Below are 57,671 nucleotides of genomic sequence, written 5' to 3'. Positions count from 1 at the left end.
AGTTATCATCAGAGACACCAACAAAGTCAAAAGCTCCTTTAAATACAAATAATAATACGCCAATTCCTAAAACCGTTCCAGCAGCTAAAGTCAAAGATTTCATTTTATCCCCTTGCGGTACTTTATCCATGAATAACTTTTTTAAAGCTAGAATTGCCAAAATTGGCACACAAAGCTCTAATACTATCTGAATTGATGAAACCGCTCTAAACTTATCGTACAACGGAAAATAGTCTATCATGAAATCGGTAAGTACACTAAAGTTTTTACCCCATGATAAAACCAAGGATAATAAAGATCCAATTAATAGCCACCATTTATGCTTTCCTTTCACCAAAAACAATCCTAAAACAAATAGAAAGAATATTACGGCCCCTAAATATGCAGGACCAGATGTACCAGGTTGGTCACCCCAATATAAAGGCAAACCACTTACAAAATTTAAAGCACTAGACCTTGGCAAACCTTTATCAATTAAATAATTAAAGGACTTAGAATCTTCACCTAAATTCTCCTGACTTGCCCCACCAAAAAGACGTGGCACAAACAGGTTTAATGATTCAGTAATTCCATAACTCCAATTGGTTATGTACCCTTTACTTAATCCGCCAGTATCTTCTTTTGCAGAACCATCTGGGTTGATGGTTAATTCACTTTTACCACGTGTACTCCAATCTGCATATTCTTTTGTCGCCATTAATCCCGTTGCATTAGCAGCAATACCAAGAGTAACTGCTACTAGCAAGATGCCAACAGAAATAAAAAAATGTTTTATTTGTTTTTCCTTTATGGCATAAACCAAATACACCATACCCAAAACAAGTACAAGTAGCATAAAGTAATACGTCATTTGATAATGGTTAGCAGTAATTTCTAAGGCCATTGCCAAGGCCGTTAAAACAAAGCCCCAAAGATATTTTTTTCGAAAAACAAGAACAATCCCTGCCAATAGAACAGGTAAATAAGCTACGGCATGTGCTTTTGCATTATGCCCTGCACCTAAGATAATTATAAGGTATGTTGAAAAACCAAAGGCTAATGCTCCGACTATTGCTAAACGATAATCAACCTTTAAGCAACACAGAAGAATGTAGAATCCTATGAAATATAAAAAGAGATAATCTGCAGGTCTTGGTAAAAATCGAATTAAACGATCTAATTTCTTAATATAATTATGAGGATAATTTGCTCCTAACTGATAAGTCGGCATACCACCGAATGCGCTATTTGTCCAATATGGTTCTTGATCATTAGATTTTCTAAAATCGTTCTGTTCTTTGGCCATCCCAGTATACTGAGCAATATCATGCTGGTACATTACCTTACCTTGAAGAACAGGGCTGAAGTATGCCAAAGCAGCAATTATAAAAAATACAATAACAAAAAAATGGATGAAAAAGAATTTTAAGCCTTGCTTCATTTGCTAAATAAGTAGTGTTTTTACAAAGATAACTAGTCTAGCTCTTCAAAATCAATGTATTCACCTACTTTTTCAGAATCAGCTTTTTTCTTAGAAGTTTTTTTATTTATTATAACGTCTCCTACATTTTCTTCACTTGAAGCACGTTGCGTGTCAAAAGCTTGCTTAAAATGTGATTCTGTTTTCTTCGCTGCGTAGCTTAAAATTTTTGGCGCAAATAACCGTACTAAAAATTTTAGTAGGTAATACACCAAAAGAATTATCAATATAGTTTTTAAAAAAGCCATTTATTACTGCTTATGTATATCAAAAATACAATTATCACGTTGTATAACATAGAATCATAATATTAAAATAAATATAAAATCGTGTTCATGAATAGTCTATTTGTCTACTCAAAATCATATCAATACGTATTAAGCATTCTTTTATTTTTACCATTAGTTGGTATTTCACAATATACAGATGTTATAAACTCAAACAGACCAGGCCTTTCGGTAAGTGCATATGCTGTTGGAAAAAATGTAGTTCAAGCAGAATTAGGAGTGTTCTATGAGCAGCGTGATCACACATTACTGAACACCCAATCTGATATTTGGGGCAGTGATATTTCATTACGATACGGATTGTTATTTGAGCGACTAGAACTTAATTATGAAGGTACTTTTCAAGACCAGGATATAACGTATTCTAATTTTAACCTACTTGCAAAACGAAGAGATTTCTCAAGAAATCGTTTAGGACTTAAATATTTAATTTATGACCCTTTTAAAAGTGAGGAGGCTAATAAACCAAATCTTTATAGTTGGAGAGCAAATAATAAATTTCAGCTTAAAAATTTAATACCAGCAGTTTCCTTGTACGGTGGTGCTAATTTTGTAATTGGCGACAACCCTTTTTATGTGGGTGAACCAACGCTATCGTACCGAGGTATGATTGCTACACAAAGTCGTATAACTCCGAGATTTGTTTTGATTACCAATACTGCTTTAGACCGTATTAGTTCTGATGACCCAGAATTAAGTTATTTAATATCCCTATCTCACGCCTTTAGAAATCCGAAGTGGAGTGTATTTGTTGAGCATCAAGGTATACAAAGCGATCAATACGCCGACCTATTGATTAGAGGAGGTATTGCCCATTTATTGAAAGAAAACTTACAATTAGATTTTAACATGGGTGCAAGTTTAAAAAACACACCTTCCCGTATTTTCATTGGACTAGGAGGTTCATACAGAATGGATTTTCATCAGGATAGCCTAAAACCTATAGAAGACCAAGAGGCAGACCAAAATGGTGGCGCTATTGATAAAAAGGCCATGAAAAAGGACAAAAAGAAAAAGAATAATGGTAGCGGCGCTGAAGATATTGACCTTGGTCCTTCCAAAAAGCAACTTAAAAAATTAAAGAAGGAAGAAAAAAAGAAAAAGAAAAACAAAGAGAGTAACGAGATAGACTTTTAAGACATTTACCTCTTAATCATTTTTCATTCTTACCTCTTTTCTGTTCTGATTAATATTCCTAATATTGATACTTCTAAAGAAGTTCAATGATCACACTACATGAAGCTAAAACAAAGCAAGACCTAAAGCGCTTTGTTACCTTTCCTTTTTCACTTTACAAAAACAATAAATATTGGGTACCCCCAATTATTAATGATGAACTGGAAAGTTTTAATAAGGATAAAAATCCTGTTTTTAAAGATGCCGAAGCTTGGTTCTTTCTAGCTTTTGATGGAGACAAGTTGGTAGGGCGTGTTGCTGCCATTTTAAATCACTTAGAAGTAAACCAACAAAAGGTAAAGAAAATGCGTTTTGGATGGTTCGATTTTATTGATGACCCATCAGTTTCAAAAGCACTTTTAGATAAGGTAGCTGAAATTGGAAATCAACACAACTTAGAATATATGGAAGGCCCAGTAGGCTTTTCAAATTTAGATAAAGTAGGTGTTTTGGTCGAAGGTTTCGACCATATAGGAACCATGATTACTTGGTACAATCACCCCTATTACAAAGACCATTATGAAAATTTAGGCTTTGTAAAGGAAAAGGAATACATGGAAAATAAGTTTCCAGCAAAGAATGCGGATCCGAAACTTTTTTCAAAATTGAACGATTTAGTAAAAAGACGTTATGGTTTAAAGGAGGTTAATTTCACCAAGACAAAGGAAGTAATGCCCATGGCAGATGAAATGTTCGACCTTTTCAATGAAACCTACGCTAGTTTGTCATCTTTCGTTCCTATTACAGAAATTCAAAAAGCATATTTTAAAAAGAAGTATATCAGCTTTATCAATCCTGAGTACATAAAATTCATTAAGGACAAAGATGATAAACTAATTGCTTTCGCTATAGTAATGCCTTCATTTTCTGAAGCGCTACAGAAAGCCAATGGAAAATTATTTCCATTCGGATTATATCACCTTCTAAAAGCAAAGAAGAATAGCAAGGACGTAATTTTTTATCTCGTAGGTATACATCCTGAATATCAGAATAAAGGGGTTACGGCAGTAATATTTAATGAGTATTACAAAACCTTTACCGAAAAAGATATTGATATGTGCTTTAGAACACCTGAACTTGAAGAGAACTTAGCCATTAAACAAATGTGGAAACATTTCGACCCTGTCATCTATAAACGTAGAAGAACCTATAGAAAGGCATTGAATAAAGCATAATTAAAAAGCCCAGTATCACATTTGATACTGGGCTTTTTAAAATTATATAACAATTTGGTTTTATTCACCCATTGCCGCTGCAACTGCAGCAGATAGCCTCTTATAAGTCCCGTTCTGCAAACGCTCACGAATAGATGAAAATGCTGTTAAAGTTTCCTCTACGTCTTGTAATGTATGCGTAGCAGTTGGTATTAAACGTAAAAGTATTAGACCTTTAGGTATTACCGGATATACTACGATAGAACAGAAAATACCATGATTTTCTCTTAAATCTTTCACTAATGCCATCGCCTCAGGTATACTACCATTAAGATAAACAGGGGTTACACAACTTGTAGTTGTACCTATATCAAAACCATTTTCTTTTAATCCATTTTGAAGCGCATTTACGTTCTCCCATAATTTAGCTTTAAGCTCAGGTTGGGTACGTAACATATCTAAACGTTTCAATGCTCCCTTCACATAAACCATAGGCAATGATTTAGCGAACATTTGTGAACGTAGGTTATATTTTAAATAGTCAATAATACCTTGGTCAGCAGCTACGAAAGCACCAATACTAGCCATTGATTTAGCAAAAGTAGCTAAGTACACATCAATACCATCTTGCACTCCTTGCTCTTGTCCTGCTCCTGCACCTGTTTTTCCTAACGTTCCAAAACCATGTGCATCATCAACTAAAAGACGGAAATTAAATTTACTCTTAAGAGCAACTATCTCTTTAAGAATACCTTGTTCTCCTCGCATTCCAAATACTCCTTCAGAAATAACTAAAATACCTCCTCCAGTTTGTTCTGCCATCTTAGTAGCACGCTCTAAGTTCTTTTCAAGACTTTCTGTGTTATTGTGAACGAAAGTAAATCGTTTACCCATATGTAAACGAACGCCATCGATAATACACGCGTGACAATCTACATCATAAACAATGATATCGTCTTTAGTTACAAGGGCGTCTATAACTGACATAAAACCTTGGTAACCAAAATTCAATAAATAAGAAGCTTCTTTTTCAACAAAAGCAGCACATTCTTTTTCCAATTGCTCATGAAATTCAGTGTGACCACTCATCATTCTAGCTCCCATCGGGTAAGCTGAACCATACTCAGCAGCTGCTTCGCCATCTACTTTTTTAACCTCAGGAAGATTTGCCAAGCCTAAATAATCATTGATACTCCAAGTAATAACATCTTTACCTTGAAATTTCATTCTATTGGAAATAGGACCTTCTAATTTAGGAAAAACGAAATATCCTTCAGCTTGTGAAGCCCATTTACCCAAAGGGCCTTTATTCTGTAAAATTCTATCAAATAAGTCTCTCATTGCTTAATTCAGTTCTGTTTGCAAAAGTAAATAAATTTGATTAGGATTCATAAATTATTTACAATGCAAAAAAGTGGGCTATAAACCCACTTTTTTTTTTAAAATTATATAATTTATATTATTTGATAAATTGAATCTCCTGTGTTTCTTCTACAGTACTTGTGTTTAAGAAACCCTGATCTTCCATCCATTGGTCGCTATAAATTTTACTCATATAACGAGAACCATGATCTGGAAAAATAGCAACTACATTACTATTCTTATCAAATGTATTTAATTCGTTCAATTGTCTGATAGCTTGCATTACCGCACCACTCGTGTAACCAACGAAAATACCTTCTGTTCTAGAAATTTCTCTAGCAGTATGTGCACTTTCAGCATCGGTAACCTTTATAAACTCATCGATAATACTAAAATCGGTAGCGCCAGGAATCAAGTTTTTACCTAAACCTTCTATACGGTACGGATAAATTTCATTGACATCTAATTTTCCCGTCTCATGATATTTTTTCAATACCGACCCAAAAGCATCAACTCCGATAACTTTAATATTGGGGTTTTGCTCTTTTAGATAACGTGCCGTACCAGAAATAGTACCGCCAGTTCCACTACAAGCAATCAAATGTGTAATTTGCCCACCTGTTTGCTCCCATATTTCAGGGCCTGTTGATTTGTAGTGAGCTTCCATATTCAGTTTATTAAAGTACTGATTGATATAAATGGAGCCTTTTGTTTCTTTGTGTAGTCTTTTTGCAACTTCGTAATATGACCTAGGATCATCTGCACTAACATGTGCCGGACAAACATAAACCTTAGCTCCCATAGAACGAAGCATGTCAATCTTATCTGGAGATGATTTTGAGCTAACCGCCAAAATACAATCGTAACCTTTGATAATACTAGCCATAGCAATACTAAAACCAGTATTACCAGAAGTAGTCTCGATTATAGTACTACCTTCCATAAGTAAACCTGCTTTCTCAGCCTGCTCAATTATATGAATAGCAATTCTATCTTTAGAAGAATGGCCTGGGTTAAAAGCCTCGACCTTCGCGTAAAAATTACCGGTAAGACCTTCAGCAATTCTATTTAATTTAACTAGCGGTGTATTACCTACTAATTCTAAAATATTGTTGTAAGCCCTGATCTCATTTTTCATAAGGGGGATCAATGTTTAGTTATTTCTATAAACGAAATTTGTTAAAATTTCTGATGCAAAAATACTATTTTTTTTCAACTATGCGATTTTTCCTTCTAAATCTAAAAGAAAGGCGTATTCTTTGGCCACCTCACGTAAAGACTCAAACCTACCTGAAGCACCACCATGACCAGCTTCCATGTTCGTATTAAGCAATAATAGATGCGTATCTGTTTTTAATTCCCTCAATTTAGCTACCCATTTAGCTGGTTCAAAATATTGTACTTGAGAGTCATGCAAACCTGTAGTTACCAACATGTTTGGATATTCTTGCGTTACTACGTTATCATATGGAGAGTATGACTTCATATATTCATAATACTCCTTTTCATTAGGGTTTCCCCATTCATCATATTCACCTGTAGTTAACGGAATAGAATCGTCTAGCATCGTCGTAACTACATCAACGAAGGGTACTGCAGCAATTACTCCATTATATATTTCTGGCTGAATGTTGATAATTGCACCCATTAACAAACCACCGGCAGAGCCACCCATGGCATACAAATGACTGGCACTGGTCATCTTTTGTTCAATTAAGAATTTAGAACAATCAATAAAGTCGGTAAATGTATTTTTCTTTTGTAATAATTTACCATTATCATACCATCTACGACCTAAATACTCCCCTCCTCTTATATGCGCAATTGCATAAACAAAACCACGATCCAATAAACTTAAACGTACTGTAGAGAAATAAGGATCTATTGTGGCGCCATAAGAGCCATATGCATATTGTAATATTGGTGTACTCTCATCTAAGACAGTATCTTTTCTATATACCAAAGACATTGGTATTTTCTCACCATCACGTGCAGTAGCCCACAAACGGAGTTCTTTGTAATTATCTTTATCAAAAAGACCTCCAAGTACTTCCTGCTCTTTTTTAATATCCTTTGCCTTAGTTCGCATATTAAAATCAATAACCGAACTCGGTGTCGACATTGAGTTATAGGAATATCTTAATATTTCGGTATCAAAATCAGGATTACTACCAACATAGGCGGTATAAGTTTCACTTTGAAATGGTAAAAAGTATTCTTCACTACCGTCCCATCTTATTATACGAATCTTATTAAGTCCGTTTTCACGTTCAGATAGCACATAATATTCTTTAAAAATATCAATATCCTCTAATAAGACTTCTTCACGATGAGGGATAAATTCTTGCCAATGCTCAGAAGTTGTTTCTTGTTCTGAGGTACGCATTAACTTAAAATTCTCAGCTTTGTCCTTATTCGTTAAAATGTAGAAAGAATTCTCATAATGAAAAATAGTATACTCTAAACCTCGCTTTCTTGGAGAGAAAACTTCAAATTCCCCATCAGGATTATCAGTAGGTAAAATTTGAAATTCAGAAGTTAATGTACTAAAAGAGCCAATTACCAAATACTTTTTAGATTTAGTACGGTAAATAAAAGTGCTAAATGTATCATCATCCTCATGAAAAATCAAAATATCTTCAGACGTTGGTGTTCCTAATTTATGCTTGTAGATTTTATCTGAACGAAGAGTTACAGGGTCTTTTCTTGTATAAAATAAAGTTTCGTTATCATTAGCCCAAACTCCACCACCAGTTGTGTTCTCAATTTTATCATCTAAAATTGCACCTGTATCAAGATTCTTAATCTGTAATGTGTATTGCCTTCTAGAAACAGTATCTACACCAAAAGCTGCAAGTTTGTTATTTGGACTAATTGCAATACCTCCAAGACTAAAGTAATCATGACCTTTTGCCATATCATTACCATTGAACATTATTTCTTCTTCAGCATTTAAGTGCTGCTTGAATCTTGAATATAAAGGGTATTCACCTCCTATTACATATCTAGTACTATACCAATAATCATTTAATCTATATGGCACAGAAGAATCATCCTCTTTAATTCTGCCCTTCATTTCTTGAAAAAGAGATTCTTGAAAATCTTTAGTATGCCCTGTTAAAGCATTATAGTAATCGTTCTCTGCCTCTAAATATGAAATAACTTCTTTGTTCTCCTTGTCATTAAGCCAATAATAGTTATCCAAACGAACATCATTATGAATGATTAACTCTTTTGGGATTTTTTTCGCTATTGGCGGATTCTTTAGACTCATATAAAGTACATTATTTAATAAGCAGACAAAAATAAGACTAATTCACAGATCCCCTTTTAGAATACTTAAAAACAAAAATGCCATCCTATTTTATTATTTTTACATTCTAAATCTAAAAGTTAAATTATGTTCGGAGATATGATGGGTATGATGGGGAAACTTAAAGAGACCCAAAAAAAAGTAGAAGCCACAAAAAAAAGATTAGATACCGTTATACTTGAGGAAAAATCAAAGGATAACTTATTATCAGTAACTATTACTGCTAACAGAGAATTGAAGAAAATAACAATAGATGACAGTCTTTTAGAAGACAAAGAGCAACTAGAAGACTACTTAATTATGACTTTAAACAAGGCCATACAAAATGCTTCTAACGTAAACGAAGCCGAATTAGCTGCCGTGGCAAAAGAGGGCATGCCCAATATTCCGGGTATGGACTCGTTATTTAAGTAAGATTGGCAAGTTTTTTGCACTTAAACAACAAAATCTTGGATATGAAATACGTTATCATTCTATTTATGCTTCCATTATTCATCACTGCTCAGGCAGATTATGGTAGTGTTGAAAATTGTAAATGGCTAACAGATTATGATACAGCTATATCCAAAGCAAAAAAGCAAGATAAAAATGTACTTGTCTATTTTACGGGTAGTGATTGGTGTCCGCCATGTAAAATGCTAAAAACAGATTTGTTCGACACGAATGAATTTCAAGAATTGTCTGACAATTATGTTTTATTATATATAGATGTACCTCGAAATAAAGATTTGCTATCAGAAAAACAGTTCGCTCACAACAAAGAGTTGCTTAACAAGCTAAACAAAAGAAAGGTTTTTCCTTTATTAAAAGTAATAGACTCTAAAGGAAAAGAATTGGATCAACTATCTGGCTATAGTATGAACGGAGTAATAGATTCACATGTTCGTCTACTGAAAAAAAATATTTAAGTTCATAAATTTCACATATATAAAAAGGGCTTATACAAATGTATAAGCCCTTTTTACTTTGTCTAAATTAATAACTTAGTTATTAATTAATCTAAATTGAGTTCTTCTGTTTGCCGCATGCTCTCTTGCAGTACAAGAAACACCGTCTTTACATCTGTTTAATAATTTAGTTTCACCGTAACCATTTGCTACTAAAAGACTAGAGTTAACACCTTTAGTTATTAAATAATCAGCAACAGCCTTTGCTCTTCTTTCAGAAAGATTTTGGTTTGAAGCTGCACCACCTTGAGAATCTGTATGTGAAGCCAATTCAACTTTAACACCTGGGTTTTGAGCCAATACAGGTAATAATCTATTATCAATTAAGTTTCTAGCTTCTGCAGTTAAAGTAGCACTTCCAGACTCCCAATTGATAGGTAAAGCTTGGTACTCAACTAATGCACACTCTACTTCTTTCCAAGTAGTTAATCCACCTTTTTCCTTTAAAACTTCTTTTGTAATGATTGTAGTTTTGGCAGGAACAGTTTCTTCTGCAGTGTAAGCATCTTTATCTAATACTGTCTTAGTAATTTCTCTGTACTCAGCAGGAATAATTTTCTCAACAACCGTTGCTGGAGAAATCAATACTGTTTTTGTATATGATCCATTTTTAGAACCTATTGCAGTACTAGATGTAGAAGCATCATTTGCAAGAACTTGTGTAGAAACAGTCTCAAATTGTGCAGGATACCCTTTATAACACCAGTATCTACAATCATCAGGATTACCTGACTCACAATCAGGAGCAGCAACACCTAATTCCCATTGAGCATAAGCAGGCTTAATTTCTAGAGTTTGTGTGCTAGGAGAAAACGCAGCAGGTATAACTTGTAAAGAATTTCCACCGGCTTTAGACACATATGTTACTGTTTCAGTCCCCCATTTTGCAGGAACTACGGTTAATACTTTCTCTTCTTCTCTAACTAATACTCTTTCTGTAATCGTTTTAAAAGTAGCAGGATTTGTCTTAAGCACCTTGTATGCCGGATTCGTTGTAATCGTGGTTGATTCGTTCACATAGACATCTGGTGTTGTACAGCGCACATAGCATTTACCTGGTTCAGGATTTGATGGCAAATCTTGTGCCATTGCAAAAGATGCTGAAAATGCAACTGCTAAGAATAATAATTTTTTCATGTAGATAGTGTTTAAAATTTATAAATGGTTATTTAATTAAATTGTTTAAGAAATCTGATTTAGTTACTTCATCTTCGAGTTAAGTTCAAATTGAAACTAACTGATCAAACACCTCAATAATTAAGACACACTATTATTTAGAAAGTCACTAAAATTGAGAGAAATTATTATTTACCTTTAAGGATATGATAAAGATTGATAAAAAAAAAGACGGCAAATTTGTGTTTAAATTAAAATCTACGAATGGTAAAACATTGCTTAAAAGTGTTTCATTTTCAAGCAAAGAAGATTTAGATAAAACCTTAAATGATTTTAAGGGTTTAAAAGATGCTAGAACTAAATTTTTTGAACGTAAGACAAATACTGAAGGTAAATTTCTTGTAGAGCTAAAAAACCAAAATGGAATAACCATTGGTTCAAGCGGACTTTACACTTCAGAGGCAGGTATGGAGAATGGGATTTTAAATATTTCGAATAGTCTTGAGCTAGGGCTTCAATAGGCTTAAAATGCTGTTAATTGCTTTAACAACTCATCATGCATAGCATCAGTATAGTCTAAATGAGTGACCATACGTAATTTACCCTGCCCCATACCAATAATCAAAATATCCTTTTCCTTAAGTTTATTGACGAAAGTATCGCTAGTCAAAAAAGATTCATCTATTTCAAAAATGACAATATTGGTTTCTATAGGCTCAACCTTTTTTACAAAAGATTTAGCAGATAGTGCTTTTCCTATTTCTTTGGCCTTTTTATGATCCTCAGCTAATCTTTCAATATTATGGTCTAAAGCATAAATTGCAGCAGCAGCCAAAAACCCAGATTGGCGCATACCACCACCAAAAATCTTACGGATTCTTAAGGCTTTATCCATTTGCTCTTTGGTTCCTAATAACAAGGAACCAACTGGACAGCCAAGCCCTTTACTTAAACACACACTTATAGTGTCAAATAGTTGACCATACTGCAAGGCAGACTCTTTCTTTTCTACTATCGCGTTCCATAAACGAGCACCATCTAAGTGAAAACCTAGATGATGTTCGTCACAAATTTTTCTAATTTTTTGGAGCTCTTGAAAATCCCAACAAGTGCCGCCACCTTTATTTGCCGTATTCTCAACACATACTAAGCTAGTTAACGGACTATGATAAAAGTCCGGTGGGTTTATAACAGCTTCCACTTGAGCTGCGCTCATTGTACCTCTATCACCATCAACTAATCTACAAGACACTCCGCTGTTAAAACTAACGCCACCGCCTTCATAATTATATATATGAGCGTATTTATCACATATTAACTGTTCACCAGGTTGCGTATGCAATTTAATAGCCGTTTGGTTTGTCATAGTACCGCTTGGAAAAAACAACGCAGACTCCATACCAAAAAGATTGGCTACTTTTTCTTCTAGTGCATTTACGGTTGGATCTTCTTTAAAAACATCATCACCAACAACCGCCGACATTATAGCATCTAACATACCAGGCGTTGGTTTTGTTACCGTATCACTTATAAGATTTATTTGCATTACAACGTTGAGTATTTAGATTAGTGAAAACAACCCATACCGATAGGAGAACCATCAGGAATTTTAGGCGAAGGTATCACTTTGAACAATTCTGGGTGTTCATTAAATTCTTTTATTCTTTTAATCATTTCAGCATGTATAGCATTACTACCTGAATCTTTGACCAATTGAAAGCTCAATTCTTTCAGTTTTTGAGAAGCAATAGCATTCACTTGAGGATGTACTTCTGTATGCCCTGCTAGATTCATTATATGAAACAAAACTCTAAAATTAATAATTGTTTGAGCTTCACTTAAGTAAGCATCTTTATGTTTTCTGTTAATTGTTTTAGAAATTAATTCATCTATAACTTCTTCTAAACCTACATTATCTGTTTCTATAGATTTTTGTTGAATTAACCTTGATGCTCGCTCAGGATGTAGTAAAAATAATAAGGTCATATCAGAAGCCGTTTCAACAGCTGACAATGCATCAAAAGAAACTCCGGTTTTACCATTTATAGATTCGCGTGTTCTAGGAGTGCCAAAAGCTCTTGGTGGAAACAAACTAAGCTTATCCTTTGGTATTGCAATTTCATTAGCATCTAAAGTGGTCAAAATACTTTTCAAAGCCTCTTTCTGCAATGCCTTATCTGCAATTACAACAGTTTGTTGTCCGTCACCTTTCACTGCATAATTATATTCCAACCCTCCAATAATTTTTGACACACCCTCTGTTTGATACCTATGAAAGAAATATAAGGGCACAAATACATCCTCTAAAACTGAATAAGGAGTTCCATCTTGAATATTATCCACTGAAAAATTATCAATAGCCTTTTTACGAACTTTCAACATCGCATCTAATTCTTTACTAACACTCGTACCATTATCCCACAAATGAGCTAACACATGAGCGCTACCCTGTGGTCGAGCATCTTGATCGGTGATATAACGAAGTCCGTCTGCTTTGGCCTTGTCCAAAATATTATTCAAACCTTTCTTCTCCTCTTCTTTAGAAAAATTCTGATATGAATACGCCACTGTGACTTTATCCCAATCCCCTATTCCTGTTTCATATGCCTTTGAAAAATCTATTTCTCCATCAACTAATGAAAATTGCGGATGAGGATAATCCATAACCGAAGATTTGTCTGTTGTACTTGCAGCATAGTTATGGGCAAAACCAAGTGTATGACCTATTTCATGAGCAGATAATTGTCTAATACGCGCTATCGCCATATCTAACATTGGTTGATAATTATCATCGCGTTCAGCAAAAGGTTTATTCATTAAGGCTTGTGCAATTAGAAAATCTTGTCGGATACGTAAACTACCAAGACTAACGTGCCCTTTTATAATTTCCCCCGTTCTTGGGTCGGTGATACTACTACCATAGCTCCACCCTCTTGTAGATCTATGAACCCATTGAATTACATTGTAACGCACATCTAACGGATCTGCATCATCTGGTAACATTACTAACTGAAAAGCATCTTTATAGCCAATTGCTTCAAACGCTTGGTTCCACCAACGACCACCTTCTAAAAGAGCAGATCTTACCGGTTCTGGTGTTCCATTATCCAAGTAGTAAATAATTGGCTCTACCGCTTCACTAATTTCTTGACTAGGATTCTTTTTAACTAATCGATGTCTTGTAATAAATTGTTTAAGAATCGGAGACTCAACGGGTGTAGCATAATCATAAAAAGAAAATGGGTAAGAACCACTTCTTGGATCAAACTCGCGCTTTTCAAAATTATCATCTGGTAATTCTATAAATGAATGATGTTCGGCCACTGTTATTAAACTTGCATTAGGAGCAACACTTTTTATATAATTACCTGTTGGTTCTCCCTTAAATGTCAATGTAACATCGAACTCTACATTTTTTGGAAAAGCTTTTGTTCTATCTAAAGCGAATGCACTTTTCGATTTATCTAAATTATAAGACCCTTGCTTAGTACTTTTTAATCTATTGGAAACCCCATGGGCATCTTGCATTAAGAAATCCGTAATATCAATGACATAAATTCCATTCTTCTCCTCCTCTATAGGAAAACCGAATAGAACAGATTTAGCAAATGCTTGTTCTACAGATTTACGTTCTAATACATTGTCAGTAATGGCCCTGTATTTCAGATTTGGTTGAACCAGCAATAATTTATTACCTGCTTTTTCAAAGAAAACAACTTGTTCATTACCTAATTGGCCACGATCTAAACCAATATCATTACTACCGATACCGCTACTTAATGAGTATACATATAAAAAATCTTTGTCTAAATCATCTACTTCTAGATAGATTTTATCACTGGTCTGATCATAATAGAAATCATAAAACCCTTCATATTTAACAAAGTCTTTTTTCTTTTCGCTGAACTGAGCAGATATCATATTAAATGACATCAAAGCAAATCCTACTAGAAGTACATAATATTTTTTCATTCTCTTTTAGTTTTCCCTAAAAGTATAGAAAATCTTATAAAGGATAAAAAGTACTTAAGTAGAAAAATTACAAATATAAATCTTGTTAAAAATATTACCGTATTATTATCAAATTGGGAATAATACTAAGTATTAATACCAATATTCCTTTAAATAAATGGTTTTTATCACGTACCTTAAAAGAAAACATTTCATATGACCAATATTGAAAATCAAATATTTTCTTCTTATCAAAGAAATCCTGATTTATATGATGAAATATATAATCGCGATGGAAAAATCAAGGAGGTCTACCAAAAATTATTTAATTTATATGGTGAACATTCAATTAGCGATTATGTAAATCTAAACTCAAAGGCAAAATCTTCATTTTTCAACCAAGGAATTACATTTCAAGTTTATGGAGATAAAGATGTACAAGAGAAAATTTTCCCTTTTGATTTATTCCCTCGAATTATTGACTCTGATGAATGGGATATTATAGAAAGAGGATCTATACAAAGAAGCAAAGCTTTGAATTTGTTTTTGTGGGATATTTATCATGATAAAAAAATACTTAAGGACAATATTGTTCCTTTAGAGTTAATTACCACATCTGCAAATTATCTAGATCAAATGAATGGAATTGATCCTCCAGGAGGAATCTATAATCATATCTCAGGCATAGATGTTATTAAACATAATGATGGTAAATATTATGTATTAGAAGACAATATTAGGTGTCCGTCAGGAGTAAGTTATGTAATATGTAACCGAACGGCACTTAAAAAAGCACTTTTTGGGGTTTTTAATCATTATCAAACACATACTGTCACAAACTACGCTGAAAATCTATTAGAGCTATTAGAATCTGTTAAACCTATGGGAGTAGATGTTCCAAATTCCGTGGTTATAACTCCAGGAATGTTTAACTCAGCTTTCTACGAACACTCTTATTTAGCAAAAACTATGGGAGTTGAACTGGTAGAGGGGCGTGATTTATTTGTAGAGAATGACTTTGTTTATATGAAAACTATCAAAGGCCCAGAAAAAGTAGATATCATATATAGAAGAGTAGATGACCAATTTATTGACCCATTAGAGTTTAAGCCAGATTCTACTCTTGGTGTTCCTGGTCTTTTTGCCGCTTATAAAAAAGGGAATGTAACCTTAGCGAATGCTCCAGGAACAGGCGTTGCAGATGACAAAGCTGTATATACTTATATGCCACAGATAATTAAGTATTATCTCAATGAAGAACCTATCTTAAACAATGTACATACCTACCATTGTAGCCGGCCAGACGAATTAAAATATGTTCTAGAACATATTCACGAGCTTGTAATAAAACCTGTAGATGAAGCTGGTGGATATGGAATTTCTATTGGAAATAAATTAACTAAATCTGAAATAGAAATAGTAAAGAAAGAGATTAAGGAGAATCCAAGAAAATATGTAGCTCAACCTATAATGTCACTTTCTGTACACCCAACTTATATTGACGAAACAGAGTCGTTTGAGCAAAGACATATTGATTTAAGAACCTATACAATTTTAGGAAAGGATAAGGAATTCGTTTTAAAAGGTGGGCTCACGCGTGTGGCACTAAAAAGAGGAAATTTAATCGTAAACTCATCGCAAGGTGGTGGATCCAAAGATACTTGGGTACTAAAAAAATAAAGAGTAATATATGTTAGCAAGAGTAGCCAATAATCTATTTTGGATGGGACGTTATATTGAACGTTCAGAGCACATAGCACGTTATTTAAACGTTAATTATTTTTCATCTTTAGATGCACCAAATATTAAATCACAAGATCGGCAATTCGTATTACGTTCTATGTTGTTCATGGTAGGTGACCCAGAAAAAGATGAAAGTAAATTGCTTAAAGAAGAGGATATTATTTACCAAATAGGACTAAATCCTGTGTATCATTTTTCAATTCTCAATAATGTCAAACTTGCCAGGGAAAACGCCAATAGCGCTAGAGATTTAATTTCTACTGAGCTTTATGAAGCCATAAATAAGTTTTATCATTTTGTATTAAATTATCCGAAAGAAATTTTCGTTAAAAACGGTTTACATGATTTCACCACCCATGTTGCCGAAATGACAGCTATATTAAGAGGTAAGATTAGAGGTACTTTGTTGCACGATGAAACCTATGCTATTATCTTAATGGGAGTAAACATTGAACGAGCTACCCAAATTACTAGAATGATAAATGCAAAATATAATGATGCTTTAATGGCTCAAGGTATTTATGAAGATAAATTTAGTAAAAGTTTTGAATGGACTACATTATTAAAATGTGCCGAATCTTACGATATGATGCGAAGGTTCTATAAAAAAACACCAACAAGTATTTCAACTTTAGAATTTCTAATTCTTAACCCTAATTGCCCAAGATCGGTAATGAACGCTCTCAATCAAGTAAATGAGCATATTAAAATTTTAAATCCAGAAAAACGATATAATAAAGATTCAACTGCATTCTTAATTGGCCGTATTCGTGCAGAATATGAATACAAATATGTAGAAGAAATTGAAAATGATATTAAGGCGTTTATTGAAAATATTCTCGACAGTCTAGTTGAAATTAGTAACAAGGTGGACGAAGAGTTTTTTAACTATTAAGCGAATAAATTAAGATATCTTTGCTCACTATGCCAAAAGAATATGAAATTACCTACAAAGCGGAAAACAGTTATGAAAATTGGGTTCATGATGCGTATTGGCAATTTTTAATTATTCCAATGGAAAACAAATGTCAACACGAAGTTGAAATAGAGTTTTCTAATTCCCTTTTCGCTAATAAAGAGATTTCTATAAATGGTTATGGATTTAAAACTATTCGAATAAGTCCTAAGAAAAAATTTAAACATATTTCTTTTGAGGCTAAATTCAAACTTAAAAAAGAAGAAGTTAATCCTTATAATTTTGATTTAGATATCGATAATACTATAGGATACAAAAGAATAGACGAATTAGATTTTAAAATTATTCATGAAAGGTTTTTAAAATTTACGTCATTTACTAAGTTAAATCAGGCTCAAGAAGAATTATTTTTGTTTAACAACTCAGTTTCTATCTTCAAAAATTTACAAGATTTAAATAGTTGGACATATAAATTTATTCATTTCAAATCTGGTGTAACTGAAGTTGGCACACTGTTGAACGTTGTTATCGTAAATAAACAAGGAGTCTGTCAAGATTTTACTCATCTATTCTGTGCATTAGCTAGGGTAAATGGAATTCCTACAAGATATGTTTCTGGCTATCTTAACCAAGGAAGTGGTCTGTTCGGTGATTCTCAAATGCATGCATGGGCAGAAGCTTATGTTCCAGAAATTGGATGGATAGGTTTTGACCCTACAAATGATCTATTAGCAAACACTAACCATATAAAGGTTTGCCACGGAAAAGATTATAATGATTGTTCTCCATTAAAAGGAATTATTTATTCTCAAGGGCTAAATAAAACTACACATGCAGTAACTGTTCAAAGTCAACAATAGTTATTCCCAAATTATCTTACTTCATTACTCAAAAGAGTCTTATTTTTACCCAAAATAAAATTATATGAACATAAGTACAGACCATTACAAAGGTCTTATAGATCGCCTTGGTGCGTTGAGGAGGTATCTTTGACATCGATGCGAAATTAATAGAAATAGAAAACGAGCAAGAAAAAACCTTGGCGCCTGATTTTTGGAACAATCCGCAGGAAGCACAGGCGCATATGAAATTTATCCAATCTAAAAAGCAATGGGTAGATGATTACAATGCGGCACAAATACTTGTATCAGAATTAGAAGTATTAATAGAATTTCAACAAGAAGGAGAAGTTTCAGAAGAGGAAGTTGAACTACAATACGAGAAAGCATTAAATACCCTTGAAAAAATGGAATTTAAGAATATGCTTTCTGAAGAAGGTGACGAACTACCAGCCGTACTGCAAATTACGGCAGGTGCAGGAGGTACCGAAAGCTGTGATTGGGCTGCAATGCTTATGCGCATGTATATGATGTGGGCAGAAAAGAATGGCTATAAAATTAAAGAACTCAACTACCAAGAAGGAGATGTAGCCGGTATTAAAACGGTAACTCTGGAAATTGATGGTGAATTTGCATTTGGTTGGTTAAAAGGAGAGAATGGCGTACATAGATTGGTACGTATTTCACCGTTTGACAGCAATGCCAAAAGACATACTTCATTTGTTTCTGTTTATGTATATCCTTTGGTAGATGATAGTATTGAGGTTGATATCAACCCTGCAGATATTACTATTACAACTGCTAGATCAAGTGGTGCTGGTGGACAAAATGTAAACAAGGTAGAAACAAAGGTTCAATTAACACACCACCCAACCGGAATTCAAATTTCTTGCTCAGACAGTAGAAGTCAACATGACAATAGGGCTACGGCAATGAAAATGTTGAAATCTCAATTGTACGAAATTGAGCTACGCAAGAAAATGGAGGCACGACAAGAAATTGAATCTTCTAAAATGAAGATAGAATGGGGTTCTCAAATCAGAAACTATGTTATGCATCCTTACAAGCTAGTTAAAGATGTTAGAACGGGAGAAGAGACAGGAAATGTCGACAATGCTATGGACGGAGATATTGATCGGTTTCTTAAAGCATTTCTAATGATGATGGGACAAAAAGAGGAAGAATAACTTTAGCTTTTCCTATTTTCAAAATTGAGATTTGGAAAAGACTATTTATCAAAATTATCACAATGATTAAAATATATCATAATTCACGATGTAGAAAATCTAGAGAAGGTCTTTCTATTTTAGAAAATTCTGGCAAGAAATTTGAAGTAATAAATTACTTAGAAGATGTACCGACTAAAGAAGAGCTTAGAAATATTATTAGTTGTTTAGATATAAAGCCAATTAATCTTATTCGTAAATCTGAAACTATATGGAAAGAGAAATTTAAAAACGTGGCTTTATCAGATAAAGAATTAATCGAGGCAATGATTGCTTACCCAAAGTTAATTGAAAGACCTATTGTCATTAATGGCAACAGAGCTGTAATAGGTAGACCAACATCTAACATAGAGAAACTATTAAATTGGTTTAATCTCTAGTGTAATGTATTAACAAAGAATTAACCATTCGTAATTAAACCAAACTATAATTTTATAATCCAAGCATATGAAAAAAGCAATAAAATTCAGTGGTATCAAATTTTTTATACTACTGTCCATTCTTTTTGGAAGTTCTGAAATTTACGCACAGTACGGTTATGGCAGTGGCGGTTATGGCTATGGTGGACGTGGAAACAATGGTTATGGTAGACAAAGAAGTTCTATACCTCAAGCTCAAGAAACACAAAAAGAACCAGAACCAAAAACGGCTGAGCAATTAGTTGATGGGGAAATGCCTAAGATTACTGAAGCACTTGCCTTAAATGATTTCGAGCAAGCTGTTTTAAGTTCAGTTCTAAAAAAGTATGTGCAAGAGCGTATAGAAGCAAGAATATTAAAACTACCTCCAGAAAAAATGAGCGAGGTTTTTGAAAATATTACTAAAAGGCAAGATGAAGAATTAAAAGCTGGTTTGCCATTAGAAAAGTATGAAGCATTTGTAGCCCTACAAAAAGATGGGGTATCAAAAACGCTAAAGAAGAATAAAAAGAAGAAAAAAGACAAACGAAAGAAATCTAAAAACTAACTTAATGAAAAAACTTTTCCCTTTACTCCTACTAGTACTATCTTTTAATTATATAAATAGTCAAAGACCGGGGGGAAACCGGGAAAGTAGCCCAATTGTTATCACAGGGCAGGTTTTAGATCAAGAAACCAATGAACCATTAGAATATGCAACTTTAGTATTACAAAGTGTAAGAAATCCTGAAATTATCACAGGAGGTATTACTGATATTGATGGTAAATTTAGTGTAGAAACCAAACCAGGTAACTACAATGTAAGTATTGAGTACATTTCTTATAAAACATACAAAAAAGCAAATCAACTACTTTCTGAAAGTACCGATTTAGGTGTAGTAAAACTATCGCTAGATGTAGCTCAGTTAGACGCTGTTGAGGTAGTTGGAGAGAAAACTACGGTAGAGATTCGCTTAGACAAGAAAATATATAATATTGGTAAGGATTTAACCACTAGTGGCGCTACTATAACCGATGCCTTAAATAACGTACCATCTGTAGATGTTGACGTTGAAGGGGCCATAAGTTTACGAGGAAACGCAAATGTGAGAATATTGATAAATGGTAAGCCATCTGCCTTGGCTGGGTTTGGCTCTACTGATGCACTCACGCAGTTACCAGCCGATGCTATTGAAAAAGTTGAGGTAATTACTAGTCCATCTGCACGCTATGATGCTGAGGGTTCTGCAGGTATATTAAATATTATACTTAGAAAAGAAAAAACTCTTGGTTTTAACGGATCTGTAAATACTACAATCGGGTATCCAATTAATAGTGGAATTTCTGTCAATGCTAACTTAAGAACAGATAAATTCAATCTTTTTAACACTACTGGTTATAATTATAGAGATGCGCCGGGTAATGCCTTTTATGATAACACGTATTCATCAGGAAGTTTTGATAGAATAATTGAGGATCGAGAATATAATAGGTTACGAAAAGGATTCAATACTAATTTAGGATTAGAATATTTCTTAACAGAATCATCTTCTGTTACAGGTTCTGTTTTTTATAGATCTTCTGATAGTGAAGATGAAACAGAAAATACCAATCAAAGATTTATCAGTAATTCACTGAATAGCGAAACATTTAGAACCGAGGATGAAAACGAAGATGACGTAAATTATCAGTTTTCATTAAACTATGTAAACGATTTAGATGATGATGGACAAAAATTAACCGTTGACCTTCAATATTCAAAAGGTGAAGAAGATAAATTTTCTATCATACAAGAAAGTAACACTGTACCAAATCAAAATTTAATTGTTTTAGAAAATGTATTTGAGACTGAATCAGACAATGAGTACTTGGTTCAGGCTGATTATGTATTACCTATTGGCGATGCACAGTTCGAGGTTGGTTACCGAGGAACATTTGAAGAAAATGCAACAGATTATCGTTTAGACTCTCTAAATCAAACTAGCGGTCAATACGATATAAATGAAGACCTAACTAATTTATTCACTTACACTGAAAACGTAAACGCGTTGTATACACAATACGGCAATAAATTTGGTAAGTTTTCTTTTTTACTTGGATTAAGATTAGAGAACACAAAATTAAAAGGAGAGTTAGCATCTCTATATGACACTAGTCAATTAGAAGAACAATTAGGGGTTGATGTGGATGTGAATTTTGACAAAAATTACTTAGGTCTTTTCCCTACCGTTAATTTAATTTTAGAGATAGCTGAAAATGAAAATATATCGTTAGGTTATAATAGAAGAATTAATAGACCTAGAGGCTGGTTTATAAATCCATTTCCATCAAGGTCAAGTAGAACGAACATTTTTCAAGGTAATCCAGATTTAAATCCTGCGTTTTCAAATGCTTTCGATTTAGGATATTTAAAAAGATGGGATAAGATTACTTTAACATCATCTATCTATTACCAAAGAGAAACTGATTCTTTTGAGCGCGTGCAAGAAGAAACAGGGCAAACCACTACGGATGGGATTGAGATTATAAGAACTATTCCTATTAATCTATCAACGAACAATAGAATTGGTATAGAGGCAGGAATGATGTATAGCGCGGCTAAATGGTTACGTTTAAATTCTAGCGTTAACTTTTTCCAATTTTCCACGGAAGGTGACTTTAATGGAGTTGATTACGGCACTACCAATACTAGTTGGTTTGCACGATTTAGTTCAAAAGTCTCTTTACCAGCAAAAATAGATTGGCAAACAAATGCCTTCTACCGAGGGCCTTCACAAAATGCGCAAACTGAAAGCGATGGGATTTTTTCATTGAACCTAGCTTTTAGTAAAGACATCTTAAAAGACAATGGTACGATTTCTATGAATGTAAGCGACTTACTTAATTCTAGAAAAAGAAAATCATATACCGAAACAGAGTTTTTTACTTCTGAAAGTGAATTTCAATGGAGAAGAAGACAAGTAACTTTAGGTTTTGTATATAGATTCAACCAGCCAAAAGAAAAAAACAAAGGCTCTCGTGGTAATGGCGGAGACGAAGGTGGAGATGAAATTGAAGGTTAACTTTAAGGAATTACAGGACATAAAAAAAGAAGCCAATTGGCTTCTTTTTTTTATTTATGCTTCTCTTGCGGCTTTCTTTTTGTCGCGTCTTTCTTTTAACAATTCAATTATGTTTCCTCCTAACCAGTAAGGAACAACGAATAATAACAAAAACATCATTAACCAAAAACCTATGGTTAAAATGGTCAAGAAAGCTAAAAATCCTAAATATTGGTCAAAATCAAACATATCCTTATACTTATATATTGCAAAGATACCATAAACGAATTATTTTTTGCAAACGTTAAGCAAAATTAATTTCAATATTCTCAACAATCTTGTCACCATAAAAATAAATGTAAGCCTTATTTTTGAAGCTATTAAATAAGTTAACTTAAGATTCATTAAAATATAATATCATGGAATTTAGAATCGAGAAAGATACTATGGGTAATGTAGAGGTACCCAAAGACAAATATTGGGGTGCGCAAACTGAGCGCTCTAGAAATAATTTTAAAATAGGTCCAACGGCGTCTATGCCTTTAGATATTGTTTATGGATTCGCCTATTTAAAAAAATCGGCGGCATATGCTAATTGTGAACTTGGCGTATTAGCAGAAGAGAAAAGAGATTTAATTGCAAAGGTATGCGATGAAATTTTAGAAGGAAAGCATGATGACCAGTTTCCTTTAGTTATTTGGCAGACAGGTTCTGGTACACAAAGCAACATGAACGTTAATGAAGTTGTTGCCAACAGAGCTCACGAAATTGCTGGCAAAGTAATTGGTGAAGGAGAAAAAACAATTCAACCAAATGATGATGTGAATAAATCACAATCATCAAACGACACATTCCCTACAGGTATGCATATTGCCGCCTATAAAAAAATAGTTGAAGTTACTATCCCTGGTGTAACTCAATTAAGAGATACTTTACAAAAGAAAACTATCGAGTTTAAGAATGTGGTTAAAATAGGACGTACACACCTTATGGATGCCACTCCCCTAACCTTAGGTCAAGAATTTTCAGGATATGTATCTCAATTAGACCATGGTCTAAAAGCATTGAATAACACGCTAGAACACCTTAGTGAATTGGCTCTTGGTGGTACAGCTGTGGGAACGGGATTAAACACTCCGGAAGGATATGATGTACTGGTGGCAAAATACATTGCAGACTTTACCGGACTACCCTTTATTACAGCTAAAAATAAATTCGAAGCACTAGCTGCTCATGATGCCATCGTTGAAAGCCATGGTGCATTAAAACAACTAGCTGTTTCTTTAAATAAAATTGCTAATGACATTCGAATGATGGCTTCTGGTCCACGTTCAGGAATTGGCGAAATTATCATACCAGCAAATGAACCTGGTAGTTCAATAATGCCCGGCAAAGTAAATCCTACACAATGTGAAGCATTAACTATGGTTTGTGCTCAAGTTATGGGTAATGATGTTGCCATTAGTATTGGAGGTACACAAGGTCATTATGAGTTAAATGTATTTAAACCTTTAATGGCAGCTAATATTTTACAATCAGCTCAATTAATTGGTGATGCATGTGCAAGTTTTGAAGAAAATTGTGCTGCTGGCATAGAGCCAAATTATGATGTTATAAAGCAGCTACTAAACAACTCATTGATGTTAGTAACAGCGTTAAATACAAAAATTGGTTATTACAAGGCTGCAGAGATTGCTAATACTGCTCACAAAAACGGAACAACGTTGAAAGAGGAAGCAGTTAATTTAGGCTATGTTTCTCCTGAAGATTATGACGAATGGGTTAAGCCAGAAAATATGGTAGGTAGCTTAAAAGACTAGATTTAGAATTTTTGAAATAAAAAAGGGCGACCAAATTGGTCGCCCTTTTTATATAATAATTTACAACTACTATTTCAAAACGAATTTTGAAGTTCCCAATAATTTTAATTGGTCATCATAAACATTTACCATGTAATTTCCGTCTTTGAAATCACCTGATGGCTTATTGATATAATCACATACATCTAATGATTTGTTTTCAAAATAGAAACTAGTCTCTTTGCTATAAGTTACAGAAGCACCATTATCATTAGATTTAGAATTACTACCACCAAGAACATTTCCTTGAGGATCTAAAACTTCTAAATAAAATTCTCTGTCACCAGCTTGCGCAATAACGTTATCTGCTACAGTAAAGCAAATTTTAAATTTGTCAGTTGCTTTAGCTCTTTGCGTAGAAACCATTTTACCACTGTTACGTTCTTTAACAGCATCTACATTAAATTTAGATAAGTTCAAAGCAGAACCCTTTTCTACAACTTGAGCTAAGTTTGTATTCTGTACAACTAATGAATCATTAAAAACAGTTTGCTTTTCTAATTCAACATACGTACTATCACGTTGCATTGCAATCATAGTGTTAGAACGGGTCAAAGAATCAACTTGTTTTAATAATTGCTCTCTTTCAGCCTTAAGAACACCAACTTGTCTTCTATATCTTGACAAAGTTCCAATATCTGCTTTCATTGTTTTTACAGAATCAATATATTTTGCAATATTGTCTCTTGCGCTAACCAATTCTTCGTTGGTAGCATTACTCTCTAAAATAGCTTTATCATACTCTGATTTTAAGCTATTTAGATCTTCAACTACCAATTCTTTTTCTTTGGTAAGTACTACTTCAGTCTTTTTCTTATCTTGATAAAGACTAACAGTGTAAATGATGGTACCTAAAAGCACAACCCCTAAAAGCGCGGTCAAAACCTTTAAACCATTGTTATTTTTTGTTTCAGTCATAATGTTAAATTTATTAAATGTCTGTTTGTTCAGTTTATATACGTTAAGTCTTAACGTTTAGATTTTTCGATGTTAAATTAATTTAATCTTACCTTTTTTAGGACTAAAAATAAGATAACTTTAAAATAATTATTTTAATAAAGATAAACTATGTTAACTATTGTCCCTTACGAGATAAAATATGCCCAACAATTCAAAGAGCTAAATCTAGCTTGGATTACCGAATATTTTATAGTTGAAGAAAAAGACAGAGAACTATTAGACAATTGTGAATCTTCAATCATTGAAAAAGGCGGATATATTTTTATGGGGTTATGGAACAAAGAGCCTGTTGGTTGCTTCTCACTTCTAAAACAATCTGAAGCTAATTTTGAGCTAAGTAAAATGGCCGTAAGCAGGTCGCACCAAGGGCTTAAAATTGGACAAAATTTACTAATCTTTGCTATAGATTTCGCAAAAAAAAATAAATGGGCTAAGCTTGTTTTATATTCAAGCACAAAACTTGACACTGCTCTGCATATATATAAGAAATTAGGATTTAAAGAAATTCAATTAGAGAATAATATTATTTACCTTAGGTCTGATATTAAAATGGAATTAACGTTGTAAAAAATTAGATAATGAAAAAGAAAAAGTTGCTCATTTTGCTATTAACATTTTCACTTTCTTTTGCCTGTAAAGATGTAAAGAAATCAGGAGATGAAATAGATTCAACTATAGAAAATAGCGAACATACAGCCGAAACCAATAAGGCTTTAAAAACTAAAGGTGAGGAAATAAAAATTGTACCAATAGAACATGCCACAGTAATATTAGAATGGGGCGATGTCACGATATACATAGATCCGACAGGTGGACCTACTGCTTTTGAAAATCAGAAAAAGCCAGATTTAATTTTAATTACAGATATTCATGGCGATCATTTTAACATGGAAACATTGGAAGCCATAGATATTTCACAAGCCAGATTTATACTACCGCAAGCAGTAGCGGACGAGATGCCAGATAAATTTTCCAAGAAACTAGAAATTCTAACCAATGGAGATAGTAAAGAATTTGATGGAATATTAATCGAAGCTATACCTATGTATAATTTGAGAGAAGAGGCTAAAGCTTTTCATGTAAAAGGTCGTGGCAATGGCTATATATTAACTATTAATGGTCAACGTATCTATTTTTCTGGTGACACAGAGGATATACCAGAAATGCGTTCTTTAAAAAATATTGATAAGGCATTTGTTTGTATGAACCTACCGTATACAATGACTGTTGAAAGCGCTGCTTCTGCAGTTTTAGATTTTAAACCTAAACAGGTATATCCATACCACTATAGAGGTCGACCAGATGTAAGTGATGTAGGAATGTTTAAAAAGTTGGTCGATGCAGGAAATCAAGATATTGAAGTAGTTCAATTAGATTGGTACCCTAATGACGAATATTAATTTTAGCTGTTAGCTGTTAGCTGTTAGCTGTTAGCTGTTAGCTGTTAGCTGAAAATTAAAAAGCCCGCAATTGCGGGCTTTTTCTATATAAATATTTTATTATTTATTATCTAATCAATTTTTTATACTTAATTCGTTTCGGCATCAAATCACCACCAAGTCGTTTCTTTTTATTCTCTTCATAATCAGAAAAAGAACCTTCAAAGAAATAAACTTCTGAATTGCCTTCAAAGGCAAGAATGTGGGTACAAACCCTATCTAAAAACCATCTATCGTGAGAGATAACCACAGCACAACCTGCAAAGTTCTCTAAGCCTTCTTCTAAAGCTCGTAGTGTATTTACATCTAAATCATTGGTAGGCTCATCTAATAAAAGTACGTTACCTTCTTCTTTTAAAGTCATGGCTAAATGCAAACGGTTTCGTTCACCACCAGATAGCATACTTACTTTTTTATTCTGCTCGCTACCAGAGAAATTAAACCTGCTTAAATAAGCTCTAGAGTTTACTTGCCTACCGCCCATCATAATGAGTTCTTGCTCATCACTAAAGTTTTGCCAAATTGTTTTCTCAAGATCAATATTTGAATGACTTTGATCTACATATGCTATTTTGGCAGACTCACCCGTTTCGAATTCACCCTTATCAGGTTTTTCCTCTCCCATAATCATCCTGAAAATGGTAGTCTTACCCGCACCGTTTGGTCCAATAATACCAACAATACCCGCCTGAGGTAATTTAAAATTTAAATTCTCATAAAGCAATTTATCTCCAAATGCCTTACTAACACCTTTAGCTTCAATAACATTCGTACCTAAACGTGGCCCGTTAGGAATATATATTTCAAGTTTTTCATCAAGTTGTTTTTGATCTTGACTCATTAACTTATCATAATTCTTAAGACGTGCTTTTTGTTTTGTTTGTCGGCCTTTAGCTCCTTGACGAACCCATTCTAACTCTCGTTCTAATGTTTTTTGTCTTTTAGACGCAGTCTTATTTTCTTGTGCAAGTCGTTTAGATTTTTGATCCAGCCATGAAGAATAGTTCCCTTTCCAAGGAATACCTTCACCCCTATCTAATTCTAAAATCCATCCTGCAACATTATCCAAGAAATATCTATCGTGCGTTACAGCTATAACAGTTCCTTTATACTGTGCTAAATGATGCTCTAACCAATGTACAGATTCTGCATCTAAGTGGTTAGTCGGCTCATCTAGTAAAAGAATTTCTGGTTCTTGCAATAACAATCTACATAATGCAACCCTTCTTCTTTCACCACCAGATAATACTCCTATTTTCTTATCAGGTTCTGGCGTACGAAGTGCATCCATAGCTATTTCTAGCTTGGTATCTAATTCCCAGGCATTAGCTGCATCAATTTTATCTTGCAATACAGCTTGTTGATCCATCAACTTCTGCATTTTATCGGCATCCTCATAAACTTCAGGAAGACCGAACATATCATTTATCTTATTGTATTCATCTAGAATAGCAACTGTTTCTGCTACGCCTTCCTTTACAATTTCTAAAACAGTTTTATTCTCATCTAATTCTGGCTCCTGCTCTAAATAACCAACATTGTAACCTGGAGAAAAAACTACATCACCTTGAAAATTTTTATCAACCCCTGCAATTATCTTTAATAGAGTTGATTTACCCGAACCGTTTAATCCTAAGATTCCGATTTTGGCACCGTAAAAGAAACTTAAGTATATGTTCTTTAAAACGGGTGTATTTGCATTCTTATAGGTTTTCGTAACCCCTGACATGGAGAAGATTACCTTCTTATCATCTGACATAAAATTATAGTATTAAGTGAAATAAAATTTACTACTACCAGTAGAATAAAATGTAGTTTGTAAGGCTGAATAGTTAAACCCTGCCTTTTAGTGCGTTAAATACCCATGCAATTGCAAAGAAACCTATACCTACAGAGGCAAAACCCCAACCGGCAACATCATCATAACGAAAAGCTCCTAAAGCAATTAGAGCAAGACCTACAAAAATCATAATAAAAGTAGCCCATGCGAGCACTGTGTTCTTGTTCATTTTCGAATCAATTAAAATTTAAGCGAATTTCAAATATCGGAAATTTTAAAACATCTGTCCAATTTTAATACGGCTATTATTCAAAGGGAAACACAATTCCGACCTTATTACGCACAGTATCCATAATTTCAATTAAATCTCTGCTATTTTGATGACTCCATAAATCACTTTCTATTTTTCCAGTATTTAAGCAATTGTGCACTTCTTCAATTTCATAGGTATATCCTTTACCTACCTTACCAACCTCAACGACACTAGAATCTCCATCGATTTCTAAAGTGTAGCCTGAAGTTTCATGCCACCTAGGGTGAATAAAAATTGACCCTTTATTACCTGCTATTTCTGCTTTCTTTTCTGAATTAGAATTAAGACCACTGTATAATATGGCTTGTGCTTTTTCATAATTAAAAATCATACTAATCTGCTCCTCAACTCCAGTTTTATAAAAATTGGCACTTGCTTTAATATCCTTTGGCATACCTAACATCAAATAGGATAAAAATATAGGATAAATACCAATATCTAATAATGAACCACCGGCAAGAGCAGGATTTAAAAGTCTACCACTTTCATCACGGTCTAACGCATAAAATGCGAAATCTGCATGTAGATAACCGATATCTCCGATAGTTCCATTATCTACAAGTTCTTTAACTTTTTTAATGGTTGGGTTGAAACGAGTCCATAAAGCTTCCATAAAAAAAACATTATTTTCTTCAGCAACTTTAATCATTTGCTCTACCTCGCCCTTATTGACCCCTACTGGTTTCTCACAAAGTATATTTTTGCCCGACTTCATTGCAGCAATACTTAATTCTGCATGAGTTGTATGGGGTGTGGCAATATAAATTACATCAACAGTATCACTGTTAAATAATTCTTCATAACTACCAAATGCATTTGGTGCACCATACTCGCTAGCAAAAGCCTGTGCCTTTTCTAAATTTCTAGAAGCTACAGCAGTTAATTCGCCCCCATTGACCAGTGCTAAATCTTTTGAAAAACTATGCGCAATGTTACCTGCTCCCACTATACCCCACTTAATCATACTTTTTGTTTTTGTTGCATGAACACCAAAATTAACTCCTTATCTTTATCCGAAGAAAAGCAAATAGAAGGAATGGATTTGAAATTCAATCAGAACGAAGATAGGAATAAGTTGTTATTATCAGACCTCAGACGCAAACTTGCCGAGGTTTCTTTAGGTGGCGGTAAAGCAAAAATTGCTAAACAGCATGACCAAGGTAAAATGACTGCAAGAGAACGAATTGCCTATCTTTTAGATGCAAATTCAGAACGAATAGAAGTAGGAGCATTTGTAGGTGACGGTATGTATGAAGAGCATGGTGGTTGCCCATCTGGAGGTGTTGTTATAAAAATCGGCTACGTAAAAGGCAAACAGTGTATCGTTGTAGCCAATGATGCAACCGTTAAAGCTGGAGCGTGGTTTCCTATTACTGCAAAGAAAAACTTAAGAGCTCAAGAAATTGCTATTGAAAACAAACTGCCTATTATTTATTTAGTGGACAGCGCGGGAGTTTATTTGCCTTTACAGGATGAAATATTCCCTGATAAAGAGCATTTCGGGCGCATATTCAGAAACAATGCGATTATGAGCAGCATGGGAATCACCCAAATATCTGCAGTAATGGGCAGTTGTGTAGCAGGTGGTGCTTACTTACCGATTATGAGCGATGAAGCCTTAATTGTCGACAAGACTGGAAGTATATTTTTGGCCGGAAGTTATTTAGTAAAAGCGGCTATAGGCGAAAGCATTGATAACGAAACTTTAGGTGGGGCCACTACCCACTGTGAAATTAGCGGAGTTACGGATTACAAGGCTAAGGATGATGCTGCTGCATTGGACACCATTAAGAATATCATGGATAAAATTGGTGATTTTCCAAAGGCTGGCTTTAATCGTAAAAAAGCTAGTAAGCCAAAAGAAAACCCAGATGATATTTATGGTATTCTACCAAGTTCGAGATCAGAACAATATGATATGATGGAAATCATTAAACGTCTGGTAGATGATTCTGATTTTGAAGAATATAAGGCTGGTTACGGCCAAACAATTCTTACCGGATATGCACGTATAGATGGGTGGGCTGTTGGCATCGTAGCTAATCAAAGAAAAGTAGTGAAGACTGCGATAGGTGAAATGCAGTTCGGTGGAGTCATCTATTCAGATTCCGCAGATAAGGCAACACGTTTTATAGCTAATTGTAACCAGAAAAAGATTCCGTTAGTGTTTTTACAAGATGTTACCGGTTTTATGGTGGGTAGTAAAAGCGAACACGGTGGCATTATTAAAGATGGCGCCAAAATGGTAAATGCAGTTAGTAATTCTGTCGTACCAAAATTCACTATTATAATAGGAAACAGTTACGGGGCAGGAAACTATGCCATGTGTGGTAAAGCATACGACCCAAGGTTAATTGTTGCTTGGCCAAGTGCAGAGCTCGCCGTGATGAGTGGTAATTCTGCAGCAAAAGTACTTTTACAAATTGAAAAATCTTCGTTAAAAAAGAAGGGTGAAACAATTACTGAGAAAAAAGAAAAAGAGCTTTTCGATAAGATTAAGCAACGGTATGATGATCAGGTATCGCCTTATTACGCAGCTTCTCGTTTATGGACAGATGCTATTATAGACCCAAAGGATACTCGCAAATGGATTTCAATGGGTATAGAGGCGGCAAATCATGCGCCTATTGAAAAGCAATTTAACATGGGAGTGTTGCAGGTTTAATTTTCACTTACTTTTAGATAGCTGTCTAATAACATTGAAACCAAAAAGATGTTGATTCGCACCATTAACATCTAACCTAAAGACTTTAATTTCTTTGGTTTGATTAACTGTATTATAATTTCTATATATAGTAGTTTTTAAGTAAGTGGGGGTTAATTGCTTGTTGCCAAAATATGTTACATTCACTTGCCATTTACCTAAAAGTGTTTCATCTACTTCAAAATCTGTGATAGAAAATCCAAGTTTCTTTTCTTGCATGATTCTGTCAGGTATGTTTTCTAATCTGTGATTCCAATTAAAATATTGATTATTTGGATTCACAAATTGGAGGTTAAACTCAGCTTCACTATCATTCCACTCAAATACCAATCTCGTATTCAAAATCTCATTTTCAACAACCTCATTATTTAAGAAATTATTAGATAAAATCAGGTTGTCTGTTTCTTTTTTAATCAAAGTCTCAAAGTCATCACTCTCACCTTTAAAATAACCTTCTTCTATTAAAAATTTATGCCTTGCCAAAAATGATATAGATGATTCCGGATTGTTTAAATTTCGATAACTTCTAGAAATATCTAAATAACTCTGCGCATAATCAGGTCTTAGTACAAATATCTTTTCATAAAGTTCATGGGCTTTTTCAAATCTATTTTGGGACTCATAATAATACGCTAAGGCTTTTAACCAAACCGGATTGTTTTTAAATCTACGGAAACTAGATTCAATTATATTATCAGCAGCATTTATTCCAAATTTTTCATAAAACAAGTTATAACTATCAATGTAGAAATGAGGGCTTGAAGAAAACAGCGCTGAATACTCCTCATAAACATTAAGAGCGTCTTTTAAGTTAATTGAAGAATTTAGTGACCTCATATAAGTAGGAAGGTCTTCTTCCTTTTCTATATCACTAAGAACTTTTTCATTTACGTAGTTATTTCTTAAACGAGCTTGATCATATCTTTTTAAACTATTTTCTTCTCTAAGTCCGTGAACCCCATTTTTAGTATTTATTATTACTACACCTCCACTCGCTATATGTCCATATCGCCATACCGCTTGAAGACCAGGAATAATTGCTACTCTTTGTACTATAGAAATATCAATCCAAACTGGCGAATCAATAAAAATATTGCCATCTACTTCAAATAGTGCTGATGATTTTTGCCCTACAGATCCCATTCCTCTCAGAAATAATGTTCTTGTTGAAACACCATTATTATCTAAATATGTACCTACGCGAATTCCTGAGCGTCTACTTGCTATGGCACTTAATAAATCTGAACCTGACATAAATTCTGACCCATCTATAACTTTTAAATGATAGGCAATAGTTGCGGGACTGATATACCCAAAAGAAGTATTTACAATTGTAGGGTCAGTAAAATAATCTATCGCAAGTCGTTTTTGTTTACCGATTTTTTCTGTCAATACTACCTCATCTAATTCCTCTACCTTAGGTTGCATTTTTAAATTCAAGATTGATGTAACATCTTCAATAAGAATTAAAATTGTATCCATTCCAATATGAGTAAACTTTAACTCATCCTTAGGTTTGGCTATTACAATATATTGTCCATTCTTATTTGTAAAAGTGTTAACACCCGAAGAAAGGTTGGAAACATTTACATCAGATAAAGAAATACCATCTGTACTTATACGTCCTTGTATTTTTTGTTGTCCAAATACGTTTACAATTAAAAAAAGAAAAAGAAAAACAACAATGACTCTCATAATCAACATTTTATCTAATTATTCTTTAATAATAATAATAATAATAACATGATTGATAAAATGGTTTTTAATTCCCAAAAAGACACCCGCAAATGGATTTCAATGGGTATAGAGGCCGCAAATCATGCGCCTATTGAAAAGCAATTTAACATGGGAGTGTTGCAGGTTTAGTTAGCTACAACACTCGCTGCATTAGAAACCGTAAACAATTGCTGATTAACATTACGTAGACCAAGTTTAAAAACCTTTGTTTCTTTTCGTTGCGATGCACTACCGTAGTTATAATACACAGTGGCTTTCAAATACGTTGGAGTCAAACTTTTATTACCTAAATAGGTAGCATTAACCAACCAATTCCCACGAAGTGTATCATCTATTAAATATTCTTCACTAGAGAAACCTGAACGTTTTTCGCTTTGAATTCTCTCAGCATCTGCAACTAATGAATGCTCACTTTTATAGTATCTCTTTTCTGGATTTACAAATTGCAATTCAAATTCTGCCTCACTATCACTCCATTCAAAAACCAAACGAGTTCCTTTAAATTCATCATCTAGCTTAATTTCATTTACTTGACTCGTTGATACAAGTTCGGCACCCTTTAAGCTAACTAAATTGTTTAATTCACGATCCAAAATAATTTTCAAATCTTCATCCGCTTGCACCAAATTCTCATTCAATAAATAATCATATCGCAAATACATTGCTGCAGCTTTTTGATGATGACCAAGTTCACGATAACTATTAGCTAAATCTATATAAGACTGTGCATAATCTGCTCTGAGTGTATACACATCCTCATACAATTTATTCGCTTTTTTAAACTGTCCCTCAGCTTGATAGATGTACGCAAGAGATTTCAATGCTATTGGGTTACTAGCTATAACGTTATGGTTATCCTCAATAATCATCTCTGCAAAATCTTGATTTTTCCATCTATTAGAAAAATAATCATAGGTATCTAAAACATAGTAAAAAGAGCTACTATATTTTTTAATTTGTTCAGCATAGATTGCCTTTGCTTCTTCTTCCGTACCCGCTGTCAAAAGCTCGATTAAATAGTTTGGTTTCCCTTCATTAAAATCAACAATGTTTAGCGCTGAATTATCATACTTATTATTTTTTACTTTTACATAATCAATAAGTTTACCATCTACCGTTCTAGAATATGTACTAGCTTTAGTGTTAATCACAATAACACCACCAGCTCCTATAGACCCATATCGTGTAGTCATAGCTAGATTATTTAAAACAGCCAATCGTTTAATAGCAGCGGGTGCTATCCAAGTAGGAGTTTGGGTTAATATTTGTCCATCAACATCATAAACAGCAGGTGGAGCTTGACTAACGGAATTTAATCCTCTAATATATATTAGACCTCCATATACGCAATCCCCTACAACATTTACTCCTGGAAATTCATTTTTCATTAAATCAAGAATACAAATACCAACATCATTAATTTGATTTTCTTGTAAAAATCTAATTTTGCCTGGTGCAGTCTCGCTATCTAGAATACCATATGCCGTTTTTATAAGATTTGGGTTATAACTATACTCTTGTTGCAGCTCATTCTGTGATTTTCTATTACTACCTTTTACAGTAACCTCATCTAGTTGATGTATCTCCTGACTCATTTCTATATTCAATATACGAGTAACGTCTTCAACTAGAATTTGTACATCATTTAGACCAGGATATGTATATTGAATGACATCTCTTGGTTCAGCTGATATCTGGTAAAACCCGTTTGCATTTGTCTTGGTCGCCGTATCTGAATCAATTATAGAAATCTGAACATTTGCCAAGGGACTATCCATTTGTGTAACCTTACCTTTCACAGTATTACTTTGTGCTTGAATATTCTTAACAAAAGTTACTAGTACTAGAAGAATCAGAATATTTTTCATAGAAATATTATTAACGATTACATTAATTTATAGTATCAAAAATTAAACCATATTAAAGTTTTATGAAATAAAAACATCAAGAATGTATTAATTCAACTTATCCACCCCTAAAGTCGGTAAATAAAATAAATTTTGATTCACATTTTTCAAAGACAACCTATAAAGTCTAATAACACTTTCTTCATTATCCGTACCATAACCAGAAAAAGATGTCACTTTTAAATATGTAGGTAAGCCACTTTCGTTACCATGATAGTTTATATTAACTGTCCATTGTCCTTTAATTTCACTTTCAAGAAAAAACTCTTTACTAGAAGAATGCTCACTTTTACCAAAATATTCATTCTGGTAGTTTCTTGACGTACTGGAAACAAAATAACGTTGTTCAGGATTAACAAACTGAAGATCAAATTCTGCTTCATCATCGCTCCACTCAAAAAGAAGACGTGTATCTGCTCCCTCGCGCATAGCAGTCACTTCTTTTAAATCTTCTGAGCTAATTGCATAATCTGTTTTATGTTGCAAAAAATGATTAAACTCTGTGGTTATTACAGGATGTAAACCAACAGTATCAGCCACAAGAAAGGATTCATTTAATAATTTGGTGTACCTGCTATATAAATTAGCTGCTTTCTGCACCTCATTTATCTCAACATAACTATTTGCCATATCTCTATATGATTGGGCATAATTAGGCCTTTGTACAAAAACATTTTTATAGAGTTCATTAGCTTTTTCAAATTTATTTTCTCGCTGAAAAGCATATGCCAATGCCTTCATTTCATTTACGTTAGTTTCAAATAATAATTGATGTTTAGAAATTATTTCGTTATTGAAACTTTCACCTTTCCAATTAGATGTAAAATAAAGATAAGCGTCAATAAAAAACGAAGCAGAACTACTATAAAGCTTCTCATTTTCTTGATATACTTTTTTAGCCGCGTCGAAACTATTACTAGCAAAAAGAGCTTGAAGGTAGTTAGGGGAATTTTTATTTACCTGCTCTTTACTTATAGCATCGTGTTCATAAATATTATTTCGAATTTTAGCTTGGTCACTATTTTTCATACCCCCTTTACTAGAGTAAACGGCCGCTTTAGTTCTAATTGCTATAACTCCCCCTGCGGCAACTTGCCCATATCTAGTAGCAGCTGCCAAACCCGGTATTACCGCTACCCGATCAATTGCCGCAACATCTAAAAAATAAGGCACCTCTTCGTAAATTATACCATCAACTTCAAAAATCGCTTTGCGTTTATTATTAATAGAACCGTATCCACGAATAAAAACATACTTTTCACGATAATTTCCCCATAATACGCGCAGACCAGGCACCTTTCCATCTAAAGCGTCTAAAATATTTGAACCAGCCAAGTTTAAATCTTTACCGTTTACAATAGTTATAGCATTGCCTGTTGTTTTCTTATCAATAGTACCAAAACCTGTTTTAGCAAATTCATCATTCGTTAAGTATTCAGAAAACATTTCAGCCTCGGTTTTCTTTAATCGCGCTCTTTCAGTAACGGTAACACCTGCTAGTTCTTCAACCATCACATTCATGGTGACGTTGATATTATGTATTGTCTCCAAAACGGTACGTTCCACTTTTTCGAAACCCAAATAATCAAAACTGATGATGTCACCTATTTGTGCCATAATGGTATACCTACCATATACATCGGTTTGGGTTTGTTTCAATGACTCGGCTATTTGAACAGTAGCATTTTCAACTGGCTTACCATTGTTGAACACAAAACCTGTGATAGATCGATGTGTTTTTATAGGGCTTGTATTCACCATCTGCGCCTTAAAAGATTTTTCAAGAACCTTGTTTCGGGAGTAATTTGCAATTTGTGACATATCAACATCATCATCAAGTACCGAAGTATCTAAATAAAAAGTCATAGCATCACCTCTAAACGTCTTCCATTGACCTTGACTAACATACCTTCTATATGAAGTACTTGGCCTATAATCCGCTGCCAAAACCAGACCTACCCTTTTACCATAGACTTCCAAAAGTTCCAATCCAATACTAAAATCGTTATCTACAATTAAGTCATACGATTTTAAATCGACCGATACTTTTCCGGGGTCCTTACCTATCATTTTGGTAACGTTCTTTTTCAGTAACTTTTCTTCAGGATAAATTGTCCCTCCTTTATAAATATTGATACGCATCAAAACACTATCTGCGTAGTTCTCGTTTACGTAAAAATGAAATTCTTTTAGGTAGTGCTTTTTTCTACCTACATCTATTTTGGTAACCAATTCAGCACCCAGTGAACCATCACCTTTCCAGTACCCCAATTTATTTTTACTTGGGTAAGAAAAACCTATAATTTCATCGCTTTTTTGTCGTAGATATTTAGCGCTGACCACAGCTTCATTTAACTGCATAGCTTCAGGTTCCATTAAAACCTTTTCAAAAAGAGTATCATCAAAATTGATGTCAGTTATTTTTCTTTGGATAGTGCGATATCCTACTGAAGAGAACTGTAAAATATCATCACCAGAATATTTAGATTTATTAATTTCTAGGTAAAACTTACCATCTATATTACTTACCGTACCTACTCCTTTATTGACTATACCTATATTTACAAATGGAAGTGACTCTTTAGTATCCGAGTCATAAACAACACCTTTTATTTGATCTTGAGCAAATGCACCAAAATTTAGTGCACATACAAAAAAGTAAAAAAAGTAATTTTTGTAGCCTTTTAAATCTAAAGTCATAAGCAAATCTAATTAACCGTATATACCAACACCTCTTAAAGATATGAATAACAGTTAATTAAAAAACACCTTCCAAAATAAAAAATAAGAATTTTATTACATAAGTAATTAATAACCCTACAAATCAAAGATTAATTACCTTGATGTCCTTTTACCCTAGGAATTAGTAAAAGTTCAGTTTGACGGCCATTGACATATCTAAAACCATCTTCACCATAAAAACCTGCCTCTTCAAGCATAATTCTAATGTCTCTGTTCCATTCAGGAATGTTGATAGTAGTATTCAATTCTATAGCATAAACCGTATTTGGATTTAATGGATAGTTCTCTCCATCATCCTTCATTACTCCTCCTTGAGAATCCCACATACCAATTGTGGTTCCTGCAGAATGCCCATACATACCCAACGGGTGCGTATAGATAGAAGGTTGTAATCCAGAAGCTTTAGCTTCGCTTAAGGACTTAGCTAAAATTTCGTTCCCTGTTCTACCTTTTATCATATTGGTAGTCAAAAAGTCTTGTACCCTATTACCATCTTTTAATCCGTTTACCAAAAATTCTGGAGCGGAAGTTTCTTCCGGTTTAAGTACATAAGCCAGTTCTTGGCAATCGGTATTTAATCTTAGATAAGTAATTCCAAAATCGCAATGCACTAAATCACCTGGTAGTATTACAGTGTCTTCAGGTCTACCAGAGAACGAATACAAGTGACTTACCAATTCTTCTTTACTTCGTTGTATATCAATAGTTGGGTGAAACCATGTTTCTAAACCTAAGTCAGTTACTTTTTGACGCATCCACCACTCTACATCTGATGTTGTAGTTACCCCCGGAGTAATTACTTTTTCAGAAAAAGCTTCTGCAATAATATCATGTGTAATATCTACTAATTGGTCATAAATAACCATTTCACGTTCTGATCTAGTCTCAATCCAACGAACTGCAAGCTGCTCTGCCGATGTAACTTTAGATGTAAATTTTTTAGGCAGATTTGCCATGAACTCATCATAATCCGTTTTATCCAATCCGTCAGCTATGTTGTGGTCCTTAGAAAAATTAAGTCCTATTTTCTTCGGATTTCTTTCAGATATCAACTGCATTAATCTTTTCCATTGGTTTGGTTCTTTCTCCTTGTCCCATGCAGAAATAATATTCTTTCCCACATTATATCGTGCTACTGCTAGCTTTTCAATACTATTTTTAGCCTTGTCTCTATAAAACAAAAGAATAGTTCTTCTTCGTGCATTTAACCACGTAGCAGGAAGCATTGTTTTAATTACGGGATCTTCATTATACTCTCTTGAAATAACCACCCACATATCTAAATCTGCAGCATCCATAAGTTCAGGTAGCAGATTATTAAATCTATCATCTAAAACCTCATCGATTACCTGTGCTCTTTCCTTTTCGTTGAGGATTTGTTGGGCTTGAATTTCCCCTATAAAGATTAGACATACAAAAAGGAATAGTTTTTTCATGAGTGTTGTTTTATATAAGCCTTGAAAATACAAAATAACACACATTTGAAATAACCTATTCCTTTAAAATCAATAGAATTTTATCATCTGAATAAAATCAATAGTTTCCTGTTACCAATTTCTCATTAATACTTTTAACCAACCTAATAAATTCTGCTCTATATCCATTTTTATCTTCACCTCTCCCCTTCTCCGCTAGAACAACTACATCATTAAACGAAGTTTTATTTATAAATGCAGATTTTCTTAATTGCTGACCAAATAAAGAAACAGCAGCAGCAAATTGAAAGTCTTTTGACATTTCTTGAATCACCGTATTTTGCACATGAATCAATTCTATACTCTTATTACCATCAGGTTTTTTGTATCTAAATTTTACCGTGAACAATTCATCAGAAAACTTATCCCCTTTAACATTGTCCGTATACTTTAATTCGGGTGTTTCTTTCACATAGTCAGATGTTACACCTACCTCTACTATCTCATACAATGCAGTTACTTTATGCCCACTACCTAATTCACCAGCATCTTTAGTATCATCAATAAAATCTTCATCTGCCAACAATCTATTCTCATACCCAATTAATCGATATGATTTTACTTTGTTAGGATTAAACTCTACTTGTAGTTTTACGTCTTTTGCGATGGTAAACAAAGTACCTCCAAACTCCTTACCAAATAATTTTTGAGCCTCTTGCATAGTATCTATGTAACCATGATTTCCATTGCCTTTATCTGCCAAGGTTTCTAATTTTGAATCTTTATAATTACCCATACCAAAACCCAGTACAGAAAGAAATACGCCAGACTCTCGTTTTTGGGTAATCAAATCTTCCATGTCTTTATCATTGGATAAACCAACGTTAAAATCACCATCCGTTGCAAGTATTACTCTGTTATTCCCATTCTTCTTAAAATTCTTTTCTGCCAGTTTATAAGCCAATTTTATTCCCTCACCACCCGCTGTAGAACCACCGGCATTTAACTTATTCAAAGCATTCATAATTTTCTCCTTATTGCTCCCTGAAGTAGGCTCCAAAACAACACCTGCCGCACCGGCATACACAACAATTGACACTTTATCTTTTTCTCTTAATTGATTCACCAAAAGTTTAAATGCTGATTTCAATAATGGTAATTTATTACTATCAGACATTGACCCAGAAACATCTATCAAAAAAGTTAAGTTAGATGCCGGCAACTCTTCGTTCAAATATTCTTTTCCCTGCAAACCAATTCGCACTAATTTGGTATTAACATTCCAAGGGGTTTGTGCTACTTCGGTATTTACAGAAAAGGGATGATTATTTGTTGGTTGTGGATAGTCATAATCAAAGTAATTGATCATTTCTTCAATTTTAACTGCATCTACAGGAACCTCTTTTCCGTTATTTATAAATCTCCTAATATTACTATATGCTGCTTTATCTACATCTATAGAAAAAGTAGACAACGGATTTATATCAACGTTTTGAAACTGATTTTCAGTTATCCGTGCATAATTCTCATCTTCTTCAAGTACATAATTACCTGTAACAGTATTGATTATAATGCAACCGTGCTGTGCTTCGATTCCATATAATTTTTCAGCATTAGAACCCGTTAGAATTTTTTTATCGGCAAAATCTTCAGTATTAAATTCTTGAATAATACTATTATAATTCTTATGAATGGGAAGTCCATCAACAATAAAGAGTGGACTTTTATCTCTGGTACCGTTAGCTTTTTTATCTTTTGCACCAATAGCAACACCACTTACCTTTCCTTGAATTTGTTGACTAATACTATGTTGAAAAATTTCTTTTTGAATTTTTCTTTTATAAGGTCTAGATACTGAATTAACCGCATAACTTTGATTTGGACTAACAGCATATCCTATGGTTATTACCTCATCTAATGCCTCATAATCTTCTTCTAATGAAACATTGATAATGACAAGGTCTTGAACTTCAATTATCTTGGTCTTATAGCCAATATATGTAAATACCAATTTGGCCCCTTTATTGGTGCTTATAGAATAGTTTCCATCAAAATCTGCCTGTGTACCATTGGAAGTACCTTTTACTAAAATATTAGCTCCTGGTAATGGTTGACCATACGTATTAGTTACAGAACCGATTACTTCCGTTTGTTGAGCGGACAATAAGAAACTACTAAAGAGAACGAATAGATATGCTACATTTTTCATGATTACTGGTTTAAGGTTTAAGCTATAAACCTAAAGAAGAAGTAATTTTAAAAAAATGAGGAATGAGGGAAACTTACCTTAGGGTTAGGGAAGTTATGAGTTCAACAAGGCCATGGTTTCTTTTCTTTTTATTTTACCACTATTTGTTCGTAAGAATTCTGGTATTGTTTTAATTAATCGCGGCACTTCATACTTAGTCAAAACTTTACTTGAAGTTATTTTCTTTAATAAACCTTTCTCTTCAGAAGTACCTTCCAATACCAATACTAATTGCTCTCCAAGTTTTGTTTCAGGCAAAGAACTTATAAAAAAACTTTGCCCGATTATATTTGAGAGTTTAGACTCTATCTGTTCTGGGTTTAATTTAACACCCCCAGAGTTTATGACATTATCGTATCGTCCTAACCATTTAAACTCTGAAGATGGTAGTAACGAAACTACATCATTCGTGACTACTCTATCTTTAGAAACCTTTGGAGCCTGAATAACTAAACAATCTCGTTCATCTGTTGATACTTTAACTTCTGGTAGTGTTTTAAAGAGTGGTTCTTTATCTAAATCGTTGAATTGGTTTAATGGTTTAACAGCAATATGAGTGACCGTTTCCGTCATACCATACGTCTCATAACATCTATTCTCTAGCGTTTTTATTTGAGACCTTAAATAAGGTGAAATAGGAGCACCACCTATAAGTAATATCTTTATTTGATTCGCAAATGGTAATGAATTCATTACCTGCATTGGCACCATAGCTCCAAAATCAAAAGATCTAGAAATTGAACTCAATGGGTTAGACGTTGGTGGAACAATATAAAGGTTTAACCCTAAAACCATGGCCCTTACCAGCATCATCTTACCTGCAATATATGTAGCGGGTAAACACAACAAAGCTGAATCTTCTGGGGAAAGCTCGAAATAACTACCGGTAGCAAGAGCACTGTTGGTCATGTATTCTTTTCTCAATTCGATGGATTTCGGGACACCAGTAGACCCAGAAGTTTGTACTTTAAGTGTTGAGGAACTATCTATCCAATCTAAAACAAACTGACCGATTTCTTTTTCAAATTCAGCTCCTTCTTTTATATAGCTATAACCCAATTCTAAAAGGTCATCGACTAACAACCCTTTTCCATTAATGGAAAAACTCGGATGTATACTAACCTTGTACATCGTTTTCATTTTGGGTAGCTAAGAACTCTTCTTCATTCAGTACTTTACCCGTTAGTTTTTCTTTCCAGTTTGTCCATTTGTATTTTTTTGAAAATAAATATAATAGTATTGGAAACACTACAAATACAGGAACCAACATATCCCAACCTAGTACTGGTTCAGATATATCTCTATATAAAGAATCTACACTAAAAGCGGTCCAATCAGCAGTCACTAATAGGGCTGCAGTTAAATTATTAGCCGCATGAAAGCCTAAGGCTAATTCTAAACCCTCATCCATCAACGTTATAATACCTAAAAATAGACCTGTACCAATATAGAAGATTAAAATACCATACCCCAATTTTTCAACTTCAGGGTTCATAATGTGTAATAGTCCAAATAATAAGGATGTGAAGATTAATGGAAACCATCTGTTTTTGGCCATAATACCCAGACCTTGAATCATATAACCTCTCATAAAATACTCTTCCATACTCGTCTGCAGCGGAATCATAGTAATGGCAATTACTGCAAGTACTAAAAATGGAACTAACTTAAAATTATATTCATAATTCTCAGGAGCCAAATAAATATCAAGAAAAATAAATGATAGAGAAATCAGAGCCCAAAGGATAAATGAAAAAGAAACCCGTTTCCAATCAATTCTTGTCCTGGCTGTGGTTAATGCGGTTAACGATTGTTTATGTAAAAATTTAACCACCAAAAAAATTGCTATCAATGCAATCACAAACGTCAATAACATTAAGAATAAAAAAGTATTTGAACCTAATACTTCTGACATTGCTCCGATATCGCCACTCATCATAGCGGATAACCCACCATCCTTTAATGCCAATGCAGCAACTAAAGGTATAGCAGCTAATCCTTGCCAAACAAAAACAATAACGACTATTCCTAAAATATAGCGCCAACTATCGCTTAATCCCTTGTATGCTTGTTCTATATACATAAACTCTTAATTAAATTGTTTTTCCAATGTTTTGACTTGTTATAAAATAAACCTCCTTTTGCCACTTCTAATGGACTTTCAATATTATTTGTAAACAACGACCCGGTACCCAAACCTTGTGGCATATTATTATCTAAAGTAGCTGTCCATTGTGCAATAGCATTTAACCCGATATTACTTTCTAATGCGCTGGTAATCCACCAACCAATTCCATTCTGCTCTGCCACATTAATCCACTCTTTACTGCCTGCAACCCCCCCTATTAAACTTGGCTTCAAAATAATATATTGAGGTTGTATCGTTAGTAGTATTTCTTTCTTTTTAGTTACATCTACTATCCCAATTAATTCTTCGTCTAAAGCAATTGGTAATGGTGTATTTTGACAAAGACGATACATTTCATCCCATTGACTTGCTTTAATAGGCTGTTCTATTGAATGCAAATCTAACTTTGAAAGTCTTTCTAATTTTGACAAAGCTTCGTTTGGCGAAAAAGCGCCATTGGCATCTACCCGTAATTCTATATCGCTTTTTGAGTAGCGTTTTCGAATAGATGTAAGTAATTCTATTTCAGTATCGAAATCAATAGCACCAATTTTCATTTTAATACAGGAGAAACCACCATTCAGTTTATCCTCTATTTGTTGGTGCATAAACTCCTTATCACCCATCCAAACCAATCCGTTTATGGATATTGGCTTTTGATGATTTACAAAAGAAGAATCGAAGAGGTGAAATGGATTTTGTGAACGAATTGATAAAAAAGCCTGTTCCACTCCAAATTGAATACTTGGAAAATTTTGTAACTGCTTTAGTAATTCACTTTTACCTAAATCAATATTCTTAGCTACCCAAGAACACTTTTCTTCGTATTCCGGAACATCATCAAAACTAAGCCCTCTAAAAAGTCCACATTCACCAACTCCCCAATTTCCTTCTTCCTCTAAAAGCAAAAACCAAGTTTCTTTGGTTCTAAGAATTCCTCTCGACGTTCCACTGGGGTTTTTAAAATTTAGTAGATACTTTTTAAATGTAGCTTTCATATAATCCTTCAAATTTAACTATATTTTGAGTTCAATAACGATTGAATAACAAGTATGAAAAATAAGGTGATTTGGATAACGGGAGCATCCTCTGGAATTGGAGAAGCATTGGCATATCAATTAAATGAACTTGGAACAAAAATTATACTTTCAGCAAGACGGGAAGATGCATTATTGAAAGTAAAAAGCAAATGTAAATTTCCAGAAAATGCAGTAATTATACCTTTAGATTTAACTGATTTTGAATCATTGGAAAACATTACCGCAAAAGCGATATCAATATATGGAAAAATTGATATTTTAATTAATAATGGCGGTTTAAGCCAACGTTCGTTGATAATCGATACTAAGTTTGAAGTTTATCAACAAATGATAGATGTTAATTATCTGGGCACTATAAAACTAAGCAAGTGTCTTTTACCTTTTTTTATAGCGCAAAAAAGCGGCCATTTTGTCACTATCACTAGTTTAATGGGTAAATTCTCATCACCATATCGTTCTGGTTATTGTGGAGCCAAACATGCATTACATGGCTTCTTTGACGCCTTACGTATGGAGCATGAAAAGGACAATATCGACGTTTCAATAATATGCCCAGGTTTTATTCAAACCAACGTTGCAAAAAATGCATTAACAGGAGATGGAACTGCATTACAAGAAGAAGACAGTGCCACAGAAAATGGTATGCCAGTTGATCTTTGTGCAAAAGAAATTATAACAGCTATTAAAAAGAAAAAATTCGAAACCTACATTGGTGGAAAAGAGAAATATGGTATTTATCTAAAAAGATTCTTTCCAAAATTACTACACAGAATTGTCTTAAGAAGTAAAGTTAGATAGTCTATTTAAAATTAAACCAAAAACGTACACCCTCGGTAGTTCTATCTGTTTTCAAAGAAGTCTGTAATTGATTTGCCAATCTATTCATAAGGCGAATACCCATAGAAGAGTTTGCTCTTTCTTCTGAATCTTCAGGTAAACCAATGCCATTATCTGTGTATTCAAAAAATCCTTCTTGACCAGCTATTTTGCGTAGATGAATATATATTTTACCATCATCATTATCATGAGGAAACGCATATTTAAATGAATTAGAAACCAATTCATTTAATATTAGTCCGAAAGGTATAGCTCGGTCGATATCTAATTCAACACCCTCTGCATCAATTGTAATATTGATATTGTGTCCGCCTTTTTTATAAACAGATTGAATACTATTAATCAGGCTCTCAATATAACTTTGCATTTCAATAACAGATAAATCATCATTTTGATACAATTTTTGGTGAATTAAAGCCATAGCCTTCACCCTACTCTTACCTTCCTCTAAGGCCTCAATGGCCGCTTTACTGCGTGTGTTCTTAGTCTGAAGACTTAATAAGCTAGAAACCATCTGTAGATTATTCTTCACCCTATGATGTATCTCTTTCAACAAAGAGTCCTTTTCTACCAAAGCATTCTCTATGATAAATTTTTGCTCTGCAATAAGCCTCTGATTCTTTATACTCTTTAGATAAGCATATACCAAACCTGCAAATCCCATAAGTGTAAATATCAAGGATATAAATACCAAACTAATTTTATCATCTCTTGCTTTTATATCTTTTCTAGACTCTTCTAATTGAGCCTTCTGTTTCTCCATCATTTTTCTGGAATTTTCCAGATCTTGAGTAACCACAGAAGTCAATTGCTGATTTTTAATGTTGGATGCCTGCGCATCTATAGAATCTCTTATTTTAATATTTTTCTTTAAATAGGTCGTAGAGTTTTTAAAATCACCTGTTTTATAATAATAATCTGCATAAATTCTATTACGCTTAAGAATGTTATCTGGATTTATCGGATTTAAGTCATCACTTAAATAATCGGTTGCTTTTTTATAATTATCCAATTTCAAATAACAATCAGCTAGGGCTAAAGTATTCTCTATCAAATCTGATGAAAACTTACTTTTATTGTACTTTTTAATAATATCTCTACTCTCTTCTAAAAAAGGAATGGCTTTTTCATATTCATTTAATTGAACATGACATTTACCAATATTGCCAATGATTAATCCATTTAAAACCCTACCGTCCGCAATTTCCTTATTAGTTCTTTGATTGGTAACATCACTTAGAAAAACTTTAATTAAGCCCTCTGCTTTTTTGAAATAACTTAGTGCTGTTGGGGTAGATTTATCGAGTCTTAAATAATTACCTATAGTATTATTATATATTGCAAGACCATAATAATCATCATCTTTTAATGCTTTTTTCTCCTCGGTCATATAGTCACGCATAGCCTTTCTATATTGACCGAGACTTGCATAGATATCGTAGAATGCTACATTTTCGTTAAAACCTAATTCGCGCTTAATTCTTCTAATCTCTATCTGTTTATCATACAATTGTAGCATGGCATAATTACCATCCATCAATTCTAAAATAGTATGTTTTACATCTTTATCTAAAGTGTCCATATAATCATATATAGACCTAGAGATTGCCAAACTCTTTTCGTAATTACCTAAATCGTAATAAATCTGGGCTTGAATAAGTTGATAGTTTCTGATTGAAGTTGAATCTTTTGTCTTCTCGGAACTATTTAAATACACATTGACCGTATCTAACCAATCATAAGGAGAATTTTGATTGTATCGGTTGGGAGTATTAAAAAAGAAGAAAGAACGAAGTTCACCGTTCTCTAAATCTTGAAACTGCTTATAATAATCTTCATTTTGAGACGACAGACTGTCTTGCGCAACAATAATACACGAGTATGCACTAATGAGGAAAACAAAAATAAATCTCAAAACAACTAATTTTTTCATATTACATTAAAAACAGAATCAAACTTAAAAATAATACCTGATTCTATTAAACTTTTGTTGTGAGCTAGGCATACAGATTATCCAATACCTTATTGCTCTAAAAGCGTGTTCTACGCACTTTTTAAATAACTATTAGAAAAATTAGCATATTTCGTGTTCTCCGTGCTTCATAAAGCATGAAATAGTGCGCATTTCTAATAAAACAAATTTAAAAATTAGCCATCCCACTTTGCATTAATTGTTGTGAAAACCCTAATAGTTGTTGTGAATGCATTTCTCGAACCTAAAGTATGTATTACAACGGAAATACCCATCACTTTATCGGTGAATTTTTACCTTTCATCTAGGAATAAAACAAAAAAAACACCTCTTTGAGGTGTTTTTAAATTTTTAAAAACCTAGAATTAGGAATTCATAGCAGATATTATAAATTCTTTGAAATCCTTTGAAATAGGTATTAATGTATTATTGATCATAATATCTTTTGAATTGATAGCGTCGATATGATCCACATTCACGATATAAGATTTATGAGCTCTATAAAATTTGTTCTGTGGTAATTTTTCTAAATAGTCTTTTAAAGGTGATCGAACCAAAAATTTCTTATCGATTGTATTCACTTCTAAATAAACATTATCAGCTTTTATAAACTGAATATCACCAAATTGTATTCTGTAATATAGATGTTGTTTTTTAACAAATATCGAATCCTTTAAAATAGAATTGGACATCGGTACATCTTCATTGACAACTTCATTAGAAACTCCACTACCAGCATTTTGTTTGCCATAAATGAAATTTGAAAGTGCAATTTCAATTGAGGTATATAAATCTTGTTGTTCGAAAGGCTTTACTAAATAACCATTTGGCTTAACTGTTTTTGCATTTTCAACAGTTGCTCGATCAGAGTTAGATGTTACAAAAATAAATGGAATATCATAATTTTCTCTTATATGCTTCCCTAAATCTATTCCAGTCTTATCTGACGCTAAAATAATATCGATGAGCACTAAGTCTACTTGTTGTGTTTTTAGAACTTCAACTGCCTGTTCATATACAATTACATTATCAACAATTTCATATCCTATTTCCTCTAACATAGACTGCATGTCATCAGCGATAATCACGTTGTCCTCAACAATAAGAATTTTAATCGGTTGTTCCAAGATCTAAAATGGTTTAGAAGGTTACATTCAAAATTACAAAAAATAATAATAACTAATAAAAAACAAAAGAGCCGTGAAAAAGGTACTTAAGGCCAAAATTTTAAGCTCTGGATCAAGTTCTGCCTCATTGTTCGTTACCGCCACTTTACCTATGTGAATAAACACCGGTACAAACCCAACAAGACTTACATAACGAACTAGTGATCCATTTGTTGTGGATAAAAAATAAAACAAGCTCAGAAAAGAGGTTGCCAGTAAAACGTAATGATACGTCTTAGCTTTTTTCAATCCTAATTTAACGACTAAAGTATTTTTACCTACCGATTTATCCGATTTAATATCTCTCATATTATTGAGATTAAGAACACCTACACTCAAAAGACCAATGGATATTGCAGGTAAAAATGCAATCAGTGATATAGCCTTCATATACAGAAACATAGTACCAAGAACACTAACCAGACCAAAAAAAATAAAAACAAAAATATCACCCAAACCATTATACCCATATGCCGATTTACCCACGGTATATTTAATGGCTGCCCAAATAGAGAAAGCCCCTAAAACTAAAAATATAGCAGGATATAGAATTTGTTTTAAACCAAATGAAGCTACTATCAATAAAACAATTAGAAGGCTATTAATAACGATGCTAATATAAATACCTCGCTTTAGTTGTTTAGCCGTTAGAAGACCACTTTGTAATGCTCTTTTAGGGCCTAATCGTGAATCGTTATCTGTACCCTTAAGACCATCACCATAATCATTGGCAAAATTTGAAGTGATTTGGAGGCCTACCGTCGTACATAGCGCCAAAACAAATATCAAAATATTCGTTGACCCATTATACGCTGCAAGAGCAGTACCTACAAGTATACCGGAAATAGATAAGGGAAGAGTTCTAAGTCTTGCTGCATTGAGCCATGCATTAACTTTTGTCACTAATAAGGATCTTCTATTTGAATTCTTTTACCATCTTGATATGACGCTACAAAAGCATCACCAAAACCAATATTTACTAATTGTTTTCTAAAAGACTGAGCTTCTTCAAGAGTTTCGAAATTACCCAGAGAGTATGAATAAAAAGGATTGGTTTTAACGAATAGTGTATTAGTTAACGCCTCTGATGCTAGAGTAACATTATTATCAACAAATGATTTTACTTGAACCGAATATATTTTTTCTTTTTGCAAGAACTCCTTTGCTAAATAAAATTCTTTAACCAAACTAAGCTCTTCGTTTTGTTCCTTTAAACTTTCCAAGCGTGTTCGTATGGCATCTACACTATCGATTGAAGTTAGAACCAAATCATTCGATGCCTTTCTATTGAAGCCACCTGAACTAGATAACCCTGCTGTAAATGAAGTAAAAGCCAAACCACCTATTAAAAAAAGTGTTGTAACGCCAGCGAAAATATTTCGCTGAATCTTACTCTTTTTCAACTCTCTATTTTTATACTTAATTTGATCTAATAGCCGTTCATTAATAATTTGCGCCTTATCAACGTCTTTATGTAATTCTAACAGATCACTCTCTTCTATAAAAGGCATACTCTAATGTAGTTTTGATGCTTAAAATCTAAATGTAAGTCAAAAATTGTTAATAACTTTTTATTTGTTACAAAATTAAAATTAATTGATAATTTCACAAAAATACCACTAATTATTTAGCATATAAATCTACAAATCAATTAATTGAAAATTTTCTGATTTAAATGAATTAATCCTCAATTAATGTAATTCCGTCTGAATCTATTTTTATTTTTCTATCCTTGTATAATGTTCCTAGGCCCTTCTTAAACGTTTTTTTACTCATCTGAAAAACATCTCTAATTTCTTCAGGAGCCGATTTATCATGCAACCCTAAAAATCCGCCATTTTCCTTTAATACTTCATAAATCTTTTTGGCAGCTGGCTCCAATACTTTTGCTCCTAACGGTTGAAGAGAAATATCAAGTTTATTATCTTTTCGAATTGTTTTAATACAACCAGGTATAACATCACCAATATTAATTGGTTTAAAGACTTCATTAAAATATACTAGACCTTTATGTCGTTCATTCACAATAACTTCCCAACCCAAATCGGTTTGCCTAGTGACTACCAAATCAACTTGTTCCCATTCTTTTAAGTCTACACTATCATTACTTAAGAACCTATCTATCTTATTTGAACCCACTAATCTACCTGAACGTTCGTCTAAATAGCAATGTACCACATACCATTGGCCTTCTTTCATTTTATCCCTTTGTTCTCTAAAAGGAACCAATAGGTGTTTTTCTAAACCCCATTGCATAAATGCACCAAACTCATTTATTTCAGCTACTTGCAATAATCTGAATTCACCTAACATAATGTCCGGCTCTAATGTAGTTGCTACAGGTCTTTCATCATAATCTAAATAACAGAAAACCTTTATTTTCTCACCAATTTCATACGCGGTCGGCACATATTTATTTGGTAATAAAACATCATTACCTTCTTCATCACCCAAAAAGAGTCCTACACTGGTATCTCTTAAAATTTCTAGATTGTTTATACGTCCTAATTCTATCATGTTACAAAATTACATTTAATATTTAGAAAACTAAGGGTAAAAAAAAAGACCGTTACCAAATTGGTAACGGTCTTTGCTATAAGCTTAAAAATGTTTATTTATTATAAACAGAAGCTTTTTTGAAATGTTGACAAAGCTTGTAATAAATTACTGCTCTATGCTTATTTCTGTTAGACGAACCATACTTGTCCATAACAGTCTTAATAGCATCATCCAATTCAGCACCATCTTTAAGACCCAATTTCTTAATCAAGTAATTATTCTTAACAGTATCTATTTCCTTTTGATCGCTACCAGAAACTTTCGAAGCATCAATATTGTAAATTGATGGTCCTAAACCAACAGTTACTTTTTTAAGCAAATCCATATCTGCACTTTCACCAAATTTATCTTTGATATCTGCAGCGTACTTTTCAATTAAATCGTCTCTTTTACTCATGTTAAATGTGTTATAATTAATGGTTAATACACCTCTAAGATATGAAACGAAAATAATCAATCAAAATTTTATCGTTTATTAATGTAGGGGTAGTAATTTCCAGTAATCTGGGACTACTCGTTTCTTTAAAAAAGTCACTCATTTCTACTTTAAGAACCTCCGATGAATTTGCCGTTCGATAATCGAGTCCATACATCTTACATAAATGCTCTGCATTTAAGTTATGGCGGGTTTCAAAATAGGTTTCAAAAACATCGGTTTTCTCTTTACCGGGTAGTATTCGAAAAATGCCACCTCCTTTATTATTTATAACAATTATTCTAAAGTTATTTTTAACAGCATTGTTCCATAGAGCGTTACTATCGTAGAAAAAACTAAGATCTCCTGTTATGAATAAAGTTGGTGTTTCACTGATTATAGAAGCACCTATCGCTGTAGACGTACTACCATCGATTCCACTAGTTCCCCTATTACAATACACCCGTAACGAAGGGTTAAGGTCGAACAATTGGGTATACCGTATGGTAGAACTATTAGCGAGTTGTAAAAGATAATTATTGGGTATCGCCTGCAATATTTCATTAAACACTGAAAAATCTGAAAATGGTATTTTCTCTAAATAGTCTGTCCTTTTTAATTCATAGTTTTTCTTTACTTGATGCCAAAAACTGAAATAATCACTTTTTACGTTTTTAGAATCTGTATACATTTCCTTAAAAAATCTATTAACAGAAATCTTAATATGTTCATCTAAACAAAAAAATGTATCGTTAACATTCACACCTCCAATATGCCAATGATGTTCAGGAGAAAAGGTTCTTAAAAATGCTTTAATTTTTTTTGAAACAATAAGTCCGCCGAAAGTTACAAGCACCTCTGGCCTTAAATTATTAAACAAAGTTTCCTTATCATCGTTCATTTCAATAGGTGCAATTATGGAATCTATACTATTGAAAAAATGAGGATGATTTAAGTTTGACGTAGTTTCCGTAAGCACCAGTACACTTGGGTCATTTGCCAAATATTGTAGTATTTCTTCATTAACACTATTTGGTGTATTTACACCCACTAACACAATCTTACGTTTTGACGAATTCCAAATATTCTTCTCTCGTTTTAAGGAAGATTGATTCTGATGTTGAATTAAATTTGGATTGACTTGAGCTATCGCGGTAGGTTCCGTTATTGTGTTGTACAATGGCTCTTCAAAGGGCACATTTATATGAACTGGACTTTTCGATGTAAAAGCGAAGTTAAAGGCATTATTCAATTCGGCATCATTATATTCTCGAACCTCATCCTGAACCTCATCTACCTTTTTGTCGTTAATCCATTCTGGCTTATACTGACGAATCTTATCGGTAGCATGACTAACATCTTGTCTAAGATTAGCCGAGTAACCTATTTGATTGTCATACACATTTTTCTGATTGATCGTTTGCCCATCCCCTATTCCAACTTTATAAATTGGTCTATCGGCAGAAATTACTACTAGAGGAATATTGCTATAAAAGGCTTCTGCCACTGCAGGGTAATAATTTAAAAGTGCGCTACCTGATGTGCAGATTACCACAACCGGTTGCTGTAATTGTTGTGCCATACCTAATGCAAAAAAAGCTGCACAACGTTCATCGACAATACTAAAACAAGAAAAAAAAGGATTCTCTGCAAAAGCAATAGTTAACGGTGCATTTCTAGAACCAGGAGAAATAACAATATTAGAAATATTATTTACCTGACAATGTTGAACAATAGCTTGGGCAGTAGGTATAATAGAGTAATTCATGTACTTCAAAAATACAACCTAAGCAGGTTATTAGCCAAATGTCTTAACGCTATTTATGATTCAAAACACGAAACATAGTGTCGCTTTTCAGTACAGTTTCATTCCATTCACTTTCGGGTACCGAATCACTTGTAATACCACCACCTACATAAATTGAAATAGTTTCATTTTTAATTTGCATACACCTTAAGTTCACAAAAAGTTCAGAACTTTTCACTATGCTTCTATAAGCACTATTTTCTTGATTACGTCTATTCTTATTTCTAGTTAATTCAGTAGTAAAATTTAATTCCCCTAAAAATCCTGTATAAAAGGAACGGTCATAATATTCATTTTCAACAATGAATTTTTTAGCCCTTTTTAACGGAGTCCCACATACTGCAGGGGTTGGATGTAAGGCTCTCAGAACATCACCAAACTTATTAGGGGCAAACACCCCACTAATCTCTGTTCGTAGATGCCAGAGCCGCCCTGCCTCTACAGACTGTACGTCAGAAGCTCGGATTGAAACTACTTCATCTTTCAAAGCATCAAGAATATAATCGGTAACTACTTGTTGTTCGTTTAATTCTTTCTTTGCCCATATTGGTTTTAAAAATTCAGTTGAACTTTGCGTACCAGCTAATGACATTGTCGTGAATTGCGTTCCTCTGCTTTTGACTAATATTTCTGGCGTTGCCCCTATCCAAGTGCCTACATTTGGGTGGTGCCATAAATAGCAAAATGCCTTTGGATAAATATCCAATACCCTTTCAAATAGGCTAACTGGTGACATCTTAGCATTGACTTCAATTTTTCTAGATAAAACAACCTTATCTAATTCACCTTCATTTATGACCTCTATAGCTTTAGATATTAGTTTAAGGTAACCAACTTTCTCTGTTTCATCTAAAAAAGAGGTTTTTTCTTTAGCTTGATTTAAAGTGTAGTTATGTTCTATTGAAGCTTTTAATACGGTATCAGTTTTTAATAGAATAGACTTAGCATTTAAATCGAAAGGAGAAAAAACAAATCCGGTTTCTGAAAAATCTACTACAGAATGAATCTGATTATCCTTCTGAAAAACTCCATTCAAAATAACCTCACTCGGCTTTCTATATAGAACGAACGGCAATTCTTCTTCTAAACTTGCAAAAGCTTTATCAAATAGTTCCTGAACCATATTAGCTTCTAGGTAAAGCGATTGTAGTTAATTTACATAGAGAAATAAGCTGATCGGCTTCATTGGTAATCTTAATTTCCCATAACTGAGTTGTTCTCCCTTTATGCAAAATTACAGCTCTGGCAAAAACAAAACCTTCTTTGATACTTTTTACATGGTTGGCTGAAATTTCCAATCCTCTAATAAAGAATTTGTTACCGTCTAAAAATATATACGACGCGGCGCTACCTACACTTTCTGCTAATGCTACGGTTGCCCCACCATGTAATACCCCATCTGGTTGGTGAACTTTTGGTGTAACAGGCATTCTCGCCAATAGAAAATCCTCACCAACATCTATGTATTCAATATCTAAAGTCTCCATTAAGGTATTCTTAGAAGTCTCATTACAAATCTTTAGAATTTTTTCTTTGTGATCGTTCATTCTTTTTTTTGTAAAATTAAGCATTACATTACCAAATGAAAAGTTCAAAAAGAATAGCAACTCTCATGAATAACCAGATAAAAAGCGTCACCTATAAAACGTCTAATACCTATGAGACATTAAATAGTTTAACTAATAAAACCAAAAGAGTTTGGATTGTTTTCCACGGAATTGGTTTTTTAAGTAGATTCTTTCTAAAATATTTTAATGAGCTACCTGCTGATGAGAATTATATTATAGCACCGCAAGCTCCTGCTAAATATTACTTGAATGGCGAATATAAACATGTAGGTGCCAGTTGGTTGACAAAAGAAAATACGAAGCAAGAATCAATTAATCTATTTAATTATATAGATGCTGTTTTAGCCAATGAAGATATTTCGAAGAATTGCGAACTGATTATGTTCGGATTTTCTCAAGGAGTTTCTATAGCTATGCGATACTTGGCATACTCAAAATTACAATGCAATAAACTTGTACTCTATGCTGGTGGAATTCCCGCAGAACTAGATAAGGAGAATTTCCAATATTTATCAAATACAGAAATCATATCTATATTAGGTATTTCAGATGAATATTTAACACCTAACCGACTTATTGAAGAAAATACTAAACTAAAGAAATTATTTGGTGATAGCATTCAACATATGAAATTTGAAGGCGGACATGAAGTCAAAAAGGAAATCATTAACAACTTAGTGAAATGAATAAATTCTTTACTTTAGAAAATGACAGGGTGCTATTAGAGCCACTTACACTTGACAATTATGAAGAACTCATTTCAATTGCTTCTCAAAGTAACTTAGTTCAGTATTCACCTTCAAACATTGCAACACCAAATTCCCTAAAGGACTATGTAGAAACGGCTTTAAAACAACTACAAAATGGCACCAGTATTCCCTTTATTATCTATGATAAAGAGAAAAAAGCGTATGCCGGCTCTACAAGATATATGAACATAAATCATAAGAACAAAGTTTTGCACATAGGTTCAACTTGGATTGGAAGAGAATTTCATGGCAGTGGATTAAATGGCCAAATGAAGAAACTAATGTTACAACATGCTTTTGTTATCCTGGATTTTGAAAAAATTGAATTTCGTATAGATGAACGAAATACTAAATCAAGAAAAGCAGTTGAAAAATTAGGTTGCTCCTTAGAAGGTGTTTTAAGAAAAGATGTATATCTTCTCGATGGTTTTAAGAGAAATACTTGTTGCTATGGGCTATTGCGAGAAGAATGGCTTGAACTAAAATCACCAAACAACTAAATTATTCTTCCACCTTTGCCTCTAATTTGTAATATGTAATTTTTCTTGTTGAGTACGTATTATCAGGAGTAACGATTTGTTTAATCCAATTACCATTATCCGCTTTATCGTATTGATATATATATTCCTTCTTAACCGTTTCCATACCAGATTTAGCGATTTCGGCTATCAACATACCATTTTCATCATAAGTGTATGTTGTTCTAACTGTTGGTACGAACTTTTCGGCAGTTAGATTATATTCAAATTCTTGCTGCGCCATTAAATGACCTTCTAAACTAAAGACTTCTTCAAATGCATAATTAGCCTCCCCTTTTAAAAACTCTTTGGTTAAAACAATTTTTTGTTCTGGTTTATTTTTTAGCTTCTGTGTAGAAGTACGTACAGTTTTTAATGGGACATCGTTAAGCAAGTACGATACAGTATATTCCCCTTTAAACTTTTTATGTTCAATCTGAGTTATATCAGTTCCGTCATTGTTTGTTCTTCTAATACTAGATAAATCTCCAAACTCATCATATTCATAAACATATTCGTCTAAAAACTGTTTGTCATAAGAAAAAATTCGCTCCTGTATTCTTAGATTCTCAGTAGAATCAATCTCATAAAAATGTGCAATTGATGTGCTAGGGTCAAACGTACTATTGCGGTAAGACTCTGAACGTTTCTCTGATAATTCACCGCCTTTATATTTGTAATACACGACATCATAATCGGTGGCATTATACCTAGTTACCGATTTCGTTAAAAAACCTTTCCTGTTAAAATCGTATTCCTCTTTACCATAATCAGTACTTACAAAACAAGATTTCACATTATCTCTCAAATCAAAGTCTGCCAAGGTGAAAATTTGAATTTCTTGGCTTTGCACAGTAGATATTACAGTAAATAAAACAAG

At 33.4% G+C, this 57,671-nt stretch carries 51 protein-coding genes (2 of these 51 cut by a window edge); 20 read left to right on the top strand and 31 right to left on the bottom strand.

Annotated elements, in window-relative coordinates:
* Both AAC084_RS15485 and AAC084_RS15480 read right to left on the bottom strand, forming a co-directional pair.
* On the bottom strand, positions 1-1,420 hold the 5' portion of the coding sequence (locus AAC084_RS15485; RefSeq protein WP_339841113.1) for a YfhO family protein. Its footprint begins 1,016 nt before the window's first position; 1,420 of the gene's 2,436 nt are visible here — the first part of the coding sequence; it begins with the start codon at positions 1,418-1,420; its stop codon lies beyond the left edge, outside the window.
* Between the two features lie 32 nt (positions 1,421-1,452).
* Positions 1,453-1,707 (bottom strand): DUF4834 family protein, encoded by a 255-nt coding sequence (locus tag AAC084_RS15480; RefSeq protein WP_339841112.1) that lies wholly within the window; start codon positions 1,705-1,707, stop codon positions 1,453-1,455.
* Positions 1,708-1,794: 87 nt separating this feature from the next.
* Between AAC084_RS15480 and AAC084_RS15475 the strand changes: the two genes are divergently transcribed.
* The gene (locus AAC084_RS15475) at positions 1,795-2,883 is read left to right on the top strand and encodes a transporter (RefSeq protein ID WP_339841111.1); all 1,089 of its coding nucleotides are present in this window, start codon (positions 1,795-1,797) and stop codon (positions 2,881-2,883) included.
* Between the two features lie 86 nt (positions 2,884-2,969).
* Positions 2,970-4,097, top strand: coding sequence for a GTP cyclohydrolase (locus tag AAC084_RS15470; RefSeq protein ID WP_339841110.1), 1,128 nt, complete (start codon positions 2,970-2,972; stop codon positions 4,095-4,097).
* Positions 4,098-4,157: 60 nt separating this feature from the next.
* Here the strand turns inward: AAC084_RS15470 and AAC084_RS15465 are convergent, their stop codons facing one another.
* The 3 genes from AAC084_RS15465 to AAC084_RS15455 form a co-directional block, all read right to left on the bottom strand.
* The gene (locus tag AAC084_RS15465; protein ID WP_339841109.1) at positions 4,158-5,417 is read right to left on the bottom strand and encodes an aminotransferase class I/II-fold pyridoxal phosphate-dependent enzyme; all 1,260 of its coding nucleotides are present in this window, start codon (positions 5,415-5,417) and stop codon (positions 4,158-4,160) included.
* 118 nt (positions 5,418-5,535) lie between these two features.
* Positions 5,536-6,576, bottom strand: coding sequence for a cysteine synthase family protein (locus tag AAC084_RS15460; RefSeq protein WP_339841108.1), 1,041 nt, complete (start codon positions 6,574-6,576; stop codon positions 5,536-5,538).
* Between the two features lie 78 nt (positions 6,577-6,654).
* Positions 6,655-8,712 carry a S9 family peptidase gene (locus AAC084_RS15455; RefSeq protein ID WP_339841107.1) on the bottom strand — a complete coding sequence of 686 codons (2,058 nt, stop codon included), beginning with the start codon at positions 8,710-8,712 and terminating at the stop codon, positions 6,655-6,657.
* 126 nt (positions 8,713-8,838) lie between these two features.
* Here AAC084_RS15455 and AAC084_RS15450 point away from each other — a divergent pair, with 126 nt between their 5' ends.
* Together AAC084_RS15450 and AAC084_RS15445 are read left to right on the top strand one after the other, a co-directional pair.
* Positions 8,839-9,165: a YbaB/EbfC family nucleoid-associated protein gene (locus AAC084_RS15450; protein ID WP_339841106.1), complete on the top strand. Its 327-nt coding sequence runs from the start codon at positions 8,839-8,841 to the stop codon at positions 9,163-9,165.
* Positions 9,166-9,206: 41 nt separating this feature from the next.
* The gene (locus AAC084_RS15445) at positions 9,207-9,659 is read left to right on the top strand and encodes a thioredoxin family protein (RefSeq protein WP_339841105.1); all 453 of its coding nucleotides are present in this window, start codon (positions 9,207-9,209) and stop codon (positions 9,657-9,659) included.
* 75 nt (positions 9,660-9,734) lie between these two features.
* Here AAC084_RS15445 and AAC084_RS15440 read toward each other — a convergent pair whose 3' ends face one another.
* Positions 9,735-10,835 carry an OmpA family protein gene (locus tag AAC084_RS15440; RefSeq protein ID WP_339841104.1) on the bottom strand — a complete coding sequence of 367 codons (1,101 nt, stop codon included), beginning with the start codon at positions 10,833-10,835 and terminating at the stop codon, positions 9,735-9,737.
* A 185-nt stretch (positions 10,836-11,020) separates the two neighbouring features.
* On the opposite strand from AAC084_RS15440, the gene AAC084_RS15435 reads away from it, so the two are divergent.
* Positions 11,021-11,335: a DUF1508 domain-containing protein gene (locus AAC084_RS15435; protein WP_339841103.1), complete on the top strand. Its 315-nt coding sequence runs from the start codon at positions 11,021-11,023 to the stop codon at positions 11,333-11,335.
* A gap of 2 nt (positions 11,336-11,337) precedes the next feature.
* On the opposite strand, the gene AAC084_RS15430 is transcribed toward AAC084_RS15435, so the two are convergent.
* Positions 11,338-12,360, bottom strand: a complete 1,023-nt coding sequence (locus AAC084_RS15430; protein WP_339841102.1) for a GntG family PLP-dependent aldolase — start codon at positions 12,358-12,360, stop codon at positions 11,338-11,340.
* Positions 12,361-12,380: 20 nt separating this feature from the next.
* Positions 12,381-14,786 (bottom strand): zinc-dependent metalloprotease, encoded by a 2,406-nt coding sequence (locus AAC084_RS15425; RefSeq protein ID WP_339841101.1) that lies wholly within the window; start codon positions 14,784-14,786, stop codon positions 12,381-12,383.
* Positions 14,787-14,981: 195 nt separating this feature from the next.
* On the opposite strand from AAC084_RS15425, the gene AAC084_RS15420 reads away from it, so the two are divergent.
* The 7 genes from AAC084_RS15420 (at position 14,982) to AAC084_RS15390 (ending at position 22,949) form a co-directional block, all read left to right on the top strand.
* Entirely contained in the window at positions 14,982-16,445 is a 1,464-nt protein-coding gene (locus AAC084_RS15420; RefSeq protein WP_339841100.1) for a circularly permuted type 2 ATP-grasp protein, read from the top strand.
* A gap of 10 nt (positions 16,446-16,455) precedes the next feature.
* A complete protein-coding gene (locus tag AAC084_RS15415; protein WP_339841099.1) occupies positions 16,456-17,403 on the top strand; it encodes an alpha-E domain-containing protein in 948 nt (315 codons plus the stop codon).
* Between the two features lie 29 nt (positions 17,404-17,432).
* A complete protein-coding gene (locus AAC084_RS15410) occupies positions 17,433-18,284 on the top strand; it encodes a transglutaminase family protein (protein WP_339841098.1) in 852 nt (283 codons plus the stop codon).
* 64 nt (positions 18,285-18,348) lie between these two features.
* Positions 18,349-19,450 (top strand): peptide chain release factor 2 gene (gene prfB, locus AAC084_RS15405; RefSeq protein ID WP_339841097.1). Its coding sequence is split into 2 segments (ribosomal slippage): positions 18,349-18,414 and positions 18,416-19,450, totalling 1,101 coding nucleotides; the frame shifts between segments, so codons are not numbered across the junction.
* A 62-nt stretch (positions 19,451-19,512) separates the two neighbouring features.
* Complete coding sequence (gene arsC, locus AAC084_RS15400; RefSeq protein WP_339841096.1) at positions 19,513-19,869, top strand: arsenate reductase (glutaredoxin); 357 nt, start codon at positions 19,513-19,515, stop codon at positions 19,867-19,869.
* A 67-nt stretch (positions 19,870-19,936) separates the two neighbouring features.
* Positions 19,937-20,455: a hypothetical protein gene (locus AAC084_RS15395; RefSeq protein WP_339841095.1), complete on the top strand. Its 519-nt coding sequence runs from the start codon at positions 19,937-19,939 to the stop codon at positions 20,453-20,455.
* Between the two features lie 4 nt (positions 20,456-20,459).
* Positions 20,460-22,949: a TonB-dependent receptor gene (locus tag AAC084_RS15390; RefSeq protein WP_339841094.1), complete on the top strand. Its 2,490-nt coding sequence runs from the start codon at positions 20,460-20,462 to the stop codon at positions 22,947-22,949.
* Between the two features lie 54 nt (positions 22,950-23,003).
* Here the strand turns inward: AAC084_RS15390 and AAC084_RS15385 are convergent, their stop codons facing one another.
* Positions 23,004-23,177: a hypothetical protein gene (locus tag AAC084_RS15385; protein WP_091609002.1), complete on the bottom strand. Its 174-nt coding sequence runs from the start codon at positions 23,175-23,177 to the stop codon at positions 23,004-23,006.
* A 170-nt stretch (positions 23,178-23,347) separates the two neighbouring features.
* Between AAC084_RS15385 and fumC the strand changes: the two genes are divergently transcribed.
* Positions 23,348-24,748, top strand: a complete 1,401-nt coding sequence (gene fumC, locus AAC084_RS15380) for a class II fumarate hydratase (RefSeq protein ID WP_339841093.1) — start codon at positions 23,348-23,350, stop codon at positions 24,746-24,748.
* A gap of 69 nt (positions 24,749-24,817) precedes the next feature.
* On the opposite strand, the gene AAC084_RS15375 is transcribed toward fumC, so the two are convergent.
* On the bottom strand, positions 24,818-25,705 hold the full coding sequence (locus AAC084_RS15375; protein ID WP_339841092.1) for a hypothetical protein: 888 nt from the start codon (positions 25,703-25,705) through the stop codon (positions 24,818-24,820).
* A gap of 150 nt (positions 25,706-25,855) precedes the next feature.
* Between AAC084_RS15375 and AAC084_RS15370 the strand changes: the two genes are divergently transcribed.
* The gene (locus tag AAC084_RS15370; protein WP_339841091.1) at positions 25,856-26,314 is read left to right on the top strand and encodes a GNAT family N-acetyltransferase; all 459 of its coding nucleotides are present in this window, start codon (positions 25,856-25,858) and stop codon (positions 26,312-26,314) included.
* A gap of 11 nt (positions 26,315-26,325) precedes the next feature.
* Positions 26,326-27,147: an MBL fold metallo-hydrolase gene (locus tag AAC084_RS15365; RefSeq protein ID WP_339841090.1), complete on the top strand. Its 822-nt coding sequence runs from the start codon at positions 26,326-26,328 to the stop codon at positions 27,145-27,147.
* A 106-nt stretch (positions 27,148-27,253) separates the two neighbouring features.
* Here AAC084_RS15365 and ettA read toward each other — a convergent pair whose 3' ends face one another.
* From ettA to AAC084_RS15350, 3 genes are all read right to left on the bottom strand, one after another.
* Positions 27,254-28,945, bottom strand: coding sequence for an energy-dependent translational throttle protein EttA (gene ettA, locus AAC084_RS15360; RefSeq protein ID WP_339841089.1), 1,692 nt, complete (start codon positions 28,943-28,945; stop codon positions 27,254-27,256).
* Between the two features lie 73 nt (positions 28,946-29,018).
* The gene (locus AAC084_RS15355; protein WP_089261541.1) at positions 29,019-29,195 is read right to left on the bottom strand and encodes a CAL67264 family membrane protein; all 177 of its coding nucleotides are present in this window, start codon (positions 29,193-29,195) and stop codon (positions 29,019-29,021) included.
* Between the two features lie 76 nt (positions 29,196-29,271).
* A complete protein-coding gene (locus AAC084_RS15350) occupies positions 29,272-30,243 on the bottom strand; it encodes a Gfo/Idh/MocA family oxidoreductase (protein ID WP_339841088.1) in 972 nt (323 codons plus the stop codon).
* A 72-nt stretch (positions 30,244-30,315) separates the two neighbouring features.
* Between AAC084_RS15350 and AAC084_RS15345 the strand changes: the two genes are divergently transcribed.
* Positions 30,316-31,944, top strand: coding sequence for an acyl-CoA carboxylase subunit beta (locus AAC084_RS15345; protein ID WP_339841136.1), 1,629 nt, complete (start codon positions 30,316-30,318; stop codon positions 31,942-31,944).
* 3 nt (positions 31,945-31,947) lie between these two features.
* Here the strand turns inward: AAC084_RS15345 and AAC084_RS15340 are convergent, their stop codons facing one another.
* A complete protein-coding gene (locus tag AAC084_RS15340) occupies positions 31,948-33,678 on the bottom strand; it encodes a hypothetical protein (RefSeq protein ID WP_339841087.1) in 1,731 nt (576 codons plus the stop codon).
* Positions 33,679-33,726: 48 nt separating this feature from the next.
* Between AAC084_RS15340 and AAC084_RS15335 the strand changes: the two genes are divergently transcribed.
* Complete coding sequence (locus tag AAC084_RS15335; RefSeq protein WP_339841086.1) at positions 33,727-33,849, top strand: hypothetical protein; 123 nt, start codon at positions 33,727-33,729, stop codon at positions 33,847-33,849.
* Here the strand turns inward: AAC084_RS15335 and AAC084_RS15330 are convergent.
* The 7 genes from AAC084_RS15330 to AAC084_RS15300 all read right to left on the bottom strand — a co-directional run bounded on the left by AAC084_RS15330 (position 33,846) and on the right by AAC084_RS15300 (position 45,158).
* Positions 33,846-35,588: a carboxypeptidase-like regulatory domain-containing protein gene (locus AAC084_RS15330; protein ID WP_339841085.1), complete on the bottom strand. Its 1,743-nt coding sequence runs from the start codon at positions 35,586-35,588 to the stop codon at positions 33,846-33,848. The genes AAC084_RS15335 and AAC084_RS15330 overlap by 4 nt on opposite strands.
* 87 nt (positions 35,589-35,675) lie before the next feature.
* Positions 35,676-38,327, bottom strand: coding sequence for a carboxypeptidase-like regulatory domain-containing protein (locus AAC084_RS15325; RefSeq protein ID WP_339841084.1), 2,652 nt, complete (start codon positions 38,325-38,327; stop codon positions 35,676-35,678).
* Positions 38,328-38,458: 131 nt separating this feature from the next.
* Positions 38,459-39,805, bottom strand: a complete 1,347-nt coding sequence (locus AAC084_RS15320) for a M24 family metallopeptidase (RefSeq protein ID WP_339841083.1) — start codon at positions 39,803-39,805, stop codon at positions 38,459-38,461.
* 97 nt (positions 39,806-39,902) lie between these two features.
* On the bottom strand, positions 39,903-41,993 hold the full coding sequence (locus AAC084_RS15315; protein ID WP_339841082.1) for a von Willebrand factor type A domain-containing protein: 2,091 nt from the start codon (positions 41,991-41,993) through the stop codon (positions 39,903-39,905).
* Positions 41,994-42,086: 93 nt separating this feature from the next.
* A complete protein-coding gene (locus AAC084_RS15310) occupies positions 42,087-43,163 on the bottom strand; it encodes an AMP-binding protein (RefSeq protein ID WP_339841081.1) in 1,077 nt (358 codons plus the stop codon).
* Complete coding sequence (locus AAC084_RS15305; RefSeq protein ID WP_339841080.1) at positions 43,150-44,115, bottom strand: CPBP family intramembrane glutamic endopeptidase; 966 nt, start codon at positions 44,113-44,115, stop codon at positions 43,150-43,152. Before AAC084_RS15305 ends, AAC084_RS15310 begins: the two co-directional genes overlap by 14 nt.
* Positions 44,106-45,158, bottom strand: a complete 1,053-nt coding sequence (locus AAC084_RS15300) for an o-succinylbenzoate synthase (protein ID WP_339841079.1) — start codon at positions 45,156-45,158, stop codon at positions 44,106-44,108. The genes AAC084_RS15305 and AAC084_RS15300 overlap by 10 nt, the downstream gene beginning before the upstream one ends.
* Before the next feature lie 54 nt (positions 45,159-45,212).
* Here AAC084_RS15300 and AAC084_RS15295 point away from each other — a divergent pair, with 54 nt between their 5' ends.
* Positions 45,213-45,998 carry an SDR family oxidoreductase gene (locus tag AAC084_RS15295; RefSeq protein WP_339841078.1) on the top strand — a complete coding sequence of 262 codons (786 nt, stop codon included), beginning with the start codon at positions 45,213-45,215 and terminating at the stop codon, positions 45,996-45,998.
* Between the two features lies 1 nt (position 45,999).
* Here the strand turns inward: AAC084_RS15295 and AAC084_RS15290 are convergent, their stop codons facing one another.
* From AAC084_RS15290 to AAC084_RS15250, 9 genes are all read right to left on the bottom strand, one after another.
* Positions 46,000-47,952 carry a histidine kinase dimerization/phosphoacceptor domain -containing protein gene (locus AAC084_RS15290; RefSeq protein WP_339841077.1) on the bottom strand — a complete coding sequence of 651 codons (1,953 nt, stop codon included), beginning with the start codon at positions 47,950-47,952 and terminating at the stop codon, positions 46,000-46,002.
* Positions 47,953-48,374: 422 nt separating this feature from the next.
* On the bottom strand, positions 48,375-49,136 hold the full coding sequence (locus tag AAC084_RS15285) for a response regulator (protein WP_339841076.1): 762 nt from the start codon (positions 49,134-49,136) through the stop codon (positions 48,375-48,377).
* Positions 49,137-49,169: 33 nt separating this feature from the next.
* Positions 49,170-50,078, bottom strand: a complete 909-nt coding sequence (menA, locus tag AAC084_RS15280) for a 1,4-dihydroxy-2-naphthoate octaprenyltransferase (protein WP_339841074.1) — start codon at positions 50,076-50,078, stop codon at positions 49,170-49,172.
* Positions 50,078-50,686, bottom strand: coding sequence for an SPOR domain-containing protein (locus tag AAC084_RS15275; RefSeq protein WP_339841073.1), 609 nt, complete (start codon positions 50,684-50,686; stop codon positions 50,078-50,080). Before AAC084_RS15275 ends, menA begins: the two co-directional genes overlap by 1 nt.
* 169 nt (positions 50,687-50,855) lie before the next feature.
* Positions 50,856-51,692, bottom strand: coding sequence for a S1-like domain-containing RNA-binding protein (locus tag AAC084_RS15270; protein WP_339841072.1), 837 nt, complete (start codon positions 51,690-51,692; stop codon positions 50,856-50,858).
* 94 nt (positions 51,693-51,786) lie between these two features.
* Positions 51,787-52,131, bottom strand: coding sequence for a DUF2853 family protein (locus AAC084_RS15265; RefSeq protein WP_339841071.1), 345 nt, complete (start codon positions 52,129-52,131; stop codon positions 51,787-51,789).
* A 34-nt stretch (positions 52,132-52,165) separates the two neighbouring features.
* On the bottom strand, positions 52,166-53,917 hold the full coding sequence (gene menD / locus AAC084_RS15260; RefSeq protein WP_339841070.1) for a 2-succinyl-5-enolpyruvyl-6-hydroxy-3-cyclohexene-1-carboxylic-acid synthase: 1,752 nt from the start codon (positions 53,915-53,917) through the stop codon (positions 52,166-52,168).
* 49 nt (positions 53,918-53,966) lie between these two features.
* On the bottom strand, positions 53,967-55,079 hold the full coding sequence (locus tag AAC084_RS15255) for a chorismate-binding protein (protein ID WP_339841069.1): 1,113 nt from the start codon (positions 55,077-55,079) through the stop codon (positions 53,967-53,969).
* 1 nt (position 55,080) lies between these two features.
* Positions 55,081-55,503 carry a hotdog fold thioesterase gene (locus tag AAC084_RS15250; protein WP_339841067.1) on the bottom strand — a complete coding sequence of 141 codons (423 nt, stop codon included), beginning with the start codon at positions 55,501-55,503 and terminating at the stop codon, positions 55,081-55,083.
* Positions 55,504-55,568: 65 nt separating this feature from the next.
* Here AAC084_RS15250 and AAC084_RS15245 point away from each other — a divergent pair, with 65 nt between their 5' ends.
* Both AAC084_RS15245 and AAC084_RS15240 read left to right on the top strand, forming a co-directional pair.
* Positions 55,569-56,210 (top strand): esterase, encoded by a 642-nt coding sequence (locus AAC084_RS15245; protein WP_339841066.1) that lies wholly within the window; start codon positions 55,569-55,571, stop codon positions 56,208-56,210.
* On the top strand, positions 56,207-56,773 hold the full coding sequence (locus AAC084_RS15240; RefSeq protein ID WP_339841065.1) for a GNAT family protein: 567 nt from the start codon (positions 56,207-56,209) through the stop codon (positions 56,771-56,773). Before AAC084_RS15245 ends, AAC084_RS15240 begins: the two co-directional genes overlap by 4 nt.
* 1 nt (position 56,774) lies before the next feature.
* Here AAC084_RS15240 and AAC084_RS15235 read toward each other — a convergent pair whose 3' ends face one another.
* Positions 56,775-57,671: the 3' portion of a hypothetical protein gene (locus AAC084_RS15235; protein WP_339841063.1), read on the bottom strand. It continues 30 nt past the right edge of the window; only the last 897 of its 927 coding nucleotides appear in the window; its start codon lies beyond the right edge, outside the window; its stop codon occupies positions 56,775-56,777.

This window comes from uncultured Maribacter sp. (assembly GCF_963977385.1).
Classification (GTDB): domain Bacteria; phylum Bacteroidota; class Bacteroidia; order Flavobacteriales; family Flavobacteriaceae; genus Maribacter.
This window is presented reverse-complemented; position numbering and strand designations above follow the sequence as displayed.

Bases quoted from the DNA above. Each gene is read 5' to 3' on its own strand.
- AAC084_RS15340 (WP_339841087.1), bottom strand. From the start codon at position 33,678: ATGAGAGTCATTGTTGTTTTTCTTTTTCTTTTTTTAATTGTAAACGTA.
- AAC084_RS15440 (WP_339841104.1), bottom strand. From the start codon at position 10,835: ATGAAAAAATTATTATTCTTAGCAGTTGCATTTTCAGCATCTTTTGCA.
- AAC084_RS15320 (WP_339841083.1), bottom strand. From the start codon at position 39,805: ATGAAAAAACTATTCCTTTTTGTATGTCTAATCTTTATAGGGGAAATT.
- AAC084_RS15265 (WP_339841071.1), bottom strand. From the start codon at position 52,131: ATGAGTAAAAGAGACGATTTAATTGAAAAGTACGCTGCAGATATCAAA.
- AAC084_RS15270 (WP_339841072.1), bottom strand. From the start codon at position 51,692: ATGATAGAATTAGGACGTATAAACAATCTAGAAATTTTAAGAGATACC.
- AAC084_RS15335 (WP_339841086.1), top strand. From the start codon at position 33,727: ATGATTGATAAAATGGTTTTTAATTCCCAAAAAGACACCCGCAAATGG.
- AAC084_RS15355 (WP_089261541.1), bottom strand. From the start codon at position 29,195: ATGAACAAGAACACAGTGCTCGCATGGGCTACTTTTATTATGATTTTT.
- menD (WP_339841070.1), bottom strand. From the start codon at position 53,917: ATGAATTACTCTATTATACCTACTGCCCAAGCTATTGTTCAACATTGT.
- AAC084_RS15385 (WP_091609002.1), bottom strand. From the start codon at position 23,177: ATGTTTGATTTTGACCAATATTTAGGATTTTTAGCTTTCTTGACCATT.
- AAC084_RS15455 (WP_339841107.1), bottom strand. From the start codon at position 8,712: ATGAGTCTAAAGAATCCGCCAATAGCGAAAAAAATCCCAAAAGAGTTA.
- AAC084_RS15315 (WP_339841082.1), bottom strand. From the start codon at position 41,993: ATGAAAAATGTAGCATATCTATTCGTTCTCTTTAGTAGTTTCTTATTG.
- AAC084_RS15365 (WP_339841090.1), top strand. From the start codon at position 26,326: ATGAAAAAGAAAAAGTTGCTCATTTTGCTATTAACATTTTCACTTTCT.
- AAC084_RS15410 (WP_339841098.1), top strand. From the start codon at position 17,433: ATGCCAAAAGAATATGAAATTACCTACAAAGCGGAAAACAGTTATGAA.
- AAC084_RS15345 (WP_339841136.1), top strand. From the start codon at position 30,316: ATGGATTTGAAATTCAATCAGAACGAAGATAGGAATAAGTTGTTATTA.
- AAC084_RS15305 (WP_339841080.1), bottom strand. From the start codon at position 44,115: ATGTATATAGAACAAGCATACAAGGGATTAAGCGATAGTTGGCGCTAT.
- AAC084_RS15295 (WP_339841078.1), top strand. From the start codon at position 45,213: ATGAAAAATAAGGTGATTTGGATAACGGGAGCATCCTCTGGAATTGGA.
- AAC084_RS15325 (WP_339841084.1), bottom strand. From the start codon at position 38,327: ATGACTTTAGATTTAAAAGGCTACAAAAATTACTTTTTTTACTTTTTT.
- AAC084_RS15420 (WP_339841100.1), top strand. From the start codon at position 14,982: ATGACCAATATTGAAAATCAAATATTTTCTTCTTATCAAAGAAATCCT.
- AAC084_RS15470 (WP_339841110.1), top strand. From the start codon at position 2,970: ATGATCACACTACATGAAGCTAAAACAAAGCAAGACCTAAAGCGCTTT.
- AAC084_RS15430 (WP_339841102.1), bottom strand. From the start codon at position 12,360: ATGCAAATAAATCTTATAAGTGATACGGTAACAAAACCAACGCCTGGT.
- AAC084_RS15460 (WP_339841108.1), bottom strand. From the start codon at position 6,576: ATGAAAAATGAGATCAGGGCTTACAACAATATTTTAGAATTAGTAGGT.
- AAC084_RS15445 (WP_339841105.1), top strand. From the start codon at position 9,207: ATGAAATACGTTATCATTCTATTTATGCTTCCATTATTCATCACTGCT.
- ettA (WP_339841089.1), bottom strand. From the start codon at position 28,945: ATGTCAGATGATAAGAAGGTAATCTTCTCCATGTCAGGGGTTACGAAA.
- AAC084_RS15435 (WP_339841103.1), top strand. From the start codon at position 11,021: ATGATAAAGATTGATAAAAAAAAAGACGGCAAATTTGTGTTTAAATTA.
- AAC084_RS15415 (WP_339841099.1), top strand. From the start codon at position 16,456: ATGTTAGCAAGAGTAGCCAATAATCTATTTTGGATGGGACGTTATATT.
- AAC084_RS15275 (WP_339841073.1), bottom strand. From the start codon at position 50,686: ATGCCTTTTATAGAAGAGAGTGATCTGTTAGAATTACATAAAGACGTT.
- AAC084_RS15330 (WP_339841085.1), bottom strand. From the start codon at position 35,588: ATGAAAAATATTCTGATTCTTCTAGTACTAGTAACTTTTGTTAAGAAT.
- AAC084_RS15375 (WP_339841092.1), bottom strand. From the start codon at position 25,705: ATGACTGAAACAAAAAATAACAATGGTTTAAAGGTTTTGACCGCGCTT.
- AAC084_RS15475 (WP_339841111.1), top strand. From the start codon at position 1,795: ATGAATAGTCTATTTGTCTACTCAAAATCATATCAATACGTATTAAGC.
- AAC084_RS15390 (WP_339841094.1), top strand. From the start codon at position 20,460: ATGAAAAAACTTTTCCCTTTACTCCTACTAGTACTATCTTTTAATTAT.
- AAC084_RS15310 (WP_339841081.1), bottom strand. From the start codon at position 43,163: ATGTACAAGGTTAGTATACATCCGAGTTTTTCCATTAATGGAAAAGGG.
- AAC084_RS15395 (WP_339841095.1), top strand. From the start codon at position 19,937: ATGAAAAAAGCAATAAAATTCAGTGGTATCAAATTTTTTATACTACTG.
- AAC084_RS15255 (WP_339841069.1), bottom strand. From the start codon at position 55,079: ATGGTTCAGGAACTATTTGATAAAGCTTTTGCAAGTTTAGAAGAAGAA.
- AAC084_RS15350 (WP_339841088.1), bottom strand. From the start codon at position 30,243: ATGATTAAGTGGGGTATAGTGGGAGCAGGTAACATTGCGCATAGTTTT.
- fumC (WP_339841093.1), top strand. From the start codon at position 23,348: ATGGAATTTAGAATCGAGAAAGATACTATGGGTAATGTAGAGGTACCC.
- AAC084_RS15240 (WP_339841065.1), top strand. From the start codon at position 56,207: ATGAATAAATTCTTTACTTTAGAAAATGACAGGGTGCTATTAGAGCCA.
- AAC084_RS15245 (WP_339841066.1), top strand. From the start codon at position 55,569: ATGAATAACCAGATAAAAAGCGTCACCTATAAAACGTCTAATACCTAT.
- AAC084_RS15480 (WP_339841112.1), bottom strand. From the start codon at position 1,707: ATGGCTTTTTTAAAAACTATATTGATAATTCTTTTGGTGTATTACCTA.
- arsC (WP_339841096.1), top strand. From the start codon at position 19,513: ATGATTAAAATATATCATAATTCACGATGTAGAAAATCTAGAGAAGGT.
- AAC084_RS15370 (WP_339841091.1), top strand. From the start codon at position 25,856: ATGTTAACTATTGTCCCTTACGAGATAAAATATGCCCAACAATTCAAA.
- AAC084_RS15250 (WP_339841067.1), bottom strand. From the start codon at position 55,503: ATGAACGATCACAAAGAAAAAATTCTAAAGATTTGTAATGAGACTTCT.
- AAC084_RS15465 (WP_339841109.1), bottom strand. From the start codon at position 5,417: ATGAGAGACTTATTTGATAGAATTTTACAGAATAAAGGCCCTTTGGGT.
- AAC084_RS15300 (WP_339841079.1), bottom strand. From the start codon at position 45,158: ATGAAAGCTACATTTAAAAAGTATCTACTAAATTTTAAAAACCCCAGT.
- AAC084_RS15425 (WP_339841101.1), bottom strand. From the start codon at position 14,786: ATGAAAAAATATTATGTACTTCTAGTAGGATTTGCTTTGATGTCATTT.
- AAC084_RS15450 (WP_339841106.1), top strand. From the start codon at position 8,839: ATGTTCGGAGATATGATGGGTATGATGGGGAAACTTAAAGAGACCCAA.